The sequence below is a fragment of the Xanthomonas sp. GW genome, assembly GCF_014236815.1.
Classification (GTDB): domain Bacteria; phylum Pseudomonadota; class Gammaproteobacteria; order Xanthomonadales; family Xanthomonadaceae; genus Xanthomonas_A.
In genome coordinates, this window is the sequence record NZ_CP051189.1 from 2,385,466 (window position 1) to 2,442,229 (window position 56,764).

At 68.5% G+C, this 56,764-nt stretch carries 47 protein-coding genes, 1 tRNA gene and 4 pseudogenes (2 of these 52 running past the window's edge); 25 read left to right on the plus strand and 27 right to left on the minus strand.

What is annotated here, in order from left to right; translation table 11 throughout:
- The 3 genes and pseudogenes from gyrA to HEP73_RS10050 all read left to right on the plus strand — a co-directional run.
- Nucleotides 1-248: pseudogene (gene gyrA, locus HEP73_RS10045) on the plus strand (DNA gyrase subunit A) (its annotated part extends 1,873 nt beyond the left edge of the window); the annotation flags it as partial.
- A gap of 135 nt (nt 249-383) precedes the next feature.
- A pseudogene (locus tag HEP73_RS22825) lies at nt 384-968 on the plus strand (DNA gyrase C-terminal beta-propeller domain-containing protein); the annotation flags it as partial.
- 285 nt (nt 969-1,253) lie between these two features.
- Nucleotides 1,254-3,731, plus strand: a complete 2,478-nt coding sequence (locus HEP73_RS10050; protein WP_185823057.1) for a membrane-bound PQQ-dependent dehydrogenase, glucose/quinate/shikimate family — start codon at nt 1,254-1,256, stop codon at nt 3,729-3,731.
- A gap of 372 nt (nt 3,732-4,103) precedes the next feature.
- Here HEP73_RS10050 and HEP73_RS10055 read toward each other — a convergent pair whose 3' ends face one another.
- The 3 genes and pseudogenes from HEP73_RS10055 to HEP73_RS10060 all read right to left on the minus strand — a co-directional run bounded on the left by HEP73_RS10055 (nt 4,104) and on the right by HEP73_RS10060 (nt 6,146).
- Nucleotides 4,104-4,745, minus strand: a complete 642-nt coding sequence (locus tag HEP73_RS10055) for an IS5 family transposase (RefSeq protein ID WP_255423735.1) — start codon at nt 4,743-4,745, stop codon at nt 4,104-4,106.
- Nucleotides 4,746-4,834: 89 nt separating this feature from the next.
- A pseudogene (locus HEP73_RS22830) lies at nt 4,835-5,125 on the minus strand (transposase); the annotation flags it as partial.
- Between the two features lie 166 nt (nt 5,126-5,291).
- Nucleotides 5,292-6,146, minus strand: coding sequence for a tetratricopeptide repeat protein (locus tag HEP73_RS10060; RefSeq protein ID WP_185823058.1), 855 nt, complete (start codon nt 6,144-6,146; stop codon nt 5,292-5,294).
- Nucleotides 6,147-6,291: 145 nt separating this feature from the next.
- Here HEP73_RS10060 and HEP73_RS10065 point away from each other — a divergent pair, with 145 nt between their 5' ends.
- The gene (locus HEP73_RS10065) at nt 6,292-6,699 is read left to right on the plus strand and encodes a hypothetical protein (RefSeq protein ID WP_185823059.1); all 408 of its coding nucleotides are present in this window, start codon (nt 6,292-6,294) and stop codon (nt 6,697-6,699) included.
- A gap of 463 nt (nt 6,700-7,162) precedes the next feature.
- Here the strand turns inward: HEP73_RS10065 and HEP73_RS10070 are convergent, their stop codons facing one another.
- The 10 genes from HEP73_RS10070 to hutI all read right to left on the minus strand — a co-directional run bounded on the left by HEP73_RS10070 (nt 7,163) and on the right by hutI (nt 17,357).
- Nucleotides 7,163-7,555: a DUF3037 domain-containing protein gene (locus HEP73_RS10070; protein ID WP_185816251.1), complete on the minus strand. Its 393-nt coding sequence runs from the start codon at nt 7,553-7,555 to the stop codon at nt 7,163-7,165.
- Nucleotides 7,533-8,315 carry a HipA family kinase gene (locus HEP73_RS10075; protein WP_185823060.1) on the minus strand — a complete coding sequence of 261 codons (783 nt, stop codon included), beginning with the start codon at nt 8,313-8,315 and terminating at the stop codon, nt 7,533-7,535. The genes HEP73_RS10070 and HEP73_RS10075 overlap by 23 nt, the downstream gene beginning before the upstream one ends.
- 126 nt (nt 8,316-8,441) lie before the next feature.
- Entirely contained in the window at nt 8,442-9,068 is a 627-nt protein-coding gene (locus HEP73_RS10080; protein WP_185816253.1) for a TetR/AcrR family transcriptional regulator, read from the minus strand.
- The gene (locus HEP73_RS10085; RefSeq protein WP_184410100.1) at nt 9,068-9,325 is read right to left on the minus strand and encodes an acyl-CoA-binding protein; all 258 of its coding nucleotides are present in this window, start codon (nt 9,323-9,325) and stop codon (nt 9,068-9,070) included. The genes HEP73_RS10080 and HEP73_RS10085 overlap by 1 nt, the downstream gene beginning before the upstream one ends.
- 97 nt (nt 9,326-9,422) lie before the next feature.
- Complete coding sequence (locus HEP73_RS10090) at nt 9,423-10,157, minus strand: hypothetical protein (RefSeq protein ID WP_185816254.1); 735 nt, start codon at nt 10,155-10,157, stop codon at nt 9,423-9,425.
- Nucleotides 10,158-10,362: 205 nt separating this feature from the next.
- Nucleotides 10,363-11,799: a serine hydrolase domain-containing protein gene (locus HEP73_RS10095; protein WP_185823061.1), complete on the minus strand. Its 1,437-nt coding sequence runs from the start codon at nt 11,797-11,799 to the stop codon at nt 10,363-10,365.
- A gap of 195 nt (nt 11,800-11,994) precedes the next feature.
- Nucleotides 11,995-13,662, minus strand: a complete 1,668-nt coding sequence (gene hutU / locus HEP73_RS10100; protein WP_185823062.1) for a urocanate hydratase — start codon at nt 13,660-13,662, stop codon at nt 11,995-11,997.
- Entirely contained in the window at nt 13,659-14,507 is an 849-nt protein-coding gene (gene hutG, locus HEP73_RS10105) for an N-formylglutamate deformylase (protein ID WP_185823063.1), read from the minus strand. Before hutG ends, hutU begins: the two co-directional genes overlap by 4 nt.
- Nucleotides 14,508-14,616: 109 nt before the next feature.
- Nucleotides 14,617-16,158 carry a histidine ammonia-lyase gene (gene hutH / locus HEP73_RS10110; RefSeq protein WP_185823064.1) on the minus strand — a complete coding sequence of 514 codons (1,542 nt, stop codon included), beginning with the start codon at nt 16,156-16,158 and terminating at the stop codon, nt 14,617-14,619.
- On the minus strand, nt 16,155-17,357 hold the full coding sequence (hutI, locus tag HEP73_RS10115; protein ID WP_185823373.1) for an imidazolonepropionase: 1,203 nt from the start codon (nt 17,355-17,357) through the stop codon (nt 16,155-16,157). Before hutI ends, hutH begins: the two co-directional genes overlap by 4 nt.
- 63 nt (nt 17,358-17,420) lie before the next feature.
- On the opposite strand from hutI, the gene HEP73_RS10120 reads away from it, so the two are divergent.
- The 3 genes from HEP73_RS10120 to HEP73_RS10130 all read left to right on the plus strand — a co-directional run bounded on the left by HEP73_RS10120 (nt 17,421) and on the right by HEP73_RS10130 (nt 21,753).
- Complete coding sequence (locus HEP73_RS10120) at nt 17,421-18,818, plus strand: formimidoylglutamate deiminase (protein ID WP_185823065.1); 1,398 nt, start codon at nt 17,421-17,423, stop codon at nt 18,816-18,818.
- A 40-nt stretch (nt 18,819-18,858) separates the two neighbouring features.
- A complete protein-coding gene (gene hutC, locus HEP73_RS10125) occupies nt 18,859-19,590 on the plus strand; it encodes a histidine utilization repressor (RefSeq protein WP_185823066.1) in 732 nt (243 codons plus the stop codon).
- A 174-nt stretch (nt 19,591-19,764) separates the two neighbouring features.
- The gene (locus HEP73_RS10130) at nt 19,765-21,753 is read left to right on the plus strand and encodes an SDR family oxidoreductase (RefSeq protein WP_185823067.1); all 1,989 of its coding nucleotides are present in this window, start codon (nt 19,765-19,767) and stop codon (nt 21,751-21,753) included.
- 136 nt (nt 21,754-21,889) lie between these two features.
- Here the strand turns inward: HEP73_RS10130 and HEP73_RS10135 are convergent.
- The 3 genes and pseudogenes from HEP73_RS10135 to HEP73_RS10145 all read right to left on the minus strand — a co-directional run bounded on the left by HEP73_RS10135 (nt 21,890) and on the right by HEP73_RS10145 (nt 25,072).
- A pseudogene (locus HEP73_RS10135) lies at nt 21,890-22,886 on the minus strand (restriction endonuclease).
- Between the two features lie 201 nt (nt 22,887-23,087).
- Complete coding sequence (locus HEP73_RS10140; RefSeq protein ID WP_185823068.1) at nt 23,088-23,714, minus strand: phasin family protein; 627 nt, start codon at nt 23,712-23,714, stop codon at nt 23,088-23,090.
- Between the two features lie 83 nt (nt 23,715-23,797).
- Complete coding sequence (locus HEP73_RS10145; RefSeq protein WP_185823069.1) at nt 23,798-25,072, minus strand: patatin-like phospholipase family protein; 1,275 nt, start codon at nt 25,070-25,072, stop codon at nt 23,798-23,800.
- 87 nt (nt 25,073-25,159) lie between these two features.
- Here HEP73_RS10145 and HEP73_RS10150 point away from each other — a divergent pair, with 87 nt between their 5' ends.
- Nucleotides 25,160-25,879, plus strand: coding sequence for an FFLEELY motif protein (locus tag HEP73_RS10150; RefSeq protein WP_185823070.1), 720 nt, complete (start codon nt 25,160-25,162; stop codon nt 25,877-25,879).
- 438 nt (nt 25,880-26,317) lie between these two features.
- Here HEP73_RS10150 and HEP73_RS10155 read toward each other — a convergent pair whose 3' ends face one another.
- Complete coding sequence (locus HEP73_RS10155; RefSeq protein ID WP_003473856.1) at nt 26,318-26,593, minus strand: polyhydroxyalkanoic acid system family protein; 276 nt, start codon at nt 26,591-26,593, stop codon at nt 26,318-26,320.
- A gap of 119 nt (nt 26,594-26,712) precedes the next feature.
- Here HEP73_RS10155 and HEP73_RS10160 point away from each other — a divergent pair, with 119 nt between their 5' ends.
- The gene (locus HEP73_RS10160) at nt 26,713-27,510 is read left to right on the plus strand and encodes an FHA domain-containing protein (protein WP_185823071.1); all 798 of its coding nucleotides are present in this window, start codon (nt 26,713-26,715) and stop codon (nt 27,508-27,510) included.
- On the opposite strand, the gene msrQ is transcribed toward HEP73_RS10160, so the two are convergent.
- Together msrQ and msrP are read right to left on the minus strand one after the other, a co-directional pair.
- Nucleotides 27,479-28,108, minus strand: coding sequence for a protein-methionine-sulfoxide reductase heme-binding subunit MsrQ (msrQ, locus tag HEP73_RS10165; protein ID WP_185823072.1), 630 nt, complete (start codon nt 28,106-28,108; stop codon nt 27,479-27,481). The two genes, HEP73_RS10160 and msrQ, sit on opposite strands and share 32 nt — an antisense overlap.
- Nucleotides 28,109-28,213: 105 nt before the next feature.
- Complete coding sequence (msrP, locus tag HEP73_RS10170) at nt 28,214-29,182, minus strand: protein-methionine-sulfoxide reductase catalytic subunit MsrP (RefSeq protein ID WP_185823073.1); 969 nt, start codon at nt 29,180-29,182, stop codon at nt 28,214-28,216.
- Nucleotides 29,183-29,332: 150 nt separating this feature from the next.
- Between msrP and serC the strand changes: the two genes are divergently transcribed.
- The 3 genes from serC (at nt 29,333) to aroA (ending at nt 33,366) form a co-directional block, all read left to right on the plus strand.
- Nucleotides 29,333-30,418 carry a 3-phosphoserine/phosphohydroxythreonine transaminase gene (gene serC, locus HEP73_RS10175; protein ID WP_185823074.1) on the plus strand — a complete coding sequence of 362 codons (1,086 nt, stop codon included), beginning with the start codon at nt 29,333-29,335 and terminating at the stop codon, nt 30,416-30,418.
- 79 nt (nt 30,419-30,497) lie between these two features.
- Entirely contained in the window at nt 30,498-31,664 is a 1,167-nt protein-coding gene (pheA, locus tag HEP73_RS10180; protein WP_185823075.1) for a prephenate dehydratase, read from the plus strand.
- 388 nt (nt 31,665-32,052) lie between these two features.
- Complete coding sequence (gene aroA / locus HEP73_RS10185) at nt 32,053-33,366, plus strand: 3-phosphoshikimate 1-carboxyvinyltransferase (protein ID WP_185823076.1); 1,314 nt, start codon at nt 32,053-32,055, stop codon at nt 33,364-33,366.
- A 421-nt stretch (nt 33,367-33,787) separates the two neighbouring features.
- Here the strand turns inward: aroA and HEP73_RS10190 are convergent, their stop codons facing one another.
- Complete coding sequence (locus HEP73_RS10190) at nt 33,788-34,447, minus strand: energy transducer TonB (RefSeq protein WP_185823077.1); 660 nt, start codon at nt 34,445-34,447, stop codon at nt 33,788-33,790.
- Between the two features lie 141 nt (nt 34,448-34,588).
- Between HEP73_RS10190 and serS the strand changes: the two genes are divergently transcribed.
- From serS to HEP73_RS10230, 8 genes are all read left to right on the plus strand, one after another.
- Nucleotides 34,589-35,869 carry a serine--tRNA ligase gene (gene serS, locus HEP73_RS10195; RefSeq protein ID WP_185823078.1) on the plus strand — a complete coding sequence of 427 codons (1,281 nt, stop codon included), beginning with the start codon at nt 34,589-34,591 and terminating at the stop codon, nt 35,867-35,869.
- A gap of 578 nt (nt 35,870-36,447) precedes the next feature.
- Entirely contained in the window at nt 36,448-37,434 is a 987-nt protein-coding gene (locus HEP73_RS10200) for a LysR family transcriptional regulator (RefSeq protein WP_179564979.1), read from the plus strand.
- Between the two features lie 170 nt (nt 37,435-37,604).
- Nucleotides 37,605-37,694 (plus strand) — tRNA-Ser (locus HEP73_RS10205).
- A gap of 63 nt (nt 37,695-37,757) precedes the next feature.
- A complete protein-coding gene (locus HEP73_RS10210; RefSeq protein ID WP_185823079.1) occupies nt 37,758-37,937 on the plus strand; it encodes a hypothetical protein in 180 nt (59 codons plus the stop codon).
- Nucleotides 37,938-37,956: 19 nt separating this feature from the next.
- Nucleotides 37,957-38,820 (plus strand): HNH endonuclease, encoded by an 864-nt coding sequence (locus tag HEP73_RS10215; RefSeq protein ID WP_185823080.1) that lies wholly within the window; start codon nt 37,957-37,959, stop codon nt 38,818-38,820.
- A gap of 7 nt (nt 38,821-38,827) precedes the next feature.
- Complete coding sequence (locus tag HEP73_RS10220) at nt 38,828-39,151, plus strand: hypothetical protein (RefSeq protein ID WP_185823081.1); 324 nt, start codon at nt 38,828-38,830, stop codon at nt 39,149-39,151.
- Between the two features lie 481 nt (nt 39,152-39,632).
- Entirely contained in the window at nt 39,633-40,280 is a 648-nt protein-coding gene (locus HEP73_RS10225; protein WP_185816278.1) for a response regulator, read from the plus strand.
- 111 nt (nt 40,281-40,391) lie between these two features.
- Complete coding sequence (locus tag HEP73_RS10230) at nt 40,392-40,982, plus strand: putative glycolipid-binding domain-containing protein (RefSeq protein WP_221893187.1); 591 nt, start codon at nt 40,392-40,394, stop codon at nt 40,980-40,982.
- 185 nt (nt 40,983-41,167) lie between these two features.
- Here HEP73_RS10230 and HEP73_RS10235 read toward each other — a convergent pair whose 3' ends face one another.
- On the minus strand, nt 41,168-44,761 hold the full coding sequence (locus tag HEP73_RS10235) for an Rne/Rng family ribonuclease (protein WP_185823082.1): 3,594 nt from the start codon (nt 44,759-44,761) through the stop codon (nt 41,168-41,170).
- A gap of 394 nt (nt 44,762-45,155) precedes the next feature.
- Between HEP73_RS10235 and HEP73_RS10240 the strand changes: the two genes are divergently transcribed.
- Nucleotides 45,156-46,148 carry an RluA family pseudouridine synthase gene (locus HEP73_RS10240; protein WP_185823083.1) on the plus strand — a complete coding sequence of 331 codons (993 nt, stop codon included), beginning with the start codon at nt 45,156-45,158 and terminating at the stop codon, nt 46,146-46,148.
- Nucleotides 46,149-46,202: 54 nt separating this feature from the next.
- Here HEP73_RS10240 and HEP73_RS10245 read toward each other — a convergent pair whose 3' ends face one another.
- From HEP73_RS10245 to HEP73_RS10260, 4 genes are all read right to left on the minus strand, one after another.
- Complete coding sequence (locus HEP73_RS10245) at nt 46,203-48,008, minus strand: DUF3300 domain-containing protein (protein WP_185816281.1); 1,806 nt, start codon at nt 48,006-48,008, stop codon at nt 46,203-46,205.
- A gap of 129 nt (nt 48,009-48,137) precedes the next feature.
- Nucleotides 48,138-48,959, minus strand: coding sequence for a zinc transporter ZupT (gene zupT / locus HEP73_RS10250; protein WP_185816282.1), 822 nt, complete (start codon nt 48,957-48,959; stop codon nt 48,138-48,140).
- A gap of 118 nt (nt 48,960-49,077) precedes the next feature.
- The gene (locus HEP73_RS10255) at nt 49,078-49,518 is read right to left on the minus strand and encodes an energy transducer TonB (protein WP_185823084.1); all 441 of its coding nucleotides are present in this window, start codon (nt 49,516-49,518) and stop codon (nt 49,078-49,080) included.
- A gap of 5 nt (nt 49,519-49,523) precedes the next feature.
- On the minus strand, nt 49,524-49,865 hold the full coding sequence (locus HEP73_RS10260; RefSeq protein ID WP_185816284.1) for a 4a-hydroxytetrahydrobiopterin dehydratase: 342 nt from the start codon (nt 49,863-49,865) through the stop codon (nt 49,524-49,526).
- 91 nt (nt 49,866-49,956) lie between these two features.
- Here HEP73_RS10260 and HEP73_RS10265 point away from each other — a divergent pair, with 91 nt between their 5' ends.
- Together HEP73_RS10265 and HEP73_RS10270 are read left to right on the plus strand one after the other, a co-directional pair.
- Nucleotides 49,957-50,553, plus strand: a complete 597-nt coding sequence (locus HEP73_RS10265) for an NfuA family Fe-S biogenesis protein (protein WP_003468698.1) — start codon at nt 49,957-49,959, stop codon at nt 50,551-50,553.
- Nucleotides 50,554-50,569: 16 nt separating this feature from the next.
- On the plus strand, nt 50,570-52,273 hold the full coding sequence (locus tag HEP73_RS10270; RefSeq protein ID WP_185823085.1) for a hypothetical protein: 1,704 nt from the start codon (nt 50,570-50,572) through the stop codon (nt 52,271-52,273).
- Between the two features lie 307 nt (nt 52,274-52,580).
- Here HEP73_RS10270 and HEP73_RS10275 read toward each other — a convergent pair whose 3' ends face one another.
- The gene (locus tag HEP73_RS10275) at nt 52,581-53,042 is read right to left on the minus strand and encodes a c-type cytochrome (RefSeq protein ID WP_185816286.1); all 462 of its coding nucleotides are present in this window, start codon (nt 53,040-53,042) and stop codon (nt 52,581-52,583) included.
- A 7-nt stretch (nt 53,043-53,049) separates the two neighbouring features.
- The gene (locus tag HEP73_RS10280) at nt 53,050-53,439 is read right to left on the minus strand and encodes a c-type cytochrome (RefSeq protein ID WP_185823086.1); all 390 of its coding nucleotides are present in this window, start codon (nt 53,437-53,439) and stop codon (nt 53,050-53,052) included.
- Between the two features lie 217 nt (nt 53,440-53,656).
- On the opposite strand from HEP73_RS10280, the gene HEP73_RS10285 reads away from it, so the two are divergent.
- Nucleotides 53,657-54,781 carry an efflux RND transporter periplasmic adaptor subunit gene (locus tag HEP73_RS10285; RefSeq protein WP_185823087.1) on the plus strand — a complete coding sequence of 375 codons (1,125 nt, stop codon included), beginning with the start codon at nt 53,657-53,659 and terminating at the stop codon, nt 54,779-54,781.
- Nucleotides 54,781-56,764: the 5' portion of an efflux RND transporter permease subunit gene (locus HEP73_RS10290; RefSeq protein ID WP_185823088.1), read on the plus strand. Its footprint extends 1,529 nt past the window's final position; the window shows 1,984 of its 3,513 coding nt (coding positions 1-1,984); its start codon is at nt 54,781-54,783; the stop codon falls past the right edge of the window. The genes HEP73_RS10285 and HEP73_RS10290 overlap by 1 nt, the downstream gene beginning before the upstream one ends.

The window sequence follows — 56,764 nt, forward strand, 5'->3', positions numbered from 1 at the left end:
AGAACGGCGAGCGCGTGCAGGCGGTGTTGCCGGTGCGCGACTATGCCGGCGGCCGCTACGTGTTCTTCGCCACCCGCAACGGCATGGTCAAGAAGACCCCGCTCAGCGACTTCGCGTTCCAGCGCAAGGCCGGCAAGATCGCGATCAACCTCGACGAGGGCGACGCCCTGGTCGGCGTGGGCCTGACCGACGGCGAGCGCGATGTGCTGCTGTTCGCTTCCAACGGCAAGACCGTGCGCTTCTCCGAACGGCCCAAGGACGACGAGGCCGAGGACGGCGCCCTCGACGAGGGCACGGGCGAGGACAACGGCGACGATGAGGTCGCGCTGGCCGAGGCCGTCGAGGACGGCGACGACGCGCGCAGCCCGCGCCGCAAGAGCCGCGGCGGGGTCAAGCCGACCGGCCGCAGCAGCCGCGGCGTGCGCGGCATCCGCCTGGCCAAGAGCGAATACGTGGTCAGCCTGATCGTGGCCGAGCCGGCCGAGGGCCAGGACGAGGATGCCGAGGACATCGAGACGGCGCCGGAGACGGATGCCGACGTCGATGCCGAGGCTGTGGTGCGCAACGGCGACGAGCCCGATGCCTACATCCTCACCGCCACCGAGAACGGCTACGGCAAGCGCACCCCGCTGGCCGAGTACCCGCGCAAGGGCCGCGGCACGCAGGGCGTGATCGGCATCCAGACCAGCGAGCGCAACGGCAAGCTGGTCGGCGCGGTGCTGCTGAGCACCAAGGACGAGGTGCTGTTGATCTCCGATGGCGGCACCCTGGTGCGTACCCGCGCCTCGGAAATTTCCCGCGTCGGCCGCAACACCCAGGGCGTGACCCTGATCCGCCTGTCCAAGGGCGAGAAGCTGCAGGCAGTGGAGCGCCTGGACGGTTCGCTGGTCGAGGAAGAGCCGGTGGAGCCGATCGTGGGCGAGGACGGCAGCGCCGAGATCGCCAGCGAGCGGCCGCCGGAAAGCTGATCGCGCGAGCGAGCGGTATACGACGACGCCGGCGCAATGCCGGCGTCGTCGTTTCTGCAGCTGGCGACACCGTCGGGCGCTGCCGCAGCATCGTGCAGGAGCGGACGCGTTGCGGCCTGACGCACGTGTGCCGGCATATCCCTGATGGAACGCAGCATGTCGCCTTCTGTGCCGCGATAGAACGCGCAGCGTTCACTTCCCGCTTGGGATAACGGTCCGCGGCGCGATCGCGCCCCATGCCGCGGCGGATGTTCCGCGCGGTGCTTTCCTGCGAGGAATTTTTCCATGAACGATCTTGATCAAACGCAGCGCCGCGGCGGTTGGCCGCTGCTGCTGCTGGGCGGCGCATGCGCGCTGATCGGCCTGGTGCTGGCGGCCGGCGGCGCGTGGCTGCTGGCGTTGGGCGGCTCCTGGTATTACCTGTTCGGCGGCTTGGGCCTGCTGCTGTCGGGCGTGCTGCTGGCGCGCGGACGGCGCAGCGGTGCGCTGTGGTTCGCGGCGACCTTCGCGCTGTCGTTGCTATGGGCGGCGTGGGAGTCCGGCGCCGATTACTGGCGCTGGGTGCCGCGCATGGGCCTGATGGTGTTCCTGGGCCTGCTGCTGGCGCTGGCGTTGCCGCGCCTGGACCGTCCGTTCTCGCGCAGCGTGTCGCGCGGCCTGGCCGTTGCACTGGCGCTGGTGTTCGTGGGCGCCTTCGCGCTGGCCTTCGTGCCGTACGGCGTGACCGAGGCCGACGGCATGTTCGCACACGCCGCCGGCATGGCGGCGGCGATGACCGTGCCGCGTGCCGGTGCGCAGCCGGCCGAGGCCCCGGCCGACGCCGACTGGGCCGCCTACGGCCGCGATAACGCCGGCAGCCGCTACAGTCCGCTGCGCCAGATCACCCCCGGCAACGTGGCGCAGTTGCGGACCGCATGGACCTTCCGCACCGGCGACCTGCCGGCCAAGCGCTGGGGCGCGGAGACCACGCCGCTGAAGATCGGCGACAGCCTGTACCTGTGCACCGCGCGCAACCAGCTGATCGCACTGGACGCCGCTACCGGCAAGCAGCGCTGGCGCTACGATCCCAAGGTTGCGGACAAGGCGATCCCGTACACCGCCGCCTGTCGCGGGGTCAGCTACTACCAGGTACCTGACGCGGCGAACGCGCCGCCGACGCCTGCGCCGGGCGGCGGCGTGGCGCCGGTCGCGCTGGCAGACCAGCCGCGCGCCTGCCGCAGCCGCATCATCGAGGGCACCCTGGACGGCCGCCTGATCGCGGTCGACGCCGCCAGCGGCAAGCCCTGCGAGGACTTCGGCACGCATGGCCAGGTCGATATCACCGTCGGCATGGGCGACACGCCGCCGGGCTACGTCTCGATCAATTCGCCGCCGACCATCGTGCGCGGCGTGCTCGTCACCGGCCACCAGGTGCTGGACGGGCAGCAGCGCTACGAGCCGTCGGGCGTGATCCAGGGCTTCGATGCGGTGACCGGTGAGCTGCGCTGGGCCTGGGACATGACCCACCCGGAATGGAACGGCGCACCGCCGCCGGGCCAGAGCTGGACCCGCGGCACGCCGAACATGTGGACCTCCGCGGCCGGCGACGAGCAACTCGGCTACGTCTACCTGCCGATGGGCAACTCCACGGCCGACTACTGGAGCAGCTCGCGCACCGCGCCCGAGGACCAGTACGCGACCTCGCTGGTGGCGCTGGACGTGACCACCGGCAAGCCGGTGTGGAACTTCCAGACCACGCACATCGACGTCTGGGACTACGACTTGGGTTCGCAGCCGACGCTGGTGGATTTTCCGCACGACGGCGGCAAGGTGCCGGCGGTGATCCTGCCGAGCAAGCAGGGCGAAATCTACGTGCTGGATCGGCGCAGCGGCAAGCCGTTGGTCGGCGTCGAGCAACGCGCGGTGCCCGGCGGCGGCGTTGAACCGCAGCGCCGCGCCAAGACCCAGCCGTTCTCGCTGTACCACACGCTGCGCAAGCCGGATCTGACCGAGCGCGATATGTGGGGCGTCACCCCGATCGACCAGCTGGTGTGCCGCATCCAGTTCCGCAGCGCCAGCTACAAGGGCATCTACACGCCGCCCGAAGCCGATCGCCACTCGATTGAATATCCCGGCTACAACGGCGGCTCGGACTGGGGCAGCGTGGCGGTGGACCCGCAGCGCGGGGTGATCGTCGCCAACTACAACGACATGCCCAACTACAACCGGCTGGTGCCGCGCGCCAAGGCCGACAAGCTGGGCTGGGCGCCGCGCGACCAGGTGCGCGGCGATGCCGGCGGCGCCGAAGGCGCGGGCGATCCGCAGGCGGGCACGCCGTACGCGATCAACGTCAACGCCGGCTGGCGCCTGCCGTTCACTGGCCTGCTGTGCAAGCAACCGCCGTACGGCGGCATCCGCGCGATCGACCTGGCCAGCGGCAAGACCCTGTGGGACCGCCCGCTGGGCAGCGCCCGCGGCAACGGCCCGTTCGGCATCCACTCCGGCCTGCCGATCGAGATCGGCACGCCCAACAACGGCGGCGCGGTGGTCAGCGCCAGCGGCCTGATCTTCATCGCCGCGACCACAGACGACATGATCCGCGCGATCGACCTGGCCACCGGCAAGCGCGTCTGGGAGGCCAAGCTGCCGGCCGGCGGCCAGGCCACGCCGATGCTCTACGCGGTCGGCGGTCGCGAGTACCTGGTGATCGTGGCCGGCGGCCATCACTTCATGGAGACCAAGAAGGGCGACTACGTGATCGCCTATGCGCTGCCGGCGTCGTAGCCTGCGCCAAGGCGGTGTTGTGCGGCGTGCGGGATTCGTCCTGCCGTGCGGTGATGTGCGGTGCGCCATGTGCGGCAGAGACGTTGCCGCGCATGGTGCGCGTCGCATGCGGGCGCGGCAAAACGAAGAGACGGCAAAACCGTGTCGATGCCGCAGGAGAACGCGAGTCAGCGTGCGCCGTGGTAGCGTCTCGATCGGAGAGTCACGGTAAGCGATAGCGTTGTAGGAGCGACTTCAGGGCACCTCGAACAACCCGTCATTTCACTGAAGTGGGCTGCAAAGGCGCTGCCGCTGCGTCTGTTCGAGGAAGCCGACGTGCTTCGCAGGGGTCCTGGATGTAGGAAGAGCGGCCGGATTGGCCGCCTCACCCGCTCACGCGGGCGCCATGGCCCGCTGCTGCAGTCGTGCCAGCCGCATCAGGTTGTGACTGGCGACCTTCAACCCGATCACCACCGTGGCCCGTGCCAACCCGATGGTGCGCAGGTATTTACCGCCCTGCTGCGCCAGCCGCGCGAACGGGTGTTCGCCGAACACCCGGTCCTTGGCAAGCCGCCGGTTGCGGCGCTGTTCGGCCGCGCTTAGCGGCTTGCGCGCCTGGCCCTGGTGCTGAATGGCCGACCGATAGCCGCGTTGCGTCAGATCGGCCTCCCGCGATGCGTCGGCATAGCCACTGTCGGCCCACACCGTGCGTCCGCCATTGTTGGGGTCCAGCACGTCCTCGAAGTGTCGGCTGTCATGCACGTTGGCTGCGCTCACCGCATGTCGGCGGATGAAGCCCCAACGCCGATCGGTGCTGGCATGCAGCTTGTAGCCGTAATGCGCCTTGCCGTGCTTGCGCGTCCAGCGCGCTTGCACATCCTTCTGCGCCCGCTTGGCATCGCTCCACTCCTGACCCACTTCGCCGCCTTGCTTGATCTGTACGTTTTCCTCGCGCGTATTGCGTTGGATCGGGGCGCTGACGATGCTCGCATCGATGATCTGACCGCCGCGCGCAATGAATCCGGCCCGCTGCATTGCACGCCAACCGCTGCGCTGATGTCGCCCATCAGATCCTGCGCCTTGAGCCGCTCGCGCCACACCCAGATCGTCTTGGCGTCAGGCACCTTGCCGCTGTGTTCCAGTCCAAGGAACTGCTGGAAACTGCGCCGATCCAGCACCTGGTACTCCAGCGCATCGTCAGAGAGGTTGTACAGCTGCTGCAGCAGCAACAGTTTGATCATGACCACCGTCGGCCAGGCCGGACGGCCCCCGCGCGTGCCGGTGCCCAAGGACAGCTTCGCATCGACGGCTTGGGCAATCGTTGCGAAATCGATATGGCGAGACAACACCGCCAGCGGGTCGCCTATCTGCTGGCGCTTGGACTCGCGTTCGTGTCCGGCAAACAATCTGATCATCGCGCGACCTCGGCTGTTGGCTAAGACCCTATGATGCCAAAGCAGGCAGGTTTTTAGAGGTGCCCTTCAGTCGCGACAGGCTCTACCGGGAGTTCCTGTTGCCACCGATGTCGCTCCCACGGGTGTGCCAGCATGCGAACTGTGGCGGCACGTGTTAGGCGTCGCGCTACTCCAACTGCTCGCGTGCGAACGCCGCGTCCAGCGCTTCCATCGCGTCGCGCGGCTTGAGCTTGGCCGCTTTTTCGAACGCGCCGGCGGCCGCGTCCTCGCGCTTGTCGCCGTGCAGCAGCAACAGCACGTTGGCGTATTCGACATGTGCGATCGGCGCATCCGGGGTCAGCTTCAGCGCTTGCTGGATGTGCTGTTCGGCGGTCGCGGCCTTGGCGCCGTAGGTGAGTCCGCCGATCATCGCGCCGACCTTGCCGATGATCTCGGCGTGGTACAGCGCCAGCGCCATGTGCGCCTCGGCGTGCTTGGGCTCCAATTCCAGCGTGGCCTCCAGCGATTGCCGCACCTTGCCGGCGATGCCTTGCTTGAGCGCCTTGACGATGCTCAGCCCCTGGCTGTAACGGCCCAGCGCGAAGGCGTGGCGATAATGGCTGTTGGCCTCGTCCGGCAGCGCGGCGATCGCCGCTTCGGCCAACGTCGCGGCCTGCTGCAGGCGCTGCAGTTTTTCCTTGTCGTCGTCGACCAGATAGCCGGCGTGGATGCCCAGCGCCTTGACTGCGACCGAAGTGCCGAACACGCCCAAGGCCTGTCCGGCGCTGTAGGCCTGCTGGAACTGGCCCTGGTGGAAGGCGCGCCAGGCGTCGATCAGCGCCGCCGACAGCGTCTGCGCATCGTGGCCCTTGCCGGCCTTGCCTGCGGCAGCGAGCAGCGCCTGCGCGCGCGCCAGGTCCGGGTACGGCTCGCGGTCGCCGGCGTGCAGCTTGGGCCAGGCTTTCTTCAGCGCCTCGCCCGGGTAGGCGTAGGCGGTGGCGTCGTACGGAAACGGCGCCCATGCGGTCGGTTTTGCTGCCATGCCTGGCCTCCCTGGAGTTCGCGCCGAGCATGGCGCCGCGGTGGCTGGCTGGCAAGCTGCACTGCGGATAGTGTGTTTGCTCAAGCCGCTGCCGCCAGCATGCATCGCATCGGTGCCGCTGTCGGCACCCCCGAGGAGAGCTGCGATGGCGACCAAGAAGCGTTCCACCTCCGCGCCCCGGCCCGAGACCCTGGCGCCGCGGCACCTGTGGCTGGCCGGCCTGGGCCTGGTGTCGTTGACCCGCAAGCGTGCGCTGGCCGCGGCCGCCGATGCCGCCAGCGGCGCGAACACGTTGAAGGCGCTGGTGGCGCAACTGGCCGACGACGCTGAAAGCAGCGTGCGCGAAGGCGCTGCGGCGCTGCGCGGCCAGGTGCAACCGTTGAGCGCCGAGGTCGAGGTGCGGCTGCAGCCGGTGCTGGTCAAGCTCGGCCTGCAACCCAAACCGCGTGCCACGCCGCGCAAACGGCCGGCGGCGACCAAGACCGCGAAGCGGGCGACCAAGAAGACCGTTGCGCCGCGCCGCGCGGCGAAGCGCAGCGCACGCTCGCAGTAACAGCAAACGGCACTGTTGCCGGATGTGGGATCGCTTCGGATGCGGTCACCGCGATCGGAGTGCCGCGTGCTGGATTCTGTCGCGGCTGAAGCCGCTCCTACAGGGGCTTGCGGCAAGCCTGCCGGTGCGCTGTTGGAGGGGCCTCAGTTCCGACTGTGACTCGTCATCGCGACGGAAACTCCGCAGGCGCTGGCAGACAGGCAGCTGTTCCCTTCTCCCATCGGGAAAAGGTGGCCCGCAGGGCCGGATGAGGGTACGGGCTCAGCCTCGTGCATTCAATCGAACATCGCGCCGCTGCGCTGGCCGCGGCTAACGTCGCGTTTGAAAAGACGGTTGCCTGCAGGGTAGAAGACGATATCTACAGATGAGTTGCCGCGAGCTTGCCGGACGCGTTGCGGGAGGAATAAGGCTACTCGGTCGATCCGCCAATGCGTCAATGGATGCGGTCTACAACGTCGGCGAGCTAGCGCGGTGTCCTGACCATGCGTTCGAGCAGATGCTCGACCACGCGCTCGGGCTGGGTGGTGCGGCCGACGTGCGCCGAGGACATCTGGATGATCGAGCTGCGCCGCGCGGTCAGCCAGTGGAAGCGCGCGCGCGGCGGCAGCAGTGCGATCGGGCCGGCATCGGCGTCGCCGCGGCAGATCGCCGGGATCGCGTCCAGGTAGGGGCGCAGGCGTTCGATGTCCAGGGTCGGGTCCAGCGCGTGCAGCCGTGCCGGCTGCAGTTCGATCGCCGCATGCAGCAGCTTGGAGGTCGGGCACGACACGATCACCCCGACGTTGACGAACTCCTCGCGCTCCACCCGCGGCACCACGCGGATGACCGCGTAGTCATACGTGTGCAGCGTGGGCACGGAGCGCCTCCTCGACGAATGCGGCGCGCAGCGCCAGCCGCCGTTTCAGGTAGTCGGCATAGGCCTGGCGGTGCGCGTCCACGTGCTCGAAGCTGGCCTCGGCCTGCAACCACGCGTCCGGGATCTGCGCGACTATGGCGTCGATGACCGCATCGGTCAGGCGCGGCGCCAGCGCCGCGTCGGCCTCGGCGATGGCGCTGGCGCTGGCGTAGGGCAGCAGCACGTGGTCGCGGATGCGCGCGAACGGCGAGGCGCAGGCGCTGCCGGCATGCTCCCAGTCGTGGTGGAAATACAGCGCCGCGCCGTGGTCGATCAGCATCAGCTTGCCGTGCCAGACCATCAGGTTGGTGTTGCGCGCGGTGCGATCGACATTGGTGACGAAGGCGTCGAACCAGACGATCGCCGAGGCCAGCGCCGGGTCCGGACGCAAGGCGGCCGGGTCGTAGTTGATCGCACCGGGCAGGTAGTCCAGCGCCAGGTTCAGGCCCTCACTGGCGCGGATCAGATCCTGGATTTCCGGATCAGGCTCGGTGCGCGCGAACTCGCGGTCGAGCAGCACGAACACCAGTTCCGGCATCGGCAGGCCAAGCGCGCGCGCCAGTTCGCCGCCCAGCAGTTCGGCGATCAACGCCTTCGGGCCTTGTCCGGCGCCGCGGAACTTCAGCACGTACATGCCGTCGTCGTCGGCCTCGACTACCGCGGGCAGCGAGCCGCCTTCGCGCAGCGGGGTCACGTAGCGGGTGGCGACGACGGTTCTCACGCGGATTCCGGGCGGCGAGGGCAGGGCGGCAAGCCTAGCCGATGCCGGCGGCGCTTGGCGAATCGATGCGCGCGGGGCATCTGGCATCCAGCGTCGCCGCCGCCGGCTGCGGACGCGTCGCCGCGCTCAGTCCAGATAGGCCTGCATCAGCGTGGCCAGGTGCGTGCGTTCGGCCTCGCGCAGGAACGGGCTGATCAACAGCATCACCTGCACGATGCCGTGGCGGATCGCCAGTTGTTCGTCCTTCTCGCCGCGCGCGGCGGCGTAGTTGAGCCAGAACGTGGCCACCACCAGCACGTTGGTGGCGATGCCGCCCAGCTCCTGTGCGGTGGCGCGCATCGCTCCGGCCTGCGCCAGCCCCTGGAACACCGCCTGGGTGCTGTCGTCGGCGCGGCGCAGGATGCGCGCGAAACGCAGGCGCAGGCGCCGGCTGCGGCTGAGGATCTCGATCAGGTCGCGGTACAGGAAGCGGTAGTCCCAGATGCACTCGAACACCAGGTGCAGCTGCAGCCAGATGTCCTCCAGCCCGGGCAGGCGCGCGCTCGGCAACTCCAGCGCCGCGTCCATGCGCTCCTCGTAGCGCGCGAACAGGTGCTCGATGATGTCGTCCTTGTTGCGGAAGTGGTAGTACAGATTGCCCGGGCTGATCTCCAGCTCGTCGGCGATATGGTTGGTGGTGACGTGCGGCTCGCCCTGCGCGTTGAACATCGCCAGGGCCGTGTCGAGAATGCGCCGGCGGGTGTCGCGCGCCATCAGGCCAGCAGCTTCTTCACCAGGTCCACGTACTTCTTCTGCGCCTCGGCCTGCGGCATGCCCTTGAGCTTGGCCCAGGCCTCGTACTTGGCGGTGCCGACGAAGTCGAAGAACCCCGGCTTGGCGCCGGCGACGTCGCCTTCCGCGCCCTGTTTGTACAGCGCGTACAGGCGCAGCAAGGTGTCGTTGTCGGGACGCTCCTCGCGCTGCTTGATGTCCTTGGCCGCTTTTTCGAAGGCCGCCTTGATGTCTGCCATGTCGCTGCTCCCGCCCTGATCGGGACGCATCACAGCACGCGCGACCGGTCCGGTCAACGCGGGCGCCGGGCTCGCCAGCCCGCCCGAGCGTGGTGTTTCAGGCGACCGGCGCCGCCTGCAGCTGCGCGCTGGCCTGCGTCTGCGTCTGCGCCTGTCGCGCCAGCGAGGCCTTGGCGGCGATCGAGCGGATGGCGTCGGTCACATCGGCGAGCGGGACGTGGCTGCTCAGCCGCTGGAACGTGTCGCGGCTGTTGTAGCCGGATCCGTCCTTCAGATATTGCTCGTACATCGACAGCAGCTCGGTGCAGGCGGCGGTCAGGGTGTCCACGTTGCCCCTGGCCAGGGCGTGGCCGATCTGATCCAGGCTGTGCAGGCAGTCGGAGAGCCAATGCAGGTCGTAGCGCGCGCTGCTCAGCTCCGGCGCGTTGTGGCCGCGGCTGTAGGCGCTGTAGCGGCGGATGCTCCTGGCCACCCGCGCCACGTGCGCGAGCAGCGTGCCGATCTCCGCGGAAATGTCCAGGCGTTCCATCACCAGGATCGGCACCGGTGGCCGCTCCACCGCCTGCTCGGCCGGCAAGGCTTCCTGCGTCTGCAGGTCCAGCGTCTGCCGCAGGCTGGCGTAGGCCTGTTGCAGCGCCTCCAACTCCCGCGCGCTGACGACTGCACGCGCCTTCATCTGCGACAGCGCGGCCTGGTGGCGGGCGAGGCTGTCCTGCACGCTCGCCTGTTGCCCTTGCTCGCGGCGCATGCGGCCGAAGAAGATCCAGGCGAGAACGGTGGCGGTGATCGCCCAGAGCACGACGGCGGGAGTCAGGTAGATCAGGATGCCCATGAAGGCTCCTCGAAACGTTGCATCTCTTGTCGGCGTCGGTTCGACGATCTTGAGCCCGAGTGTCGCGATGCGTGACGTCGGTCCGGCTACGCGCCAGCCGGCGCGCGTTTCATTGCGTTTGTGCTCGCTCGAACGCGTGGACCTGCATGCAACGCATTCGGCGCGGATCTGGTTCGTGGCGGGCGGCTGTCGAGCAAGCTCGACGCTACGGAACAGGCTTCGACAGCGCCTTCGACTTCGCGTACAGCGCCTTGGCGATCTCGGCATCGCCAAGCGCAGCGTGGCATTCGGCCAGGCTGTCCCAGGCGTTGGCCGAGTCCGGATACAGTTCGGCGTTGAGGGTGAACACTTTCAGCGCCCTGCCTGCACCGAGACTCTCGCGGATGGCGTAGCCGCTGGCATTGATCGCGCGTTCCCGTTCATTGGCGGGGACGCCGTCGCCGTCGCGCAGCCATGCACGCATCGCGTCCGCAGCTCCGGCGCTTGCGTCCATCGCATAGGCGATCAGGCGTTCGGCGAGAACCGCATGCGGGAACTCCTTCGGTGCGACCTGCGCCATCGTGCTTTCCACCAGCGTGCTGGACCAGACATTGCGGGCGCTGCCGTTGGTGAAGTACACGAATACCCAGTAGCCGCTGGCCAGGCTGCCCTTGTAGGCCAGTCTCGCCCGCACGCGGGTGCCGCCATCGTGGCCGACCTGGGTATAGCCATCGCTGCGGGTGGTATCCCAACCGGTGGAGAAGAAGTTGCTGCCGCCGCCGGTCAGCGTCTGCGCTTGCCACAGTCTTTCCAGGGTTGCCGTACGCACCAGCTTGCCGTTGGCCAGCGCCTGCAGGAAGCGGTTGATGTCGCCGACGGTGGTCTGCAGATCGGCGTGGCCCCAGCCGTAGTTCGGCCAGGGATCTTCATTGGCCGGCTGCAGCGTGCCGTCCTTGCCAATGTACGGCACGGCCGCGCGATCCGGCGGGACGCTGGCCAGACCCCACGACGTGCTGCGCATCTTCAGTGGCTGCAGGATGCGTTCGCGTGCGATGGCGGGGTAGGGCTTGCGATAATGCGCTTCCAGCAGTGCGGTCAGCACCAGGTAGTTGGCCTGCGTGTACTGCGCACGGCTGCCGGGAGCGAACTGCATCGGTGCCGCGCCGGCAACCTTCAGCGCAGCGGCAAGGTCGGGCGCCACGCCGGGGTAGCCCTTGCTCACCCAACGCTCGTCCACACGGGCGTAGTACTCGGCAATGCCGGAACTGTGATTGAGGAAATCGCGCACGTGGATCGCCTGCCACGCGGCCGGCAGGTCCGGCACGTAGCGGCTGGCTGGGGCATCCAGATCCACCTTGCCCTGATCCACCAGTTGCATCACCAGCGTGCTGGTCAACAGCTTGGCCATCGACTGCGCGGCGAAGATGGAATCGACGGTGGCTGGCGCGTGGGTGGCCGGATCGCGTTCGCCGCTGGCGCCCTGGTAGAGCACCTGGCCGTTGTGTGCGACCAGCACCGCCTGACCGGCGATGCCATAGCGTTCGCGGTTGGCCTGCAGTTGGGCGTCCAACTGCGAGGCGAGGTTGAGCGGCGTATCCCGGGCCGACGCAGGCAGGCTGCCAAGCAGGGTGCAGAGCAGTGTGGCAGCAAGGACGCGATACATCGCGGTGATCCGTCAGTGGCGATGGCGCATCATCTTCACGACAGGGGACAGGGTCAAGCGTGTGTAGCCGAGCCTTTGCTCGGCTGCTCTTGCATCAGATACCGTGCACCTGGACACATAGAGCCGAGCATGCTCGGCTCTACAGAAAGCAGGCGGTTGCCGGCCAGTGACCTGCAACCGCCCGGCGGCACGCGATCAGCCCAGAATCCCCGGCAGATCCAGTCCCTTCTCCTTCGCGCATTCCACCGCGATCTCATACCCCGCATCCGCATGGCGCATCACACCCGTCGCGGGGTCGTTCCACAACACGCGCGCGATGCGCTTGGCCGCCGCCTCGCTGCCGTCGCAGACGATGACCATGCCGGCATGCTGGGAGAAGCCCATGCCGACGCCGCCGCCGTGGTGCAGCGAGACCCAGGTGGCGCCGCTGGCGGTGTTGAGCAGGGCATTGAGCAGCGGCCAGTCGGAGACCGCGTCGGAGCCGTCGGCCATGGCCTCGGTCTCGCGGTTGGGCGAGGCGACGCTGCCCGAATCCAGATGGTCGCGGCCGATCACCACCGGCGCCTTCAGCTCTCCGCTTGCCACCATTTCATTGAACGCCAGGCCGAGCCGGTCGCGATCGCCCAGGCCGACCCAGCAGATGCGTGCCGGCAGGCCCTGGAACTTGATCTTCTCGGCGGCCATGTCCAGCCAGCGGTGCAGGTGCGGGTTGTCCGGGATCAGCTCCTTGACCTTGGCGTCGGTCTTGGCGATGTCCTCCGGATCGCCGCTCAGCGCCGCCCAGCGGAACGGGCCGATGCCGCGGCAGAACAGCGGGCGGATGTAGGCGGGTACGAAGCCGGGAAAGTCGAAGGCATTCTCGACGCCTTCTTCCAACGCCATCTGCCGCAGGTTGTTGCCGTAGTCCACGGTCGGCACGCCCAGCGCGTGGAAGGCGAGCATGGCGCGGATGTGGTTGGCCATCGAGTCGCGTGCGGCGGCTTCCACTTCCTTCGGCGCGGACACGCGCTTGTCGTCCCATTCTTCCACGGTCCAGCCCTGCGGCAGATAGCCGTTGACCGGGTCGTGCGCGGAGGTCTGGTCGGTCAGCAGGTCCGGCTTGACCCCGCGGACCAGCAGTTCGTCCAGCACGTCGGCGACGTTGCCGAGCAGGCCGACCGACAGCGGCTTCTTCGCCGTGCACGATTCCTCGATCAGGCGCAGCGCTTCATCCAGGTCGTCGGTCCAGGTGTCGAGATAGCCGGTGCGCAGGCGCATGTCGATGCTGCTCTTGCGGCATTCCACCGCCATGCACGAGGCGCCGGCCATCACCGCGGCCAGCGGCTGCGCGCCGCCCATGCCGCCGAGGCCGCCGGTGAACAGCCACTTGCCGGCCAGGCTGCCGGCGTAGTGCTGGCGGCCCATCTCGACGAAGGTTTCGTAGGTGCCCTGGACGATGCCTTGCGCGCCGATGTAGATCCAGCTGCCGGCGGTCATCTGCCCGTACATGGCCAGGCCCTTTTTATCGAGCTCGTTGAAGTGGTCCCAGGTGGCCCAGCGCGGCACCAGGTTGGAATTGGCGATCAGCACGCGCGGCGCATCGGCGTGGGTGCGGAACACGCCGACCGGCTTGCCGGACTGCACCAGCAGGGTCTGGTCGTCGTCCAGGCGCTTGAGCGCGGCCACGATCGCGTCGAAGGACTCCCAGTCGCGCGCGGCGCGGCCGATGCCGCCGTACACCACCAGTTCCTGCGGGCGTTCGGCCACGTCCGGATCCAGGTTGTTCATCAGCATGCGCAGCGGCGCTTCGGTCAGCCAGCTCTTGCAGGTGAGGGTGCTGCCGGTGGGCGCTTGGATCATGCGGGTGGTGTCGAGGCGGGTCATGCGGCGCTCCGGGAGTGGGCGAATTCAAGGCAGGATGCGAGCACCTGCTGCAGCGTGCGGCGCAGCGGTGCGGCGTGGTCGGGGTCCAGCGGCGTGGGCCAGGTGCGCTCGTCCACGCGCTCGGGTTCGTGCATGTAGCCGCGGCAGGCCAGCTCCATCTGCAGCGTGTGCACGCCGCCGGGAATGTCGCTGTAGTGGCGGGTGATGTAGCCGCCCTTGAAGCGTCCATTGCGCACGTGGCGCATGCCGCTCGCCGCGCATGCGGTCTCGACCGCGTCGGTGAGCGCGTTGTCGCAACTGGTGTCGGGCGCACCGGACGCACCGGCGCTGCCGATGTTGAACTGCGGCAGCTCGCCCTCGAACAGGTGCGGGATGTGCGAACGGATCGAGTGTGCGTCGTACACCACCACGGTGCCGTGGATCGCGCGCAGGCGGGCGATCTCCACGGCAAGTGCGGCGTGGTAGGGCGCGAACCAGGTGTCGCGGCGGCGTGCGATCTCCTCCGCATCCGGGCCATGTCCGTCGCGGTACAGCGGCTGGTTGTCGAAGGTGGTCAGCGGACACAGGCCGGTGGTGTTCTGGCCCGGGTACAGCGAGACGCCGCTCGGATCGCGGTTGAGATCGATCACCGAACGCGACACCGCCGAGCGCAGCGTGGTGGCGCCCATGTCGCGGGCGAACGCGTACAGCTCATGCACCCACCAGTCGGCATCGCGCCGTGCCAGCCACGGAGAGACGAAGCGATCGGCCAGCGCTTCCGGCAACTCGGTGCCGGTGTGCGGAAAGCTGACGATCAGCGGCGCGTCGCCGCGGTGGAGGGTGAGCCAGTCGGGGAGGGTGGTCATGCAGGGCCTCGCTTTTTGTAGGAGCGGCTTCAGCCGCGACCGGATGTCACTGGTGACGCCCGGTCGCGACTGATGGCCCAAGGCCACGTAGAGCCGCTCCTACAAGGGATCATGATCCGGACGTTGCATCGGGAAGGGACACATCGACAGCCGCCGCCAGCGCGCCATCGCGCACCAGCGCCGTGGCAGCCAGCATGTCCGGATGGAAATAGCGGTCGTCCTGCAGCGCCGGCACCTGTGCGCGCAGCAGCGCGCGCGCCGCTTCCAGCGCGGCGCTGGAGGTCAGCGGCGCATGGAAGTCGCAGCCCTGCGCGGCGGCGAGCAGTTCGATGCCGACCACGTTAGCCGCGTTCTCGGCCATCGCCAGCAGCCGGCGCGCGCCGTGCGCGGCCATCGACACATGGTCTTCCTGGTTGGCCGAGGTCGGGATCGAATCGACGCTGGCCGGGTAGGCGCGCTGCTTGTTCTCCGACACCAGCGCCGCGGCGGTGACTTGCGGGATCATGAAGCCGGAGTTCAACCCGGGCTTCGGAGTCAGGAACGCCGGCAGCCCGGACAGCGCCGGATCCACCAGCATCGCCACGCGGCGTTCGCTGATCGAGCCGATCTCGCACACCGCCAGCGCCAGCATGTCGGCGGCGAAGGCCACCGGCTCGGCATGGAAGTTGCCGCCGGACAGCGCCTCGCCGGTATCGCTGAACACCAGCGGATTGTCGGACACGCCGTTGGCCTCGATCGCCAGCGTGGTCGCCGCCTGGCGCATCACGTCCAGCGCCGCGCCCATCACCTGCGGCTGGCAGCGCAGGCAGTACGGATCCTGCACGCGCACGTCGTTGTCGCGGTGCGAATCGCGGATCGCCGAGCCCTGCATCAACGCACGCAGCGCGGCGGCGGTGGCGATCTGCCCGTGCTGCCCGCGCAAGGCGTGGATGCGTGGATCGAACGGGGTATCCGAGCCCTTCGCCGCCTCGGTGGACAGCGCGCCGGCGACCAGCGCGGCATGGAACACGCGCTCGATCTCGAACAGCCCGGCCAACGCGTAGGCGGTAGAGAACTGGGTGCCGTTGAGCAGCGCCAGGCCTTCCTTCGCGCCCAGCGCCAGCGGCTGCAGCCCGGCCTGCGCCAGCGCCTGCGCGGCCGGCAGACGCTCGCCACCGACGAAGGCCTCGCCGACGCCGATCATCACCGTAGCGAGATGCGCCAGCGGCGCCAGGTCGCCGGAGGCGCCGACCGAGCCCTGGCACGGCACTACCGGGATCACGTCGTGCTGCAGCAGCGCTTCCAGCAGCGCCAGCGTGGCTGGCCGTACGCCGGAGGCGCCTTGCGCCAAGCTGGCCAGCTTCAGCGCCAGCATCAGCCGCACCACCGGCACCGGCATCGGCTCGCCGACCCCGGCCGCATGCGACAGCACGATATTGCGCTGCAAGGTGTCCAGGTCCTCGCGCTCGATGCGCACGCTGGCCAGCTTGCCGAAGCCGGTGTTGATGCCGTACACCGGCGCGCCCTTGGCGACGATCGCCTCCACCGTCTGCGCGCTGCGCAGCACCGCCTCGGCACAGCCGGGATCCAGGCGCACGCCGGCGCCGCGGTATACGGCGCGCCATTGCGCCAGGCTCACTGCGCCCGGGCGCAGCACGATCTCGTTGCTCATTGTCCCCTCCAGATGCGCGCATGCAGCGGGTTGAAGCCCATGCGGTAGACCAGTTCGGCCGGTTGTTCGATGTCCCAGATCGCCAGGTCGCACTGCAGCCCGGCGCGCAGCCGGCCGACCTGTTCGTAGCGTCCGAGCGCGCGTGCCGCCTCGCGGGTGAAGCCGGCGATGCATTCGGCCACGCTCATGCGGAACAGCGTCGCCGCCAGATTCATCGCCAGCAGCGGGCTGGTCAGCGGCGAGGTGCCGGGATTGCAGTCGGTGGCCAGCGCGCGCGGCACGCCGGCGGCGCGCAGCGCGGCGATCGGCGGCAGTTGCGTGTCGCGGGTGAAATAGAACGCGCCCGGCAGCAGCACCGCGACCGTGCCGGCGGTGGCCATCGCGGCGACGCCGGCGTCGTCCAGGTACTCGACATGGTCGGCCGAGCGCGCGCCGTAGCGCGCCGCCAGCGCCGCGCCGCCCTGGTTGGACAGCTGCTCGGCATGGATCTTCAGCGCCAGGCCATGTCGCTGCGCCGCTTGGAACACCTGCTCGGTCTGCGCCGGGGTGAAGGCCAGGTGCTCGCAGAACACGTCCACCGCCTCGGCCAGGCCTTGCGCGGCGACGGCGGGAATCATTTGTTCGCAGACTTCGTCGATGTAGGCCTGCGCTTCCGCGCCGGGCGGCACCGCGTGCGCGCCGAGGAAGGTGGGCGACACCGCGACCGGGCGCAGTTCGCCCAGGCGCCGTGCCACGCGCAGCATGCGCAGTTCGTCGTCCAGGGTCAGCCCGTAGCCCGACTTGATCTCCACCGTGGTCACGCCTTCGGCGAGCAGCGCGTCCAGCCGCGGCAGGCTGGCGGCGAGCAGCGCGGCTTCGTCGGCGGCGCGGGTGGCGCGCACGGTGGCGACGATGCCGCCGCCGGCGCGGGCGATGTCGGCGTAGCTGGCGCCGAGCAGGCGCTGCTCGAATTCGCCGGCGCGGTTGCCGGCGTAGACCAGGTGGGTATGGCAGTCGATCAGGCCCGGACCGATCCAGCGCCCGCCGCAATCGACGCTGTGCTGCGCGGCCAGCGGTGCCGGCAGCGCCGCGGCGGCGCCGGCATAGACGATGCGCCCGTCGCGGCAGGCGACCACGCCGTCGCGGACCAAGCCCAGCCCGCCGTCGTCGGCGTCCAGGGTCATCAGGTGAGCGTTGTGCCAGAGCGTGTCGCAGGGCATGGTCACGGGCGGGCTCGTCGGTTATTTTGTATATACAATATTGTGGTCGACGGAGGGTGTCCAGTGCAGACCCTGGCGCAGCAGCAGGTGGGCGGGAACGAGGCAACCAGCGCTTTCTGGTGCGCGCAGGCGCTGTTGCCGGAAGGCTGGGCGCGCGACGTGCGGATCGAGGTCCGCGCCGGGCGCATCGCCGCGGTGCAGTCCGGCGTGGCCGCGGCGTCCGGCGATCGGACGCTGGCGATCGCGGTGCCCGGGCTGGGCAACCTGCACAGCCACGCCTTCCAGCGCGGCATGGCCGGGCTGACCGAAGTCGGCGGCCGCAGCGGCGACAGTTTCTGGAGCTGGCGCGAGCTGATGTACCGCTTCCTGCAGCGGCTGGACCCGGACAGCATGCAGGCCATCGCCGAACAGGCCTACGTGGAAATGCTCGAGGCCGGCTTCACCCGGGTCGGCGAATTCCATTACCTGCACCACGCCGCCGATGGCCGGCCCTATGCCGACCGCGCGGAGATGGCGCAGCGCCTGGCTGCCGCCGCGCAGAGCAGCGGCATCGGCCTGACCCTGCTGCCGGTGTTCTACGCGCATGCCGACTTCGGTGGCGCCGCGCCGAATCCGGCGCAGCAGCGGCTGATCCACGACCTGGACGGCTACGCCGAACTGCTCGACGGCAGCCGCCGCGCATTGCGCGGCCTCGACGATGCGGTACTTGGCATCGCACCGCACAGCCTGCGCGCCGTGACCCCGGACGAACTGGTCGCGCTGCTGCCGCTGTGCGACGGGCCGGTGCACATCCACATCGCCGAGCAGACCCGCGAGGTCGAGGCCTGTCTGGCCTGGAGCGGACAGCGGCCGGTGCAGTGGTTGCTGGCGCATGCGCCGGTGGATGCGCGTTGGTGCCTGGTCCATGCCACCCATGTCGATGCCGGCGAAGTGCAGGCGATCGCCGCCAGCGGAGCGGTAGTCGGCCTGTGCCCGATCACCGAGGCCAATCTGGGCGACGGGCTGTTCCCGATGCGCGCGTTCGTCGAGGCCGGCGGGCGTTTCGGCGTCGGCTCCGATTCCAACGTGCTGATCGACGCGGCCGAGGAGTTGCGCCTGCTCGAATACGGCCAGCGCCTGCAGCTGCGCGGGCGCAACGTGCTCGCTGGCGACGCCGCACAATCCAGCGGCCGCTTCCTGTTCCAGTCCGCCGCGCAAGGCGCTGCGCAGGCGCTGGGCGTGGCGCAGGGCCTACAGGTGGGCGCGCCGGCCGATCTGGTCGAACTGGATCCGGCGCATCCGGCGCTGTGCGCGCGTAACGGCGACGCCTGGCTGGACAGCTGGATCTTCGCCGCACGGCGCGGCGCGGTGCGTTCGGTCTGGCGCAACGGCCGCGAGTTGGTGCGCGATGGCCGCCATCATCGCCGCGAGGCGATCGCTGCGGCCTATGCGCGAGCGCTGACCGCGCTGTTGCACGCATGATCCGGCATCGTCTGCGGCACGCTGCCGCGCGGCAGCGCCGATGAGCCAGTCCCCGCGCGCGGCGACGCTCAACCATCGCATCCGCAGCGATATCGAAGGCCGCATCCGCAGCGGCGAATGGCCGCCGGGCCATCGCATTCCGTTCGAGCACGAACTGATGGCGCAGTACGCCTGCTCGCGGATGACGGTCAACAAGGTGCTGGCGATGCTGGCCGACGCCGGCATGATCGAGCGCCGCCGCCGCGCCGGTTCGTTCGTGGCGCGGCCGCATCCGCACATGGAGCAGGTGGCGCTGGAGATCCCCGACATTCCGGTCGAGGTCGCTGCGCGCGGCCATGCCTATCGCTTCGAACTGCTGGAACGGCGCCAGCGCGCGCCGCACGCCGCGCTGCCGCAGGAAGCCGAGGTCGCCGCCGCCGGCACGCTGCTGTCGCTGCACTGCCTGCATTTCGCCGACGGCCGCCCGTTCGCGTTGGAGGAGCGGGTGATCAATCCGGTGGCGGTGCCGGAAGCGCTGCAGATGGATTTCTCAGTCGTCGTGCCCGGCAGCTGGCTGCTGCAGCACGTGCCGTGGACCCGCGCCGAGCATCGCATCAGCGCGGTCGGCGCCAATCCCGCGCAGGCGGCGCGGCTGCAGGTGGCGGCCGCCACCGCCTGCCTGCTGATCGACCGCAAGACCTGGCGCGGCGAACAGGCCGTCACCTTCGTGCGCCAGGTGTTTCTCGGCGACACCTACGACCTGGTTGCGCGTTTCTCGCCAGGCGTGCGCTGAGCACTGCGCGGCAGCCGAAAACCGCCGTGTCGCGAGCCGCCGATGCTGCGCTGCCGCACGCTGCGCGTACGCGCCGTACCCTGGCGTGCGTTTGTCCTGCCTGCCGCACTCTGGCAAGTTAGCGCCCAGGGACGAGGCGAGGGGCCGCGGCCGCAGCACGAGGAATGGTTCGGCATGACGTATTTCGTTACGGGCGCCACCGGCTTCATCGGCCGTTATCTGATGGCCAACCTGATGCGGCGCAAAGGCCTCATCCATGTCCTGGTGCGCAAGGAGTCGCAACGCAAGTTCGATGCGCTGGTGCGCGAGCAGGGCTGGGACGCCAAGCGCCTGGTCGTGCTGCACGGCGATGTCGGCGCCGACTGTTGCGGCCTGGACGAGGCGCAACGCAAAGCACTGCACGGCAAGGTCAAGCACTTCTTCCATCTGGCCGCGCTGTACGACCTCACCGCCAAGGCCGAGGCGCAGCGCGTGGCCAATCTCGATGGCACCCGCAACGCGCTGGAACTGGCGGCGCAGATCGGCGCCGGCATCTTCCACCACACCAGCTCGATCGCGGTGGCCGGGCTGTACCCGGGCATCTTCCGCGAGGACATGTTCGAAGAGGCTGAAGGCCTGGACGATCCCTACCTGCGCACCAAGCACGATGCCGAGGCGCTGGTGCGCGCGGAAACCCGGATCAAGTGGCGCATCTACCGCCCCGGCATGGTGGTCGGCGATTCGCGCACCGGCGCGATCGACAAGATCGACGGGCCGTACTACTTCTTCCCGCTGATCAAGAAGCTGCGCCAGCTGCTGCCGCCGTGGGCGCCGATGCTGGGCATCGAGGGCGGGCGCATCAACCTGGTGCCGGTGGATTTCGTAGCCGATGCGATGGACCACATCGCGCACAAGCCCAAGCTCGACGGCCACACCTTCCACCTCACCGACCCGGAACCGCTGCGCGTGGGCGAGGTGCTCAACGTGTTCTGTCGCGCCGGCCACGCCCCGGAGATGACCTTGCGCGTGGACGCGCGGATGTTCGCGTTCGTGCCGGCGGGCATCCGCGCCGCGGTCGGCGGGTTGCCGCCGATCCGCCGCTTCACCGGCATGCTGCTGCGCGATTTCCGCATTCCGCGCGAGGTGCTGAAGTTCATCACCTATCCCACGCGCTTCGACAGCCGCGAGACCGAGCGCGCGCTGAAGGGCAGCGGCATCGCCGTGCCGCGGCTGGAAGACTACGCCTGGCGCCTGTGGGACCACTGGGAACGGCACCTGGATCCGGACCTGTTCGTGGACCGCACGCTGAAGGGCAAGGTGCGCGGCAAGGTGGTGCTGATCACCGGCGGCTCCTCGGGCATCGGCCTGGCCACCGCGCAGCGCGTGGCCGAAGCCGGCGCCACCACCATCATCGTCGCGCGCGGCGAGCAGGAGCTGTTCGCCGCGCGCGATGCGATGAACGCCAAGGGCGGCAAGGTGTTCGCCTATACCGCCGACCTGTCTGATCTGGCCGGCTGCGATGCGCTGCTCAAGACCGTGCTCGAAGCGCATGGCCACGTCGACGTGCTGATCAACAACGCTGGCCGCTCGATCCGCCGCTCGATCGAACTCAGCTACGACCGCTTCCACGATTTCGAGCGCACCATGCAGCTGAACTACTTCGGCAGCCTGCGCCTGATCATGGGCGTGCTGCCGGGCATGACCGGGCGGCGCAAGGGCCACATCATCAACGTCAGCTCGATCGGCGTGCTGGCCAATTCGCCGCGCTTCTCCGCCTACGTGGCCTCCAAGGCGGCGCTGGACGCGTGGAGCCGTTGCGCGCAGGGCGAGCTGTCGGGCAAGGGCATCAGCTTCACCACGGTCAACATGCCGCTGGTGAAGACGCCGATGATCGCGCCGACCAAGATGTACGACAGCGTGCCGACGCTGAGCGTGGAGGAAGCCGCCGATCTGATGGTCAAGGCGATCATCGAGCGCCCGAGCCGGGTGGCGACGCGGCTGGGCATCTTCGCCGCGCTGGTCAACGCGGTGGCGCCGAAGGCCTACGAGGTGGTGATGAACACCGCCTTCGAACTGTTCCCGGACTCGGCCGCGGCCAAGGGCGACCGCAAGGCGCTACGCGAGGCCAAGCCCAGCCAGGAGCAGATTGCGTTCGCGGCGTTGATGCGCGGAGTCCATTGGTGATGAGCCGGGGGATTGGGGATTCGGGATTCGGGATTCGTAAAAGCGGATTTGCCGCGCCGGATGCAAACAGCGGGACGATGGACTCGCAGCTGCCAACGCTCTTGCGAATCCCCAATCCCGAATCCCTAATCCCGGCTCAAAACGTCCTACATTGCCGCCAGCGCACCGGCTCGTCGTGGTCGGGGCGCGGGTTGAGCTGGATGCGCACGGTGCGCAGCGAGGGATAGCGCTCTACTTCCTTGCAGATCCGTGGCCACACCTGCGCATCGTCGCCGCTGCGGTCGATCACCAGCGTCAGCTGGGTCTGCCAGATGCCGCGGATCACGCCGGGCGTCTTGGCCAGGGCCTTGGACACCGACTGGCGATAGTCGGCTTCGGTGGCGGCGTCGGGCGCTGCGCTGGCCGATTCGGCCTCGGCCACCGCCACGGTTGCCGGCGCTGTCGCGGCGGCGGGCGGTGTTCAACGCGTGCGGCGCTTCTGCCGACTTGGGTTGGGCGGGCGGGAGCGCCGCGACGGATGTCGCGTCGGCGCTGCGCTGCTGCAGCGCCAGTCCGCCCAGTCCCACCAGCAGGCCCAGGGTCACGGCGGCCAACGCCGCGATCGCGGTATGCCGCTGCGCACGCCGGCGGCTGGCACCGATCACCCCATCTTCCAGTTCGCTGGGCAGGTAGCGCTTGAGCATCGGCCAGATGCGGCGGCCGTCGAGGATCTCCACCGACTGCTTGTCGGCCGCGGCGATGCCGTCGCGCTGCACCTTGCCCTCGGTGACCAGGATGCCACCCTGCGCGCCCATCAGCCGCGCCGCGGCGCCCAGTTCGTTGACCGCGGCCGAGCCGATCCGGTAGGCGCGGCCGTGCTTGCACGACAACAGCCAGCGCGCATCGCCGCGGGTCATCACGAAATCGCTCTGCGGTTCCTGGGAAACGTCCTCGTCGGCGACCACGTCGTGCAGGTCGCGTTGCTCGCGCATCGCGCGCCGCACCATGCGCGAGAAATCGCGCCAATGCAGTCCGGCCAGGGCATGCAGCCCGGCGGTGGTCTCGTTCTCGCGGCGCCGGACCACCCACAGGTAGAGCGTGGCAGCGAGCCATGCTCCAACTGCCAAGACCGTTGCCGCTATCCAGGAAAACATGCTCGCACCCGCGTAACGCTATTCGATGACGCCAGTTTATCGCCAGCGTGTCACAGCGCCGGCAAGGCGACAGCGGGGAACGGCGGACAGGAGAAGACCCGCCAGTCCGAAGCCGAGAGGGGAGGGGAGCAAACGGTCTTCAGATGGACTGGCGGGTCCATCCCGATTGTCGGAAAAAATCTGCTGCTTTGCAACAAAACGTCATTCAGCCGCCGCCGCTGCGCGCTTGCGGCTGGCGCGTTTCGGCGTAGGCGTGGCGCTGGCCACCACCGGACCGGCACGGCGTCGCGCCGGCGCTGCCTGCTTGGCCGGGCGGGATTTGGGCGCGGCGGTCTTTGCCGCCTTCTTGGCTGCCGGCGCCTTGGCCGGCGCCTGGCGTGCGCGGCGGCCGCTGCCCAGGTTACGCAGTTCGGCGTTCAAAGCGTCTACGCGATCGACCAGGGTGCCGAGGTCTTCGCGGCTGGGCACTTCCAGTCTGCGCAACGCGCGCTGCACCCGGTCTTCGAACACTTTCTCCAGCCGGTCCCAGGTATCTGCGGCGCGTTCGCGCGCCTGGCCGACCCGGTTCTCCACCACATCGCGCACCGCATCGACGCCGCCGCCGGCCAGCTTGCGCGTGCTCTGCTCCAGGGTCAGGCCTTCCTTGACCAGGGTTTCGAACAGCTTGCCGCCTTCGGCCTGGGCGCGGCCGAACGCGCCGACCCCGGCCAGCCACACCTGCTGCGCGGATTCGCCCAGGCGCTTGGACAGCTTTTCCGCCTGCGCCTGCAGGCCCTCGTCGGCGGCGGCAGTCTTCTTCTTGCGTGCGGATTTCTTCAGGGTGGCCATGACGGTGCGGTTCCTTCGGCGGTTGGGTGGCTGGATTCGAGACTCACGGCGTTGGTTAGAGTAATCACACCAGCGCCGGCGTCTCAGTCGGCGGAAAGCGGTGGCGCGCGCCGCGTGCGGCGGGTGGCGCGGCGCCGGGCGATGACCTGGTCGACGTCGTCGAGTGCGCGGCGCAGGCGTGCGGTGGCTTCGGTGGTGCGCCCCGGCTGCACGTCCACGCCGTCGATGAAGGTGCGCTTGCGATCGTTGAGGATCTGGTGACGCAGGGCGATGCCATGCGCGGCAAGCATCGGCTCCAGCACCTCGGCGTTGCGGCGCAGGTCGGCCAGGGTGTTGCGATAGGCCATCTGGCAGACGCGGTGGCGCGCGGCATAGCTGAACAGATTGGTGAAGAACAGTTCGCTGTTGTCGGCGTTGGGCTCGAACACCAGCTGGTCCACGCGCGGGTACTGCCGCGCGTACTTCTCCAGCCCGACCTGCATGCGCGACTGCAGCAGGGTGCGGAAGGTCTGCGACAGCACCGCCGGCAGGCCGCCGCTGAGCAGCCGCGCACGGTCGATCTGGCCATTGCGGCGTGGCGCGTGGGTGGCGTCGTAGGGCACCAGCGGGTTGATCCCGATCATCAGGTCGATGCCGCGCTCCAGCAGGGTGGAGGCGTGCATCGTGCGCCGCAGCGCGCCGTCGACGTAGTGGCGGCCGTCGATCTCCACCGGCGGATACAGCCCCGGCAGCGCGGCGCTGGCCTGCACCGCCAGCGAGATCGGCACCTGGTCCATGCCCGGTTCGCCGAAACGCACGGTGCGGCCGCTGTCCAGGTCCACCGCGACCACGAACAGATCGGTGTCCAGCGCGCGGAAATCGTTGCTGCGGCCGCGCCGGCTGAACACGTCCTGCATGAAGCGCTCGACCCCGGCGTTGTCGAACAGGCCGCTGGGCACCAGCCCGCCGAAGCGGGTGATCAGGTCCGACCAGCGGGTCTTGCGCGGCTCGGTCAGCAGGTCGTGCCACCAGCCATAGGCGAGCTTGGGCAGGGTCGCGGCGCGGCGCAGGTATTCGTAGACGTTGGGGCGCAGGAAATCCTCGGGCCGGAAGTGCGCATCGTCGCTGTTGCCGGTGACGAAGATCCGGCAGATCTCGGCGCTGCTGATGCGGTTGGCCAGGCCGGCGGTCAGGAACGCGCCGGAACTGACGCCGACGTAGCAATCCAGACGGGTCAGGTCGAGCCCGTCCAGGGCCTCGTCCAGCGCGCGCAGCGCGCCGAGTCCGTACATGCCGCCGATCGGGCCGCCGCCGGCGATGGCCAGGCCGATACGGCCGTGTGAACGGGGGCGTGGCGAGGCGCTGTGGAGGGAAAGCATGCGCGGTCCGCGAAGGGCGTTGGCCGGAGTGTAGCCGAGCGGCATGATGCTTGCGGTCACGCCCGCCGACCAGCATCATCGGCGCCCATGGCGCGCAGCAATCCCGTCCTGGAACGACTCGGCCGCCGACTGGCGTGGCATCAGGCCGTGCACGATCCGGCGCACGAGCCGCGCAATGCGCTGCGCTGGCTGCAGGAACTGCGGCGCTGGCAGACGCAGCGGCTGGAGCGCAGCTTCGAGCACTTCCTGGAGGACCCGCAGCGGCGCCCGGCGGCGATGTTCTTCCTGACCGACGTCTATGGCGACCGCGATTTCAGCCGGCGCGATGCCGACATCGTCAAGGTGCTGCCGATGATGCAGCGGCTGATGCCGGCCACGCTGCTGGACACGGTCGCCGACGGCATCGAGCTGGGCGTGCTGACCCATGCGCTGGACCTGCGCATGGCCGAGGCGCTGCAGGCGCTGGCGCCGCGCCGCAAGCGCCTGGACGACGACTTGTACGCCGAGGCTTACCGGCACACCGGCCTGCGCCGCCTGCGCCTGCACCAGATCGACCTGATCGCCAGCGTCGGCCTGGGCCTGGCCGCCGCGGTGCACACCCCGGGCGTACGCATGCTGCTGCGCTTTGCGCGCGGCCCGGCCAAGGCGGCGGGGCTGTCGGAGCTGCAGGGCTTCCTGGAACGCGGCTTCGACGCGTTTTCCAAACTCGGCGATGCCGAAGGTTTCATCGGCGATATCGAGACCACGGAGCGCGAGGTCTCGCGGCGCCTGTTCGCCGGACACCCGCAGCCGTTCGCTTTCGACTGAGCGGGTCGCGGCTGTTCCTTCTCCCGCCGGGAGACGGTGGCGCGCAGCGCCGGATGAGGGTACGGGCGGAGCCTCGTGCACCCAAACTCTGCGAGTCGCTTTCGCGCCGGACCCTCACCCCAACCCCTCTCCCGACGGGAGAGGGGCTATGGCTGTTCCCTTCTCCCCTCGGGAGAAGGTGCCCCGCAGGGGCGGATGAGGGTACGGGCGGAGCCTCGTGCATCCAAACTCAGCGAGACGCTGCGCGCCGCACCCTCACCCCAACCCCTCTCCCGGTGGGAGAGGGGCTTAGGCTGTTCCCTTCTCCCGTCGGGAGAAGGTGCCCCGTAGGGGCGGATGAGGGTACGGGCAAAGCCTCGTGCACCCAACTCAGCGAGACGCTTTCGCGCCGGACCCTCACCCCAACCCCTCTCCCGACGGGAGAGGGGCTTTTGCTTCTCAGCCGAGCTTTTCCGCCAGCACGCGGCGGATCTCGCTTTCCACCGTGCCCTTCAGCGCCGACAGCAGGAAGCCCAGTTCGGCGGTGACGTGCACCTGCTTGGGCAGCAGTTCGATGCGCCCGTCCACGCCGGAGCGCGAGAACAGCAGCGCGTCGCCGTCCCAGCGCGATTCCAGGTCGAAACGTTCGGACAGCTTCTTGGCGGCGTCTTCGATCGCCTTGCGCGCCTGTGCCGGGGTCTTGCCGTGGTCGTGGCGGATGTCGATGCTGGACATGCTGGCTCCTGTGCGGGCGTGCGGCCCGCGGAAAAGATCAGGCATTGTGCGTATGCGCGGAGTGTTGTCCAGCTGCGGCGCGCTTCTTCAAGCGCGGGCAACCTGCTAGGCTCCCCGTCGTGCCCGACCTGCAAGTCCATTTCAGCAACCGCCAGCAACCCGACCGGCCCCTGCGCGCGGGCGTGCACCGCATCGTGCGGCAGGCGTCCGGGCATGTGCGCGTGGTCGAGGACACCCAGGGCGCGCTGCTGCTGGCGCAGTTCTGCCTGGACCGGCGCGGGTTGTGGCTGCAGGTGGCCAACGGCGCCCGCGGTATCCACGTGAACGGGCGTCCGGTGCGGCGCATGGCGCTGCTGCGCGCCGGCGATGCGGTCTATGCCGACGGTGTGGAAATGTTGGTGCTGGGCGTGTGCGAGCCGCTGCATCGCCTGCCCGATGCGGCCGAAGGCGAGGGCGACGATCCGCGGCTGGTGCTGCGCGGCGTCGGCGGCCAGCATCATGGCCGCAGCTATACCCTGGACCGGGTGCGCAGCATCGGCCGCCTGCGCGACTGCGACATCTGCATCGACGATCCCGCCTTCGCCGAACGCCACGCGCGGCTGGAGCGGCATGGCGAACGCGTGCTGCTGCGCGGGCTCGGCGATGCGCAGACCCAGGTCAACGGCCATGCGGTACGCGATTGCTGGCTGCAGCCTGGCGACCAGCTGGTGTTCGACACGCAGCACCGCTTCGTGCTGGAAGTGCCGCAGGCCGCGCCCGGCGAGCCGCTGAAGCACGATCCGGCCAGCGTCCCGCTCGCCGCCGCCGCGGAGCCCACCCCGCGCCCGGCCACCGCGCTGCGCTGGCCGTGGCTGCTGCTCAGCGCCTTGCTGCTGGCGGCCGCGCTCAGCGGGCTGCTGTGGTTCGGCGCGCGCTGAGCGCCCGCCAGCCGCGCCAGCCCAGCAGCAGCGCCAGGATCGCCGCGTACAGCAGCGGTTCGCGGATGTCCGATTTCACCAGCCACCAGAAGTGCAGCACCGCCAGCACGCCGATCGCGTAGATCGCCTTGTGCAGCTTGCCCCAGTTGCGCTTGAGCCGGCGCATCCAGCCCTGGGTGGAGGTGATCGCCAGCGGGATCAGCAGCAACCAGGCGATGAAGCCGACGGTGATGTACGGGCGCTTGACGATGTCCTCGAAGATCTGCGTCCAGTAGCCGCGCAGATCCAGGCCCAGGTACACGCTCAGGTGCACGCAGGCGTAGAAGAACGCGTACAGCCCGAGCATGCGCCGGAACCGCAGCAGCACCGATTGCCCGCTCAGCTGCCGCAGCGGCGTGATCGCCAGCGTCAGCAACAGCAGGCGCAACGCCCACAGCCCGGTGCGGTGCTCGATCTCGGCCACCGGATCGGCGCCGAGCGCATCGCTGCCGGCCTGCCACACCTGCCAGAACTGCCAACCCAGGTAGGCCAAAGGCGCCAGCGCGAGCGCATGCACCAGCGTCTTGGCCGCGATCAACGAAGCGGATGTCTTAGCCATGCGGTCTCGGTAGGTCGGCGGCGGCGAGGCAGATCGGACGCGAGTTCGAAGGCCGCATAGCAGCCGCGCGCACCCAATCCCGAATCCCGAATCTCCAATCCCGGCTCAATACCATTTCTTCAGATCCATCCCCGCATACATCCCCGCAACCTGCTCGACATAGCCGTTGAACGGGCGGGTCGGGATGCGTTCGGCGAACAGCTTGCTGGCCTTGCCGGCGATGCGGCGCTCGGTCTTCTGGCTCCAGCGCGGATGGTCCACCGCCGGATTGACGTTGGAGAAGAAGCCGTACTCGGAAGCCTGCAGTTCGTGCCAGGCGGTTTCCGGCATGCGCTCGACGAAGCGGATCTCGACGATCGACTTGATGCTCTTGAAGCCGTATTTCCACGGCACCACCAGCCGCAGCGGCGCGCCGTTCTGCTGCGGCAGCGGCTTGCCGTACAGGCCGGTGGCGAGCAGGGTCAACGGGTTCATCGCCTCGTCGATGCGCAGGCCTTCCTTGTACGGCCAGTCGATCGAGCGGTAGCGGATGCCGGGCATCTGCTGCGGATCGGCCAGCGTGGTGAAGGCGACGTACTTGGCCTTGGAGGTCGGTGCGAAGCGCTTGAGCACCGCGGCCAGCGGCACCCCCAGCCACGGGATCACCATCGACCAGCCCTCGACGCAGCGCAGCCGGTAGATGCGTTCCTCCGGCGTGTTGCCCTTGAGCAGGTCGTCCAGCGCCAGCGTGCCGGGCTTGTCGCATTCGCCGGACACCTTCACCGACCACGGCGCGGTGCGCAGGGTCTTGGCCGCCTTCGACGGATCGGTCTTGTCGGTGCCGAATTCGTAGAAGTTGTTGTAGCTGGTCACGTCCTCGTAGCGGGTCAGTTCTTCGCTGGTGCGAAAACCGCTGCGCGCCTGTTCCGGCGTCACCACGGTCTTCGGCGGGGCCGGCGGCTCGGCCTCGGCGCAGCCGACCAGGCCCATCGCCGGCGCCAGCGCCAGGGCCTGCAGCAGGCGCCGGCGGTCGCGATAGACCGCCTCGTCGGTGATCTCGCGGCTGGGAATGTTGAGTGCATCGCGCAATGACATGGCTGACTCCTGGGGGGCGGGCGACCGCTGGCGGCTTCTTGGCAAAGACTACGCTTGCGCGGGGCCGATGGATGCAAATGCAACCTAAATTGCCCGGGCCGCAAGCTGGTGCGCTGCGGCATACTAGGCGTCTTGTCCGATAGGTGCCCCATGACACGCGCGTTCAATTTCAGTGCCGGCCCCGCTGCATTGCCGGAATCGGTCCTGCGCCAGGCGCAGGCGGAGATGTTGGAGTGGAACGGCGTGGGCGCCTCGATCGTGGAGTTGAGCCACCGCGGCGCCGAGTTCATGGCGGTGGCGGCCGAGGCCGAAGCCGACCTGCGGCGCCTGATCGGCATCTCCGACGATTACGCGGTGCTGTTCCTGTCCGGCGGCGCCACCACCCAGCAGGCGCTGCTGGCGCTGAATTTCGCCGCGCCCGGGCAGACCGTGGACTACGTGGTGACCGGGCACTGGGGCAAGACCGCGATCAAGCAGGTCGCCCCGTACGCCAACGTGCATGTCGCCGCCAGCAGCGAGGCCGGCGGCTTCCATGACATCCCGCCGCGCGCGAGCTGGCAGCTCAGCGCCGATGCCGCCTACGTGCACGTCACCGCCAACGAGACCATCCACGGCGTGGAGTTCCGCGACGCGCCGGACGTGGGCGCGGTGCCGCTGTTCGCCGATTTCAGTTCCAGCATCGCCGCCGAGCCGATCGACGTGTCCAAGTACGCGGTGATCTACGCCGGCGCGCAGAAGAACCTGGGGCCGGTCGGGGTGGCGGTGGTCATCATCCGCAAGGACCTGTTGCAGCGCAGCGGCCAGCCGCGCGCCGACATCTTCGACTACCGCTCGCACGCCGCGCGCGATTCCATGCTCAACACGCCGCCGACCTGGAACTGGTACCTGGCCGGGCTGGTGTTCAAGTGGATGCTGGCCGAGGGCGGGGTGGAAGAGTTCGCGCGCCGCAACCAGGCCAAGTCGACGCTGGTGTACGCGGCGATCGACGGCTCCGGCGGCTTCTACCGCAACGCCGTGGTGGCAGATGCGCGTTCGAGGATGAACATCCCGTTCTTCCTGCCGGACGAGACCCTCACCGCGCGCTTCGTCGCCGAATCCAAGGCCGCCGGATTGCTGGCGCTGAAGGGCCACAAGGCGGTCGGCGGCATCCGCGCCTCGCTGTACAACGCGATGCCGGTGGCCGGCGCGCAGGCGCTGGTCGCCTTCATGCGCGACTTCCAGCAACGCAACGGCTGAGTCATCCCCCCATGTAGGAGCGGCTTCAGCCGCGACCGGACCGCCCGCAGCGCTCCGGAACATCGAGGAACCACGATCCATGGCCGCAAAGCCGAAGAAATCCCCAGCCACAGACGCGAAGCCGGCCAAGCCGACCTCGACGACCATCGCCAAGCCCGCAGCCGCGGCGCCGGCACTGGCCGACGTGCGCGCCAAGATCGATGAGATCGACCGCACCATCCAGGCGCTGATCGCCGAGCGCGCGCAGTTCGCGCACCAGGTCGGCAAGGCCAAGGGCAAGCTCGCCGCGGCGGTGGACTACTACCGCCCCGAGCGCGAGGCGCAGGTGCTGCGCATGGTGGTGGACCGCAACCAGGGCCCGCTCAGCGACGAAGTGCTGGTGCACGTGTTCCGCGAGATCATGTCCGCCTGCCTGGCGCAGCAGGAGCCGCTGAAGATCGGCTATCTCGGCCCGGAAGGCACCTTCAGCCAGCAGGCGGTGCTCAAGCATTTCGGCCGCTCGGCGGTGGGCCTGCCGATGGCGACGATCGAGGAGGTGTTCCAGGAAGTGGAGAGCGGCAACGCCGATTTCGGCGTGGTGCCGGTCGAGAATTCCGGGCAGGGCACGATCCAGGTCACGCTGGACATGTTCCTGACCTCGAACCTGAAGATCTGCGGCGAGACCGAGCTGCGCGTGCACCAGTATCTGCTGTCGCGCACCGGCCGGCTCGATGCGATCGAGCGCATCTATGCGCATCCGCAGTCATTCGCGCAGACCGCCGGGTGGCTGCGCGCGCATCTGCCGAAGGTGGAGAAGATCCCGGTGTCGAGCAATGCGGAGGGCGCGCGGCGCGCGCGCAATGCGGAGGATGCGGCGGCGATTGGCGGGGAGAGTGCGGCGCATGTGTATGCGCTGAAGAAGGTGATCATGAAGTCGATCGAGGACGACGACGACAACACGACGCGCTTCCTTGTGATCGGCCGGCAGATCTTTCCGCCGTCGGGGCACGATCGCACGTCGGTGTTGGTGTTCATCCACGACAAGCCGGGTGCGCTGTTCGATGTGCTGAGCCCGTTCGCGCGGCATGGGATCAGCATGAACCGGATCGAGTCGCGGCCTTCGCATCAGGCGAAGTGGGAGTATGGGTTCTTCATCGATCTGGCCGGGCATGTGGAGGACGAGTCGATGAAGCAGGCGCTGGCGGAGTTGAAGGCGCATTCGGCGCAGATCAAGGTGTTGGGGTCTTATCCGGTGGCGGTGCCTTGATCTGGTCTTTGCGACTGCTGTAATTGGTTTGGCGGTAGAGCAAGAGCAACAGAAAGAGCAAAGGCTTTCGCGCGTTGCGCGACTTACTTTTCTTTGTACGGCCAAAGAAAAGTAAGCAAAAGAAAGGCCGCCCCAGTCGGGTCGCCCCGCGCTGCGCGCGGGGTCCGCGAGCAACCTGGGATTTTTCGATGGCACATCCATGTGCCAGCGAAAAACGACGCGCATCCTGCGCGTCGCCCCTGCGGGGTTTTTCCCAGGCCGCTCGCCGACCCTCAATGGGGACCCCTGAAAAGCAAACGGCAACAGCAACAGCAAGATCAACAGCAAGATCAACAGCAACAGCAACAGCGGCCCGCGGGACGGGTGGCTGGTAATCTCAGGAACGGTGATGAGCAACGAGCAGGACTGGATCGCGACGAAGGGCTCTGCTTTGCAGGGGACGTTGAATGTGCCGGGCGACAAGTCGGTCTCGCATCGGGCGGTGATGTTCGCGGCGTTGGCCGATGGGGTGTCGCATATCGATGGGTTCCTGGAGGGCGAGGACACGCGGTCGACCGCGGCGATCTTCGCCAGGCTCGGGGTCAGGATCGAGACGCCGTCGCCGTCGCAGCGGATCGTCCATGGGGTCGGCGTCGATGGCTTGCAGGCGCCGCAGGGCGAGCTGGATTGCGGCAATGCCGGCACCGGGATGCGGCTGCTCGCCGGCTTACTGGCCGCGCAGCCGTTCGATAGTGTGCTGGTCGGCGACGCGTCGCTGTCCAAGCGGCCGATGCGCCGGGTGACCGAGCCGTTGGCGCTGATGGGCGCGCGCATCGATACCGACGCCAACGGCGTGCCGCCGCTGCGTATCCATGGCGGGCAGCCCTTGCACGGCATCGAGTTCGTCTCTCCTGTGGCCAGCGCCCAGGTCAAGTCGGCGGTGCTGTTGGCCGGGCTGTATGCCGATGGCGTCACCTCGGTGCAGGAACCGCATCCGACCCGCGACTACACCGAGCGCATGCTGTCCGCGTTCGGCGTGGAGATTGCGTTCGAACCCGGCCAGGCGCGCCTGCGCGGCGGCCAGCGGCTGCGCGCCACCGACATCGCGGTGCCGGCCGATTTCTCCTCGGCGGCGTTCTTCATCGTCGCCGCCAGCATCGTTCCCGGTTCGGACATCACCCTGCGCGCGGTCGGCCTCAATCCGCGCCGCACCGGCCTGCTCGCGGCGCTGCGGCTGATGGGCGCGGACATCGTCGAGCACAATCACAGCGAACACGGCGGCGAGCCGGTGGCCGACTTGCGCGTGCGCTACGCGCCGCTGCGCGGTGTGCGGATTCCCGAAGCGGTGGTGCCGGACATGATCGACGAGTTCCCGGCGCTGTTCGTCGCCGCGGCCGCCGCGCAGGGCCAGACCGTGGTCACCGGCGCGGCCGAGCTGCGGGTCAAGGAATCCGACCGCCTGGCCGCGATGGCCACCGGCCTGCGCAGCCTGGGCATCGTGGTCGACGAGACGCCCGACGGCGCCACGATCCATGGCGGCCCGCTGGGTGGCGGGGTGATCGAAAGCCATGGCGACCATCGCATCGCGATGGCGTTCGCCATTGCCGGCCAGCTGGCCGATGGCGAGGTGCGGATCAACGATGTGGCCAACGTGGCGACCTCGTTCCCGGGCTTCGACACGCTGGCGCGCAATGCCGGATTCGGGTTGGTCGCTAGCGAGTGAAAAATGGCCGCGGCCTGCAGAGCGCAGGCCGCGGCGCGTAAATCTCACGGAATCGATTGCCAGGCGAATGGCGAAACTAGCGAGTACGCGGCTACGGAGCGCGCGGCGGATCGTTGGCGGGCGTCGCCGGGGCCGGGGTATTGGCGGGGACCTGGTCTGCGCGATCGCGGCTCAGCCACCAGCCACCGGCCGCCAGTACCAGCGCGACCACAATGATCCATGCCCAAGGTGAGCCGCGATGGGCGTGCGAACGTACCCCGGCATCGGTTTCCCGCGAGCGCGAGTACAACTCCTGGGTATCGTGAGGTCTCGACATAGTCGTGCTCCTGCGTCTTGGGGACGCGACCAGTCTTGCTCGATCCTGTTCAGGATGTGTCAGCCACCCGTGAACGCGCGGCGCGCGCCACAAGCTTGGTTCAGCTTACTGAGCCGGTTTGAAATCGAACGGAATCTCGAGGCTGCCGGCAACCGCCTGGCCTTTTTGCTGCGCCGGGCGGAAGCGCCAGCGGCGCACGGCTTCCATCGCCGCGCGATCCAGTTCGCGCGAACCGCTGCGCTTGACCAGGGCCACGCCACCGGGGGTGCCGCTGGCATCCACCTCGACCCGCACCACCACCGTGCCGCTGTCGCCACGGCGCAAGGCCGCCGACGGATAACGCGGCGGCGGTTGCCCTTCCAGCGGCACCGGACGATCGCCCGGCACCAGCGCGCTGGCGTTCGTCCCCGCAGCAGCGCCTTCGGTGCCGCCCGGCACAGGTGCCATCGCATCGGCGGGAGGCGGGGCCGGCGGCGCGGTCTCGACCAGTTTCGGCGCATCTTCCGCTGTCGGCGGCTTGGCCTGCGGCATGTCGCTGGCACCGCTGCCGGCGGGCAAGGGTTCGGGCAGCGGCTTGATCTCCGCCGCATCCTGCTGCACCTGCGCCGGCTGCGGCTTGTAGAAATCGTTGTCCTTGCGCCCGACCAGCCATACCGCCAGAAACAGCAGCAGCCCTGCGCAGAAGGCGATGCCGACGATCACGAGGAGGCGGCGCGGCACGCGCAGCACGATGCCGGTGTTGGAGGACGGAGGCGACGTGGACATGGGACTCACCGTAGGGAACCGCTGGATTCTGGCATAGCCGCGGTTAATCGGGTGCGCAGCGGGGCGCGGCCTCCTTAGTTTCGGCAAAAGCGCGGCCGACAGGCGATAATGCGCGGCTCCGATCCATCACGTGCCGCGCCCATGCTCGATCCCGTCCTGCTCCGCCAACAGCCCGCCGATCTCGCCGAGCGCCTGCGCACCAGTCGCGGCTATGCGCTGGACGTGGCTGTCCTGGAAGCCCTGGAGGCCGACCGCAAGCGCATCCAGGTGCGGACCCAGGAATTGCAGAGCCTGCGCAACAGCCGTTCCAAGGCGATCGGCCAGGCCAAGGCCAAGGGCGAGGACGTAGCGGCGCTGATGGCCGAAGTCGCTGGATTCGGCGACGAACTGAAGGCCTCCGAACAGCGCCTGGACGAGATCCGCGCGCAGTTGGAGACGCTGGCGCTGGAGATTCCCAACCTGCCGCAGGCCGACGTGCCGGCCGGCAAGGACGAGGCCGACAACGTCGAGGTGCAGCGCTGGGGCACGCCGCGCAGCTTCGATTTCGAGGTCAAGGATCATGTGGAACTGGGCGCGCGCCACGCCTGGCTGGACGGCGAGACCGCGGCCAAGCTGTCGGGCGCGCGCTTCACCGTGCTGCGCGGACCGATCGCGCGCCTGCACCGCGCGCTGGCGCAGTTCATGCTCGACCTGCATACCGGTCCGCACGAATACCAGGAAACCAACGTGCCGGTGATCGTCAACGCCGACAGCCTGTATGGCACCGGCCAGTTGCCCAAGTTCGAAGAGGACATGTTCGCCACCCAGTTAGGCGAGCAGAAGCGCTACCTGATCTCCACCTCGGAAATCTCGCTGACCAACCTGGTCCGCGACGAGATCGTCGAGGCCGAACGCCTGCCGCTGCGCATGACCGCGCACTCGCTGTGCTTCCGCTCCGAGGCCGGCAGCGGCGGCCGCGACACCCGCGGCATGATCCGCCAGCACCAGTTCGAGAAGGTGGAACTGGTCAGCATCTGCCGTCCCGAGGACAGCGCCGCCGAGCACGAGCGCATGACCCGCTGCGCCGAAGTGGTGCTGGAAACGCTGGGGCTGCCGTACCGCAAGGTGCTGCTGTGCACCGGCGACATGGGCTTCGCCGCGACCAAGACCTACGACCTGGAAGTCTGGCTGCCGTCGCAACAGACCTACCGCGAGATCTCCTCATGCTCCAACTGCGGCGATTTCCAGGCGCGGCGCATGCAGGCGCGCTGGCGCAATCCCGCCACCGGCAAGCCGGAACTGCTGCACACGCTCAACGGCTCCGGCACCGCGGTCGGCCGCGCGATGATCGCGGTGATGGAGAACTACCAGAACGCCGACGGCTCGATCGACGTGCCCGACGCGCTGCGTCCGTACATGGGCGGTATCGACCGCATCGGTTGAGCCGCAGGCTCTGCGCACGCTGCGCAGCGGCCGGTCTTGCAGGAAAGTATCCGGCGGTATCTGTGGGAGCGACTTCAGTCGCGACGGGCATTACCGAGAAAGCTTGTCGCGACCGAAGTCGCTCCCACAGTCGTTGCCAGTTGACGAAAACCGCTCCGGCTCGGCGTGCTGCGCCTGGCCGCTGTGCGGACGCGGTGGCTGCGCATTCGCCCACCCCTAGGCAGGATTGCCATCCGACCTGGCATCACCGGCACTTCGCTCGTCTGCGTTCGGGGGGGGCAGGCGCGTTCGATCGTATCGGCGCACCGGTAACCAAGACGCCGTTGCCGCTTCATGCTTGAATCGCTGCGAACGGACTAGCAGCCATTGGCCGATGCAAAGCATAGGGCCGGGTAGGGCGTTCACGCGATCGCGCTGTCGCGAAGCGGGAGGCCGCTGCCTCGTTGCTGCCGGAACGGGCCCACGGCTGCGCCTGCGAACGTGCCATGCCAGCCGGGTCCGATTGCACAGCCTTGATCGTTGTGGGAGTAGAATGACCCCAATGCGATTTCATCCATCGTTCTAAATATCGAAAGAACATGCACGATCTCAACGACCTGTACTACTTCGCGATGGTGGTCGATCACGGCGGTTTCGCCGCCGCCGAGCGCGCCCTAGGCATTCCCAAGTCACGCCTGAGCCGCCGCATCAGCCAACTGGAAACCGATCTGGGCGTGCGCCTGCTGCAGCGCTCCACGCGCCGCTTCGCGGTCACCGATCTGGGCATGAGCGTGCATCGCCATGCACAGACGATGCTGGCCGAGGCACAGGCCGCGCGCGAGGTGGTGGACCGGCTCAGCGCCGAGCCACGCGGCCTGGTGCGGGTCAGCGTGCCGGTGTCGCTGGCGCAGATGCAGCTGCCCAAGCTGCTGCCGATGTTCCTCGACCAATACCCGAAAGTGCGCCTGCAGCTGAACATCAGCAACCGCCGCGTGGACATCATCAACGAAGGCTACGACGTCGCGTTGCGCGTGCGCTCGCGCCTGGACGACGACGGCAGCCTGGTGATGCGCAGCTTCGGCCAGGTGCAGGAGCTGCTGGTCGCCAGTCCCAAGTATCTGGACCGCGCCGGCCGTCCCAAGGATCCGGAAGAGCTGGCCTCGCACGTGACCTTGAGCATCAGCGAGGACGAGGCAAGGCAGCGCTGGGAACTGCACGGACCGGCCGGCGAAGTGCGCCGCGTCGACCTGCAGCCGCGCGTGGCCGGCTTCGATTTCCCGCTGCTGCAGTCGATGGTCAAGGACGGTTTCGGCATCACCCTGCTGCCGGAAACGGTTTGCGCCGACGCCGTGCGCAACGGCGAACTGGAAGTGGTGCTGCCGGAATGGTCGCTGCCGCAGGGCATCTGCCACGCCGTGTTCGCCTCGCGCCGCGGCCTGCTGCCGGCGGTACGCGTGTTCATCGACTTCCTCGCCGAGCACCTGCCGCGCCAGATCGAGGCCTCGCGCCTGGACTGCAGCGGCTGCCCGGAACGGATCAAGGTCAAGCATTCGACCCTGGGCGCGATGGCGGTCGAGGCCGGCTGAGCAAAACCGGCGCGGCCGTGCGAAAATGCGCGGCCGCACGCTGGCGCAGCATCGCGATGTCTTTGGCGATGCGGCCGCCAACGTTGCACGATGATGTTGCGGCTGAAAGAGCAGGGCACGGGCACTATCCTGCATGCGTTCGTCCAGCGTGACACAGTCTGGTTGCAATCGGAGAGATGGCCGAGCGGTTTAAGGCACCGGTCTTGAAAACCGGCGAAGGGTCAAACCTTCCGTGGGTTCGAATCCCACTCTCTCCGCCAGTACTGCCCGAGCCGATCAACTGCGATCCGCGCGGTTATTCAATTCTCATAGCCGTTGTAGGCATGGCTGATTTGATTCGTTCAATTTTTTCTTGCGCATTTCGCAGAATTCTGGCAAAAGCCTTGCTGGCGCATTCGAAATCGAGAGTGAAGAGAAGGATCGCCAGAGATCGAGGAAAAGACGGCACAAAAGCCTTCTTTACGAAACTGAAAGCCATCTTTTTTGACTGGGTGATGAAGTAGAGGAAAAAAGGACGATGGAATGAGTTTGAAGCGTGCAGTGCTCTCGGAGTCCGACCGGCGTTTCATCATCGGCCGCTCGGGTGGTTGCTGCAATAGATGTAGGATGCAAATATTTCTCGAGAATCAATTTTCCGAGAAGGCGCGCATTGGCGACGATGCGCACATTTTGGCCTATTCTGATGAGGGGCCAAGGGGCGGCGTTACGGGTGCTCCCAAGGACAGGAATACACGCTCAAACATTATTCTGCTATGCAAGAATTGCCACGCGCAGATTGATCAGCAGGCATTGGAGTTCACGCCAGCAGTGCTAGCCGCGATGCGCGAGGAGCATTATCAGTGGGTTAGCCAATGTTTGGGACAGGTGCAAATCCAAAAGCCTCGGTTCCACTATGTCCTCTATCTCAACGTGCCACGAATTGATATGTATGCCGTGGCGAACTCGATTTCATTGCCGCAGCTCGACCTTGGAAGCGCACGCTGCTTCCATGATCTGGGATTCAAGGCTGGGCAAGTGATGGCAAGTTATACGCATATCCTCAATGCCGAGGAAATGTACGCGCATCAGATTGCAGAAAGTAGTGACATCTCGAATATCGAGGCGGGTCAGTATCACTTCATCGAACCAATGAATTTTCGCACGGTCGCGGTCGGTAAGGGCGGGGATCTGCAAGCTGCCTGGGCGTTGGATAAAAGCGTCGTCTACCGTCGCTTCGCGGACTGGAAATTTATCTGTCTGATCGACCCAATATGGATCACGACGTCATCGGCGGGCTCGGCGCTCCGATCCGGGCAGGCACAGCTTTGTGGTGTCGTGAGGATTAGTAGGATCGAGGCGACGGTACGCAAGGTTTATGCTTCGCCTCTATTCCTAGCCCAACATTGAGTACCCCATGCCCATCGACCATGCCGCCGCCCAGGCACTCTTTGTAGAGTACGATAAAGCCGCCGATGTCCTCGACGAAAGTGGTCCAATCTGGCATGGGGATATCGAGAACTGTGATGTCTGTTCTCGGCCAATGGAGCCAGAGATCTACATGATCGATGGCCCTGCACAAGCATCCGCGCAGCCGATGTGGGGCAATATGTGCGTCATCTGCGCCTATAAGCTCAGTCTCAAGATCGAATGGGGAATTGCGCAACTCTACAGACGGCAAGGCTCACATTGGTATCTGATCGCCGGCGGTCCGCCGCCGCGGGACGATTGGGACTTATAGCGTCTGATCCACCATCTGTGGCCGCATGGTCTGGCTGCATCTCTTCACCTAGGCCGTGCCGTAGTTGCCAGGTGTGCCCGACCGCGTGCGCGCATGGCCATAGGGATCGGGAAAGTCCTCTTCCTTCGCCATCCACTCGCTGCATTGACATCCAGATTTCATGTCGTGTCGGGTAAGAGAAATCTGACCCGATATCAGGCTTTGCCCTGATAACGTTGTCGCCGGCCGACCCGGATACTGTGCCTGCCTGACGCAGGTACCGCCGCGCTTTCCTAGAGGAGCGAACAGGCTGGTCACTCGCCCTGCGTGCCGCGCCTTGAGTAAGCGCGGTGTGGTGTTTTTTTCAGCATGATGACAAGACCGCACGTCTAGCTGAGCAGGCCGTGAAGATTGGATGATTTGTCTACAAATTTTTGTTGCCCTGAACAATTCACGCCGCTAGTCTGACTTTGCGGCGTTCGCTGCGTTGGGGTTATACGAGATGGCCATTAGAGTTTTTTTGGTCGACGATCACGCTCTTGTCCGTACCGGCATGAAGCTGATCCTTTCGAATCAGACCGATATCGAGATCGTCGGTGAGGCCGAGAGCGGCGAGGCCGCGATGCCGCAGATCCGCCAGCTCAAGCCGGACATCGTGCTCTGCGATCTGCACATGCCTGGCGTCAGCGGGCTCGAGGTCACCGAGCGCATCGTCAAGGGCGACCACGGCACCAAGGTCATCATCGTGTCGGTGCTGGAAGACGGTCCGCTGCCCAAGCGCCTGCTCGAGGCCGGCGCGTCCGGTTACGTGGGCAAGGCGGGCGATGCGCAGGAGCTGCTGCGTGCGGTGCGCGACGTGGCGATGGGCAAGCGCTATCTCGGCGCCAACATCGCGCAGAATCTGGCGCTGGCCAATCTGGAAGGCGGCGGTTCGCCGTTCGATTCGCTGTCTCCGCGCGAGCTGGAAGTCGCATTGCTGCTGACCCGCGGGCTGCGCCAGGAAGACATCGCCAAGCGCTTGAGCCTCAGCGCCAAGACGGTCAACACGCACAAGGCGCGGCTGTTCGAGAAGGTCGGCATCCACGACAACATCGCGCTGGCGCGGCTGGCGACGCAGTACGGCCTGCTGGATCCGGCGCATCCGCTGTAGCGCCAGGATTTTTCTGGCGCAAAGGAAAGCGACCTGACAGGTCGCTTTTTTTGTGCCCGTCGTGTGCCTGCGGTGTCGTCGGACGTCGCCAATTTGTAGGGTTTGCTTCGGGTGTCCGCCCGCGCCATCATCCGCGGCATGCAAACCGTTGCCTCCATCCTGTGGCGCAGGCTCGACGCACCGGGCCATGACGCTTGCCGGCTCCAGCGCAACGCCAGCGCATGGCAGCTCGACGGCGCCGCCGTGTTCCGCCTCGAACACGGCCGCATCGGCCAGTTGCAGTACCGCGTGCAATGCGACCTGCACTGGCACACGCAATGGGGCACCGTGCGCGGCTGGCTCGGCGGCGGGACGGTCGACCTCGCGATCGCGCGCGATGCGCGTGGCCACTGGAAGCTCAACGGCCGGCCGGTGGCCGACCTGTCGCACTGCATCGACCTCGACCTCGGCTTCACGCCGGCCACCAACCTGCTGCAACTGCGCCGGCTCCGCCTGGCCGTGGGCGAGGGCGCCGACGCCCCGGCCGCCTGGGTCGACCTCGACGGCGGCGGCACGCTCAGCGAACTCATGCAGCGCTACGAGCGCACCGCCGACGATGCCTACGCCTACCAGGCGAAGCGCTTCGGTTATGCGGCGACGCTGTGTGCGACCGGCGAGGGCTTCGTGCGCGATTATCCGGGGCTCTGGACCGCAGAGACCTGAGCGGTCGCTCCAACTGCGAGCGTCTCCCCCCAGCAGTTCCCGATTCCGTTTTCGGCCCACGCCGGCCGCGTGCGCCTAGGCTGCCCACGGCCCGGATGTGGTGAGCGAATAGAGATGGATCCACCCCCCAGACAAAAAAAGCGGCCCGAAGGCCGCTTTTTTTGTCTGCGAAGAACGGCGCCGGATCAGCTGGCGCGGTCCTTGTGCTCCTTGTCGTCGTCGTTTTCGCTTTCGCCGGACTTGCTGGCATGCGGCTGGTGCTGGGCGACGCTGACCGGTGCGTCCGCCGGAGCGGCGGGCGGCGCATCGAACAGGCCGTTGCCAGCGGCAGCTGCAGGTGCCGGTTCGGCATCGCCGACGTGGCGGCTTTCGGCGCTGTCCGACACCGGCGCGGCAGCGACTGGCGTGTGCACCGGCGTCGGTGCGACCGCGGCGGCCGGCTGCTCTTCATGGAAGACGTCCAGCAGTGTGGTCTGCACCGGCACGTAGGCCGGCTTGCTGGGCGCTTCTTCCTCGGCGAGCGGTTGCTGCGTCGTCATGGCGTCCTGCTGCGGCTTGCTGTCCGTCGTGGATGCCGTGACCGGCTCCTCGACCGGCGCGGCCGACGCTGCAACGGTTTCCATTCCGGCGTCGCGCTTGGTCGTGGCGACCGGGACGGGCTGCTCGACGATCGGCGCCGGTGTCGGCTGCAGTGCATCCTCCATGGTCTCCGGCGGTGCCGCTTCGGAAGCGGCCGACTCGGTGACGATCGACGCAGCAGGCTCCGCGGCAGGCACTGCCTCGGAACGCGCCGCTGGCGCCTCGCCGACGGGCGGCAGCGGTGCTGCCGCTACCGACGCCACCGTTTCCGCTTGCGCGGTGGCGACTGGTGCCGCGTCGAACGCTGCCGTTTCGGCAACGGAAGGCGCGGTTGCGATCGCTGCGGCTGCGGCCACCGGCGCGGCCTGCACTTGCGCAGTGCTGTCCTCGGTCTGCGGCGCTGCGGTTGCGGCTACCGGTGCGGCCTGCTGCGCCGGCACGGCCTCGCTCTCGGCCTGCGGCACCACGCTTGCAGCTGCGACGACCGGCGTCGGGGCGTTAGCGGTCTGCTCGTGCCGCGGCTGGCGCGGCTCGCGCTTCTCCCGCGGCGGACGCGGCGCTTGCTGCGGCTTGGCCTCGGCGGCCTCGGCCGGCGCTGCGTCGTCGTCGAAGTCGAACTCCGGCTGGCTGCGGCTCGGCGCCGGCGCGGTTTCGCCGTCGCTGTCGCTGTCGCCGGCATCCAGGTCGTTGTCGTCGAACGCTGCACCCTCGCTGCCGCTGCCGGCTTCGCCATTGCCGCGACGACGGCGACGGCCGCCACGACGGCCACGACGGCGGCGGCCACCGGCCTCGCCATTGGCGTCGTCGGCGTCGCCGTTCTCGCCGACCGGCACCGCCTGCGCGGTTTCCGCGGCGCTCTCGCGCTCATCGACGTCTGCCGGTGCCGGGTTCGGCTGCGCCGCAACCGGGGCCGAGGCCGTGGTGTTGGCCTCGCTGGCCGGCGCATCGCCGCTCAGCGCGACGGCACCGCCGGCCACTGCCGCGGCCGCGAGCGTGGTGGCGTCCTGCGCCGCAGCGGCAGGTGCGGTAACGGGCTTGGCCGCGACCTCGTCCTGACGCGGCTGGCGCTGCGGCTTGTCGCCCTGCAGGGCGGCCTGCGCCGGGTCCTGCTGCGGCTTGGGCTGGCGCGGCGGGTTCTGCGGCTGCTGTTGCTTCGGCGCCTTCGGCTGCTGCTGCGGGTTCTGCTGCTGCGGCTTGGCCTGCTGCGGCGCCTGCTCGTTGCGCGGCGGCTTGGGCGCAAGGTTCTGCTGGCCGCCCTGCGCGTTGCCGCCGCCGTTACCCGAACGACGCTCGTCGCGGCGCACGTTGCCGCCGTTGCCACGTGCGGCATTGCCGCCCTGGCCGCCGTTGCGGTTGCCGTCGCGACGCGCGTTGCGGTCGCCGCGGTCGTTGCGGTTGCGGTTGCCGTCGTTGGCGCGCTGGCGCTGCGCCGGTTCGTTCGCGGTCGGCGCCGGGGCCGGGCTTTCGCCGGCACCGAAGATCCGCTTCAGCCAGCCGACCACGCCGGTGGCCGGAGCCGCGACCGGGGCGGGGGCCGGAGCCTGGACCTGCACGGGCGCAGCGACCGGTTCGGGCGCCTCGACCACTTCGCGCACCGGGGCCGGCTGCGAGTGCTTCACATTGGTCACGGCAGGTGCCGGAATGTTCAGCTGCGCCTTGGTCAGCGCATGCACCGGCAGCTTGCGCGGAGTGTTGCGCTGGTAGCTGGGCTTGGCGCTTTCCTCGCCGAGCTCGTTCTCGCGCAGGCGGGTCACTTCGTAGTGCGGGGTGTGCAGTTGCTCGTCGGCGACGATGACGATCGGCGCGTCGTGGCGCTTTTCGATCTCGCTGAGCGCGCGGCGCTTCTCGTTGAGCAGGTAGTTGGCGATCTCCACCGGGGCCTGTACCAGCACCTGTCCGGTGTTCTCCTTCATCGCATGCTCTTCGGCGACACGGATGATCGACAGCGACATCGACTCGACGCTGCGCATGCGGCCATGGCCGTCGCAACGCGGGCAGACGATCTGGCTGGACTCGCCCAGCGACGGGCGCAGGCGCTGGCGGCTCATCTCGAGCAGGCCGAAGCGCGAGATGCGGCCGATCTGCACCCGCGCACGGTCGTACTTGAGCGCGTTCTGCAGGCGGTTCTCGACTTCGCGCTGGTGCTTGTTGGAGGCCATGTCGATGAAGTCGATGACCACCAGGCCACCCAGGTCGCGCAGGCGCAGCTGGCGGGCGACCTCTTCGGCGGCCTCCAGGTTGGTCTGGAACGCGGTGTCCTCGATGTCGCTGCCCTTGGTCGCGCGCGAGGAGTTGACGTCCACCGCGGTCAGCGCTTCGGTCTGGTCGACCACGATCGAGCCGCCGGACGGCAGGCGCACGCTGCGCTCGTAGGCCGCCTCGATCTGCGATTCGATCTGGAAGCGGTTGAACAGCGGGATGTCGTCGGTGTAGTGCTTGAGCTTGCGCAGGCTCTGCGGCATCACCTGCTGCATGAATTCCTGGGCATCGCCGTACATCTCGGGGGTATCGACCAGGATCTCGCCGATATCGGCGCGCAGGTAGTCGCGCAGGGCGCGGATGATCAGTCGCGATTCCTGGTAGATCAGGAACGGCGCCGGCTTGGCCAGTGCGGCCTCGGCGATCGACTTCCACACCTGCAGCAGGTAGTCCAGGTCCCACTGCAGCTCTTCGGCATCGCGGCCGACACCAGCGGTGCGGATGATCACGCCCATGTCGTCGGGAATGTTCAGCTTGTCCAGCGCTTCCTTCAGCGCGGCGCGGTCTTCGCCCTCGATCCGGCGCGAGACGCCGCCGGCGCTGGGCGAGTTCGGCATCAGCACCATGTAGCGGCCGGCCAGCGAGATGAACGTGGTCAGCGCGGCGCCCTTGTTGCCGCGTTCTTCCTTGTCCACCTGGACAACGACCTCCTGGCCCTCGCGCAGCAGTTCGCGGATCGTCGCCTTGTTGTGGTCGACGCCGGCCTGGAAGTAGTCGCGGGAGATTTCCTTCAGCGGCAGGAAGCCGTGTCGCTCGCCGCCGTATTCGACGAAGGCGGCTTCGAGCGAGGGTTCGAGCCGCGTGATCCGGCCCTTGTAGATGTTGGACTTCTTCTGTTCCTTGGACGGCTGCTCGATGTCGATGTCGTACAGGGTCTGGCCGTCCACGATGGCCACACGCAGTTCTTCCGCCTGCGTGGCGTTGATCAGCATTCGCTTCATTGTTGCGTTCCTCGCGCTGCTACCGCGCGGAACGCCATGGGGTTTCGCTTCTGGTCACGCTTCGCCGCCCATCGCGCAGGCGCGGGGAGGGCGGCTTGGGTTTCCAGCGCTACGACACCACGGCGAGCCGCGGGAGCGCTTCTTTCTTTTAGGTGGTTCAGGACCGGCGGCGACTCCAGCCAGGCTGGGCGCCGCACGGGGCATGTTCAGCGCGGACGCTTGTGGCATCCGGCGATGGCCGGGTAGGCCGGTGAGCCGCTAACATGGCCGCCCCGGGGGCGGTGGTCGCGCACTGTGCCGGAATCGTCGCAAGCCGGGCTTCTGGCCCTGAGCTAACTTCCAACGAAATCAAACCCTTATCTCGCCCCCCGAGTGTAACAGAATAAACTGCCTGATGACTTCCTCCCCGATCCCTCCCAAGCCGCGCGACGTCGCGACCAGCGCGGTGCGCATTCTCAAGGTCCCGGAAGACAGGGCTGGACAACGCGTAGACAATTTCCTGCTCGGCCAGCTCAAGGGCGCCCCGCGCAGCCTGATCTACAAGCTGATGCGCAGCGGCCAGGTCCGGGTCAACGGCGGCCGCACCAAGGCCGAGCGCAAGCTGGAGGCGGGCGACGAGGTGCGCATCCCGCCGGTGAAGCTGCACGAGGAGGGCGAGAAGACCACGCCGCCGGACGCGTTCATGGCCCGGCTGGAGGCGGCGATCGTCTACGAGGACGCGCGCTTGCTGGCGCTGAACAAGCCGTCCGGGGTCGCCAGCCATGGCGGCAGCGGGATCAGCTTCGGCGCGATCGAGACCTTGCGTGCCCTGCGCCCGAACCAGACCCTGGAACTGGTGCACCGGCTCGACCGCGACACCTCCGGGCTGCTGATCGTGGCCAAGAAGCGCTCGGCGCTGACCGAGATGCAGGCGCTGATGCGCGAGGACGACCGGGTCGAGGGCCGCGGCATCAGCAAGCGCTACCTGACCCTGCTGGTCGGGCGCATGCCCGACGGGGTGATGAGCGTGGATGCGCCGCTGCACATCGGCCTGCGCCAGGGCGGCGAGCGCCATGTGCAGGTGAATGCGGGCGGTAAAGAGTCGCTGAGCCATTTCCGGGTGCTGGAGCGGCGCGGCGGGCATTCCTATTGCGAGGTGCGGATCGAGACCGGCCGTACCCACCAGATCCGCGTGCATGCCCAGCACCTGGGGCATGCGGTCGCCGGCGACGACAAGTACGGCGATCCGGCAGTCAACAAGCGCCTGCGCGAGCAGATCGGGCTCAAGCGCCTGTTCCTGCACGCCGCGTCGCTGGAATTCACCCTCGATGGCGGCAAGACCCCATATCTGCTGAATGCGCCGCTGGCCGACGAGCTGGCCGAGGCGCTGAGCCGCCTGGGCGGCTGAACCACGCGCGGCGGGGCGGCGCGGTGTCGTCCGCCGCCGCCCCGCCGGTGCCGTCTATCCGTTGTGCTTGTCGTGGTCGTGCGCGTGGTGCGGCTCGGAATGCGCTTGCTGTGGACGCGGAGCGGGGCGCGGCTCGGCCGCGTGCATCGGCTGCGGCCGCTCGATCCGCGCCATGCGCTGTTCCTGCATCTGCGGCCGCTGCTGTTCCTGTCGCGGCATGGCCTGAACGCGCTCAGGGAACTCCCGCATCGGCGCCTCCCGGTGCGCGGGGGGCGGCTGTTGGGCAGTGAAGGCGGCGACCTGGTGCGGCGCCGGCCGCGACGGCTCGGGCTGGGCGAATCGGGCCTGCTGCGCACGCGGATCCTCGCGGGGCGGTGCCGGCATGGACATCGCCCGCGGCTGTGCTGCATGCGCCATCTGCACGTTCCCCATCGGCATCGGCGCGTTGGCGCGCGGCGCCTGCGGCATCTCGTGCCGCTGCATTGCGGCAGCGTTGGCCACCGGCATGGCGTGGCGGGGATCGGCCGCGGACATCGGCATCGGCGCGTGCGGCGATTGCGCGAATGGCGGCTGCGCACGCGGATCGCGTGCAGCACCCGTTGCGTTCGGGCCGTTCAGCCCGGGCAGCGGCGGCCGCTGCGCCGCGTTCGCCACGACCGGACGGCCCGGCTGCAGCATCCGTTCGTTGAAATGCGGCGTGGACAGCTGTGCATAGTCGACTGGGTGGCGCGGCGCCGCCGCCGGGGCGAACTGCGGCGCGGGGCCGTGCGGGTTCTGGGCCAGACGCGGCGCCAGCGCGGCAGCGGCCGCCGCCGCAGGCATCGCCGCCAGCGCCGCCCGCTGCGCAAAGCCGCGGTTGTCGTTGTGCACGAAGCTGCGCGCGTCGATCCGGTTGTTGCTGATGTTGTTGGTGATGTTGTTGTTGATGATGGTGGTGCGCGGCGCGTAGACGCGGTTCTGGTAGACCACGTAGTGCGGTGCCGAGGGTGGGGCGTTCCAGTTCATGCCCCAGCTGTTCCAACCCCAGCGGTGCCAGGCCGGTTCCGGCTGCAGCCAGCCCAGCGGGCCGTGGTGGTGGTGTTCCAGCGCGTCGCCGACCAGCACGCCGACGCCGAAGGAGATGATGCCGGCGGTCACCAGGTCGCCTTCGCTGTAGTAGCGCGGGTGGTAGCGGTACTCGCGGTACACGTCGACCGGTGCGCCGTAGACCACGTCCGGATCGTAGCGCGGCACATAGACGACATCCGGCTGCGCCGGTTCGATGACGATGGTCTGGCGCGGCGCCGGGATCCGCTCGTCTGCGTAGGCCGGTTCCACCACCGTGCGTTGCACCACCTGCACCCGTTGCTGCGGCGTGCTGCGCAGATGGCCCTGCGCCTGTGCGCGCCCGCGCATGACCTGGATCGCGTCGAGCACCTCGTTGGGGTCGTGCGCATAGGCATCGCCGAGCGCGCGGGTCCAGTCGCCGTTGCTGGCCAACTGCTCGACCACGTCGGGAAAGGCGATCAGCGCCTTGACGCTGGGATCCCATGGCTGCGCTGCCGCCGCCTGCAGACGGTCCGCCGCGGCCAGGCCGCTGTTGCTGTGCAGCCAGCCCTGGGCATCGCCGACCTGGTCCGGATACACCGAGGCGGCCAGGGTCTGGGCGAGCAGCTTGTCGGGAAACAGCGCGATCGGCGCGACCAGCTTGTACAGCTGATCGGCGCTGGGCGGCACGTAGGGCGCGGGCGCGGGTGCGGCGGCGGTCGCCGTGGCCGGTGCCGGCGCCGGTTGCTGTTGGCACGCACTCAGCGTCAGCACGCTCACGGCGGTGACCAGCGCCAGCGTCAACTTCGTTGATGGCAGGGAGCGGATATCCATGCTGCACCTTTTCCACGTGGCGTTCGGAAGTTGCGCGCAGGATGCTCTGTGTTGCATGTCTGCAAGCTTTCTGCGAAGCGCTGCAACACGCTCGCGCCAGCGTCCGTTCAGCCGGGGCGCCGCATCAGCTCAGGGTGTGGTGGACAGGCGGAACAGCACCAGGCTCAGCGCCAGCGTGGCCATGCCGGCGACCAGCCCGTATACGGTTTCGTGGCCCTTGGCGTAGCGCTTGGCGGCCGGCAGCAATTCGTCCAGGGCCAGGAACACCATCACCCCGGCGATGACCCCGAACACCGAGCCGAAGATCGCCTCGGACAGGAATCGCGACAGCGCCACATAGCCGATGATCGCGCCGATCGGCTCGGCTAGGCCCGACAGCAGGCTGGCGGCGAAGGCATAGGATTTGCGCCCGGTGGCGTAGTGCACCGGCACCGCGATGGCGATGCCTTCGGGGATGTTGTGCACGGCGATCGCGAACGCCAGCGGCATGCCCACGGTGGGGCTTTCCAGGGTGGCGAAGAAGGTCGCCAGGCCTTCCGGAAAGTTGTGCGCGGTGATCGCCACCGCGGTCAGCAGGCCGACGCGCTTGACGTAGGCGCGGTTGTCGGCGCGGAACAGCGGGTCCTGGGCATTGAGGCTTTCGTGCGGATTGGGCACCAGCCGGTCGATCACCACGATCAACGCCATGCCGGCCAGGAACGCCAAAGTGGCATAGGCGTAGCCCAGGCGCGGATCGAACGCCTGGCTGAAGGAGGCGACCGACTTGCCGAGGATCTCGGTCAGCGATACGTACACCATTGCGCCGCCGGCGAAGGCCAGGCCGAAGGCGAGCAGGCGTGGATTGGGGCCTTTGGTGAACAGCACCAGCACGCTGCCCAGGCCGGTGGCCAGACCGGCGGCCAGGGTCACCGCCAAGGCGACCCATACGTTGTGCGACGGAATATCCAGCATGCGCCAGGCGGCTCCTGTGTCGAGACGGCAGATGAAAGCGGGCGCGAGGCTGGCGGAGTGTGAAGGCGGCGCCGCGCCATTGTCGGCGCTGCGCGCGCAAGCGGCCCGTGGGCCGCGCTCAGCTGGAGCGGTGCGCCTGCGCGTCGAGCGCGAAGCAGCGGTCCGGCCGCGGTTGCGGCGGATTGAAGTTGACCGGCACCTGGATCGTGCGCGGCACCGCCTTGCCGTCGCGCGTGGCGGGATTGAAGATCCACTCGCGCACGCGCTGCTGCGCCGACGCGTCGAGCTTGGGCTGGCCGCTGCTGCTGACCAGCTGCACGTCGGTGGGCTTGCCCTGCACGCCGACCACTACGCTCAGCACGGCCTTGCCGCCGAGTCCGGCGCAGGCCAGTTCGATCGGGTAGTCCGGCGGCGGGGTCTGCACCGCGGCAACTTCGGTCGGCGCGGCGGCCACGCGCTGGGTCTGCGATTGTCCGGACTTGCCGCAGCCGCCGAGCAACAGGACGGCGGCGAGCGGCAGGCAGGCGGCGAGGAGGGAACGGCGGGATGCGGCAGGCATGGGAGTCATTCCGGTAGGGCCGAGGCTTTGGCGGCGCAGATGAAGTCGTTTTCGCTGAGGCCACCGACGTCGTGGGTGGAATAGCGCACCACCACCCGGTCGTAGTGCACGCCCAGGTCGGGGTGGTGGTCTTCGCGGTGCGCGATCCAGGCCAGCGCGTTCACGAACGCCATGGTGCGGTAGTAGTCGGGGAAGCGGAACGTGCGGCTGATCGCCATGCCGTTCTCGACCAGCTCCCAGCCGGGCACCTGCGGCAACAATTCGGCCAGGCGCGCCTGGGTGAGCTTGTATTCGCTGCCCTTGCAGGGCGAGCAATGGGCCTGTGCTAGCGGGATCAGGTCGTTCATTCTTGGAGCCTCCGCGGCAGGCTGGCTGAACGCGCCGCCGATGGGAAAAGTTCGCGATGAGCCGGTCGCGTGGAAGCGCTAGAATAACCGCATGATCCAGATCTCCGACAACGCGCAGACCCATTTCCGCAAACTGCTCGAACGCGAGGCCGTGCCCGGCATGGGCGTGCGCCTGAGCGCGGTCGACCCCGGTACCGCACGCGCCGATGCGCGGCTGGAGTTCGCCGAACCGGCGGACCTGGCCGGCGACGAATGGGCGATCGACTGCGCCGGCTTCACCTTGTACGTGGCCGCCGACAGCGTCGGCTGGCTGGACGGCGCCGAGATCGACTACGTCACCCAGGGCACCGGCCAGCAGTTGACGATCAAGGCGCCGAAGATCAAGGGCGAGGCGCCGGGCGAGGCCGCCTCCTTGGTCGAGCGGGTGCGCTGGGTGGTCGAGAACGAGGTCAATCCGCAGCTGGCCCAGCATGGCGGCCGCGTGGCGGTGCAGGAGGTGTCGGCCGAGGGTGTGGTGCTGCTGCGCTTCGGCGGCGGCTGCCACGGCTGCGGCATGGCCGACGTGACCCTGAAGCAGGGCATCGAGAAGACGCTGATGGGACGCGTGCCCGGCATCACCGCCGTGCGCGACGCCACCGACCACGACAGCGGCAGCGCCCCGTACATCCCGCGCGATTCCGCGGCCTGATTCCTCCGCTACGCCGGTGACGCGCGCCGCCGACATCCTCGCCGCGCTGTTGGCGCGCTCGCCGCGCAAGCTGCTGCGCGATCGCCGCACCGGCCTGCCGTACGGTTGGGCGCACTGGATCTCCTCACAGCCGGCCAAGCCGCGCCCGTTCGTCTCCTCCGAGTTGATCGCGGCACTGCCGCAGCCACTGCCGGCGCCGACCTCGCGCCTACCCGCGCTGAGCCCATGGCAGGCGTTCCGCCGCCTGTGGTGGCAGGACTGGGACCCGGCACCGTACGACCAGCGCTGGTGGCGGCGGATCGCGGCGCTGGTCAGCCTGGCCTTGCATCTGCTGTTCGCGCTGTTCCTGCTGTGGGTCGCCTTCGTGCGCCTGCTGCCGCCGCGTCCGGACCCGAGCGAGGCCGGGCGCGTGCAGGTGGAATTCGTCGGCCGCGGCACCCCGGCCGAAACCGGTGGCGGCGCGGCCGCGCAAGACCCGGCCGCCGCGGCCGCCGCGCAGCAAGCCGCAGCGGCAAGTGCGCAGCGGGCCGCGGCGACGACTGCCGCCACGCAGCCCAAGACCGCAGCCGCGGCGCCGGCCGCCTCCGCCACGCCAGCGGCGAGCACCGCGCAGGCGGTGACCACTCCACCGCCGCTACCGCCGGATCAGCCGTTGCAGGTCACCGAGACCGCACAGCCAAGCAGCGATTTCGTACTGCCGCCGCCCAGCGTGCGCGAACCGACGCTGACCCTGCGCGAGATCGCGCCGCCGAGCGTGCAGGTGCCGGAGCGCGAAGTCGAAGTGGTCACCGAGATTCCGACGGTGGCGCAGATCCGTCCGCGCGAAGTGCCGGTGCCGCGTCCGTCCGAGCCCCAGTTGCAGGTACGCGAGCGCGAAGTGCCCGAGCCGCTGCCGCAGGTCCAGGTGCAGATGCCGCAGATCCGCGCGCGCGATCCCGCACCGACGCTGCGCACGCCGGAGGCGCCGCAGGTACGGCAGATCGAACTGCCGACGCCCGCCACGGCGGCGACGCCGACGCCGGCAGTCGCCGCGCAGCCTGAGACGCCTTCAAGCGCGCCGGCGGCTGACGCGGCCTCGGCGCAGGCGGCAGCCCAGACCAGCGCCGCGGCGCAAGGCAAGGCCGAGACCCGAACGCCGGCTGGCAGCGGCACCGCGCCGCCCGGCAGCCAGGCGGCCGCGCCGGGCAGCGGTCCGGCGGCGGTCGCGCACGACGGCGGCTGGGCGACGCCGCAGCGCGGCGACGACTGGGGCGCATCGGCGCGCAATCGCGCCGGCGACGCGGGTGCCGGCGCCAGCCAGCGCAATGGCATGTTCAACGGCGATGGCAGCGTGCGCGTGCCTGGCGGCGAAGGGCAGGGTAAGGCGCCGCCGCGTGGCGCGCCCGGCAGCGAGACCGACAGCTGGTCGCGCGACCAGATCGCCAATGCCGGGCAGTGGCTCAAGCGTCCGCCGTACGACTACAAGCCGACCTCGTTCGACAAGTACTGGTTGCCGAACGCGACGCTGCTGGAAGAGTGGGTGCGGCGCGGCATCAAGACCGTCAACATCCCGATTCCCGGCACCAGCAGCAGCATTTCATGCGTGGTCTCGATCCTGCAGCTGGGCGGCGGCTGCGGCATCACCGATCCGAACCTCAACGACCAGCCCGCCGGCGCGCGGCCGCCGCCGGCGGTGCCGTTCAAGCCGGGCCTGCAGGAAGACAACGGCAGCATGAAGTAGGCGCCGGCAGTTCGCGCATCCGCTTTGGCGTCCAGCCAGCGGTGATTGCGGCATGCATGCGGCAGCGATCCGCCAACGTGCAGACGCCCGCATTGTAGGAGCGGCTTCAGCCGCGACAGGTGTTACCGGTAGATTCTGTCGCGGCTGAAGCCGCTCCTACAGGATTCGCGGCCGACGCGTTGATTGCACTGCAGGAGCGGCTTCAGCCGCGACCGAACGCCGAAACCGGCGCAATGCCGGATTGCGTTCGCTGCGCCCAACGGACTGGCTGTGGGAACCGGCGCCGGCCAGATGCCGGCGCGCCCGGTCAATTCGGGTTGTGCAGGTCGTGCAACTGGGTGGCGCGCGATCCGAAATACGCCGCCAGGTCGGCGATGTCCTGGTCGCTGAGCGGCGCCGCCTGCGGGGTCATCAGTGGATGCTGGCGATCGCCGGCGCGGTATGCCTGCAGGGCATGCGCGACATAGTCGCCGTACTGGCCGCCGAGCTTGGGGTAGCTCGGGTCGATCGGCGCGTTGCCGTCGGCGCCGTGGCAGTCGATGCAGCTCTGCCCGGTGGCTTTGCCCTTGGCATGGGCCAGTTTCTCGCCGGCGGCGGCACGCCCGCTCGGCAGGCCGGCGGACGAGCCGGACCCATGTTCGCCGCTGGCGTGGCCGGCGTCGCCGGCGGACTGGCTGGTGGATTCCACCTGCGATTGCGAACACGCCCCCAGGCACAGGGCAGCAAGCAGGACGATGGCGGGACGCAATGCGTGCGCGGCTTTCGGCATGGGATGGCTACTTGAGGGTGGTCAGGTAAGCGGCGATGTCGGCGATGTCCTGGTCGGAGAAGCTCTCCGCCTGGGCCTGCATGGTCGGATGCTTGCGCTTGCCGAGCCGGTATTCGGTCAGCGCCTGGGTCAGGTACTGCGCCGACTGGCCGCCGATCTTGGGAACGCGGTAGCTCGGATAGGCATTCTTGTAGCCGGTGATGCCGTGGCAGCCCTGGCAGGTATAGGTCAACGTTCTGCCGTTGTCGGCATGGCCGACGGCGGCAGCGGGCGCTTCCGGGGTGGCGGCCGGGGCGGGAGCGGTGGGCGCCGGCGCGGTCTGCGCCACTGCCGGGGTAACCCCGAGAGAAACGAGTACGGCCAAAGCAAAACAAGCGGCTAGCGGCTGCGTGCGCATGGTTACGTGGTCCGGAGGACGGGACTGGGCGTTCCGGCGTGGGGGAACACGGAACGACCCGAGTATAGCCTGGCCTTTCGCGGCTCCGAAACAGGCCTTGGCAATCCTCCATGCTGCATGGCGCGGGGAACCATGACCTTTGGCTCATTCACGTGAGCGTCATCAGGTGATCTACTTACCTACAACACCATTCACGCCATCCACCAGGGACACGACGATGACGCGATATTCCACGCGCCGACGCACCGCCAGCTGCGCCGCCGCGCTGTTGATCACCTCCACACTGCTGCTCGGCGGCTGCAAGCCGGCGGCCGGCGATGCGCAGGCCAAGGCCAAGGAGGCCGAGAAGGCGCCCGATGCGGTGCCGGTCGAGGTGGCCAAGGCCAGCCGGCGCGCAGTGGCGGCCAGCTACAGCGGCACCGCGGCGCTGGAGGCGCGCGCCGAATCGCAGGTGGTGGCCAAGACCTCCGGCGTGGCGCTGGCGGTGCTGGCCGAGGAGGGCCAGCAGGTCCGCGCCGGGCAGCCGCTGGTGCGGCTTGACCCGGACCGCGCGCGGCTGGCGGTGGCGCAGAGCGAGGCGCAGCTGCGCAAGCTGGAGAACAATTACCGGCGCTCGGAACAACTGGTCGGACAGCAACTGGTCAGCGCCGCCGACGTCGACCAGATCAAGTACGACCTGGCCAACGTGCGCGCGCAGCACCAGCTGGCGTCGCTGGAACTGTCCTACGCCACGGTGGTCGCGCCGATCTCCGGGGTGATCGCGTCGCGTTCGATCAAGACCGGTAACTTCGTGCAGATCAATACGCCGATCTTCCGCATCGTCGACGACTCGCGCCTGGAAGCCACGCTAAATGTGCCCGAGCGCGAGCTGGCCACGCTCAAGGCCGGGCAGCCGGTGACGCTGCTGGCCGACGCGCTGCCGGGCAAGCAATACCTGGGCAAGGTCGATCGCATCGCGCCGGTGGTGGATTCGGGCAGCGGTACGTTCCGCGTGGTGTGCGCGTTCGAGGAAGGCGCCGAAGCCTTGCAACCGGGCATGTTCGGACGCATCCGCATCGACTACGACCAGCGCGCCGATGCGCTGGTGGTGCCGCGCCTGGCGCTGCTCGACGACGGCGAGCCGGCGGTGTTCCGGGTCAGCGCCGGCAAGGTGACGCGGGTGCCGGTCAAGCTGGGCTATTCCGAAGGCCCGTGGGTGGAGATCCGCGACGGCCTGCAGCCCGGCGACCAGGTGGTCACCGCCGGCAAGGTCGCCTTGCGCGACGGCAGCCGCGTGCAGGTGATCGCGCCGCAGCGCGAGGTCGCCGAGGTCGGTAGCGGCGCCGCGGTCGGAGCGCACTGATGACCAGCGCCGGTTCCGATCACGGCAGCGATCCGCACGAACACGCGCCGCCCGGCGTGCGCGGTGGCGGGCTGGTCGAATTCGCCACACGCCGCCGCGTCACCATCGCGATGGCCACGGTGACGTTGCTGCTGTTCGGCGTGATCGCGCTGAACAGCCTCAAGGTCAACCTGCTGCCCGACCTGAGCTATCCGACCCTGACCGTGCGCACCGAGTACACCGGCGCGGCGCCGTCGGAGATCGAGACGCTGGTGACCGAGCCGGTCGAGGAAGCGGTCGGCGTGGTCAAGAACCTGCGCAAGCTCAAGTCGGTGTCGCGCACCGGGCAGAGCGACGTGGTGCTGGAGTTCGCCTGGGGCACCAACATGGACCAGGCCAGCCTGGAGGTGCGCGACAAGATGGAGGCGCTGGAGCTGCCGCTGGAAGCCAAGGCGCCGGTGCTGCTGCGCTTCAATCCGTCCACCGAACCGATCATGCGTCTGGTGCTGGCGAGCAAGGCGACGCCGGCCAGCGATGCCGATGCGGTGCGCGCGCTGACCCAGTTGCGCCGCTATGCCGACGAGGATCTGAAGAAGAAACTGGAACCGGTGGCCGGCGTGGCCGCGGTCAAGGTCGGCGGCGGGCTGGAAGACGAGATCCAGGTCGACATCGACCAGCAGCGGCTGGCGCAGCTGAGCCTGCCGATCGACAACGTCATCACCCGGCTCAAGGAAGAGAACATCAACATCTCCGGCGGGCGCCTGGAACAGGGCTCGCAGCGCTACCTGGTGCGCACGGTCAACCAGTTCGCCGACCTGGACGAGATCCGCAATCTGTTGCTGACCACCCAGGGCGCGGGCAGCAGCGCCGCCGATTCGGCGATGCAGCAGATGTACGCGATCGCCGCCTCGACCGGTTCGGAAGCGGCGCTGGCCGCGGCCTCGGCGGCGCAGAGCGCCTCGTCCAGTTCCACCACCACCATCGCCAACGGCATGCCGGTGCGGCTCAAGGACGTGGCCGAGGTGCGGCAGGGCTACAAGGAGCGCGAGGCGATCATCCGCCTGGGCGGCAAGGAAGCGGTGGAACTGGCGATCTACAAGGAGGGCGACGCCAACACCGTGTCCACCGCGGCGGCGCTGCGCAAGCGCCTGGAACAGTTGAAGACGCAGATCCCGCCGGACGTGGAATTGACCACGCTGGAAGACCAGTCGCGCTTCATCGAGCACGCCATCGGCGACGTCAAAAAGGATGCGGTGATCGGCGGCCTGCTGGCGATCCTGATCATCTTCCTGTTCCTGCGCGACGGCTGGAGCACGTTCGTGATCAGCCTGTCGTTGCCGGTGTCGATCGTGGCCACGTTCTTCTTCATGGGCCAGCTGGGCTTGAGCCTGAACGTGATGTCGCTGGGTGGCCTGGCACTGGCCACCGGCTTGGTGGTGGACGATTCGATCGTGGTGCTGGAGAGCATCGCCAAGGCGCGCGAGCGGGGTCTGAGCATCCTCGATGCGGCGATCGCCGGCACCCGCGAGGTCAGCATGGCGGTGGTCGCCTCGACCCTGACCACGATCGCGGTGTTCCTGCCGCTGGTGTTCGTCGAGGGCGTGGCCGGGCAGCTGTTCCGCGACCAGGCCTTGACCGTGGCGATCGCCATCGCAATCTCGCTGGTGGTGTCGATGACCCTGATCCCGATGCTCAGTTCGCTGAAGGGACGCCCGCCGATGGCGTTCCCGCCCGAGCCCGAGCAGCCGCACTGGCAGCCGCAGCGCGGTTGGCTGAAGCCGGTGGCGTGGGGCCGGCGCGGTGCCGCCGCGGCGGTGCGCGGCGGTTTCTTCGGCGCGGCATGGTTGGTGGTGCGGCTGTGGCGCGGTGGCGTGGCGGTGGTCGCGCCGGTGATGCGCAAGGCCAGCGACCTAGCGATGGCGCCGTATGCGCGCGCCGAACGCGGCTATCTGCGGCTGCTGCCGGGCGCGCTGGCGCGGCCGTGGCAGGTGCTGGGGCTGGCCG

Bases quoted from the DNA above. Each gene is read 5' to 3' on its own strand.
- HEP73_RS10140 (WP_185823068.1), bottom strand. From the start codon at position 23,714: ATGGCCACCCTGAAGAAATCCGCACGCAAGAAGAAGACTGCCGCCGCC.
- hutG (WP_185823063.1), bottom strand. From the start codon at position 14,507: ATGACCACCCTCCCCGACTGGCTCACCCTCCACCGCGGCGACGCGCCG.
- HEP73_RS10225 (WP_185816278.1), top strand. From the start codon at position 39,633: ATGGCCATTAGAGTTTTTTTGGTCGACGATCACGCTCTTGTCCGTACC.
- aroA (WP_185823076.1), top strand. From the start codon at position 32,053: ATGAGCAACGAGCAGGACTGGATCGCGACGAAGGGCTCTGCTTTGCAG.
- HEP73_RS10255 (WP_185823084.1), bottom strand. From the start codon at position 49,518: ATGCCTGCCGCATCCCGCCGTTCCCTCCTCGCCGCCTGCCTGCCGCTC.
- hutC (WP_185823066.1), top strand. From the start codon at position 18,859: ATGAGCCAGTCCCCGCGCGCGGCGACGCTCAACCATCGCATCCGCAGC.
- HEP73_RS10210 (WP_185823079.1), top strand. From the start codon at position 37,758: ATGGCTGATTTGATTCGTTCAATTTTTTCTTGCGCATTTCGCAGAATT.
- pheA (WP_185823075.1), top strand. From the start codon at position 30,498: ATGGCCGCAAAGCCGAAGAAATCCCCAGCCACAGACGCGAAGCCGGCC.
- HEP73_RS10245 (WP_185816281.1), bottom strand. From the start codon at position 48,008: ATGGATATCCGCTCCCTGCCATCAACGAAGTTGACGCTGGCGCTGGTC.
- HEP73_RS10200 (WP_179564979.1), top strand. From the start codon at position 36,448: ATGCACGATCTCAACGACCTGTACTACTTCGCGATGGTGGTCGATCAC.
- HEP73_RS10055 (WP_255423735.1), bottom strand. From the start codon at position 4,745: ATGCAGCGGGCCGGATTCATTGCGCGCGGCGGTCAGATCATCGATGCG.
- HEP73_RS10190 (WP_185823077.1), bottom strand. From the start codon at position 34,447: ATGTCCACGTCGCCTCCGTCCTCCAACACCGGCATCGTGCTGCGCGTG.
- msrQ (WP_185823072.1), bottom strand. From the start codon at position 28,108: ATGGCTAAGACATCCGCTTCGTTGATCGCGGCCAAGACGCTGGTGCAT.
- HEP73_RS10065 (WP_185823059.1), top strand. From the start codon at position 6,292: ATGGCGACCAAGAAGCGTTCCACCTCCGCGCCCCGGCCCGAGACCCTG.
- HEP73_RS10155 (WP_003473856.1), bottom strand. From the start codon at position 26,593: ATGTCCAGCATCGACATCCGCCACGACCACGGCAAGACCCCGGCACAG.
- HEP73_RS10085 (WP_184410100.1), bottom strand. From the start codon at position 9,325: ATGGCAGACATCAAGGCGGCCTTCGAAAAAGCGGCCAAGGACATCAAG.
- HEP73_RS10080 (WP_185816253.1), bottom strand. From the start codon at position 9,068: ATGGCGCGCGACACCCGCCGGCGCATTCTCGACACGGCCCTGGCGATG.
- HEP73_RS10285 (WP_185823087.1), top strand. From the start codon at position 53,657: ATGACGCGATATTCCACGCGCCGACGCACCGCCAGCTGCGCCGCCGCG.
- hutH (WP_185823064.1), bottom strand. From the start codon at position 16,158: ATGAGCAACGAGATCGTGCTGCGCCCGGGCGCAGTGAGCCTGGCGCAA.
- HEP73_RS10280 (WP_185823086.1), bottom strand. From the start codon at position 53,439: ATGCGCACGCAGCCGCTAGCCGCTTGTTTTGCTTTGGCCGTACTCGTT.
- HEP73_RS10235 (WP_185823082.1), bottom strand. From the start codon at position 44,761: ATGAAGCGAATGCTGATCAACGCCACGCAGGCGGAAGAACTGCGTGTG.
- HEP73_RS10240 (WP_185823083.1), top strand. From the start codon at position 45,156: ATGACTTCCTCCCCGATCCCTCCCAAGCCGCGCGACGTCGCGACCAGC.
- hutI (WP_185823373.1), bottom strand. From the start codon at position 17,357: ATGCCCTGCGACACGCTCTGGCACAACGCTCACCTGATGACCCTGGAC.
- HEP73_RS10090 (WP_185816254.1), bottom strand. From the start codon at position 10,157: ATGGGCATCCTGATCTACCTGACTCCCGCCGTCGTGCTCTGGGCGATC.
- HEP73_RS10220 (WP_185823081.1), top strand. From the start codon at position 38,828: ATGCCCATCGACCATGCCGCCGCCCAGGCACTCTTTGTAGAGTACGAT.
- HEP73_RS10215 (WP_185823080.1), top strand. From the start codon at position 37,957: ATGAGTTTGAAGCGTGCAGTGCTCTCGGAGTCCGACCGGCGTTTCATC.
- HEP73_RS10095 (WP_185823061.1), bottom strand. From the start codon at position 11,799: ATGTATCGCGTCCTTGCTGCCACACTGCTCTGCACCCTGCTTGGCAGC.
- HEP73_RS10145 (WP_185823069.1), bottom strand. From the start codon at position 25,072: ATGCTTTCCCTCCACAGCGCCTCGCCACGCCCCCGTTCACACGGCCGT.
- HEP73_RS10150 (WP_185823070.1), top strand. From the start codon at position 25,160: ATGGCGCGCAGCAATCCCGTCCTGGAACGACTCGGCCGCCGACTGGCG.
- HEP73_RS10050 (WP_185823057.1), top strand. From the start codon at position 1,254: ATGAACGATCTTGATCAAACGCAGCGCCGCGGCGGTTGGCCGCTGCTG.
- HEP73_RS10265 (WP_003468698.1), top strand. From the start codon at position 49,957: ATGATCCAGATCTCCGACAACGCGCAGACCCATTTCCGCAAACTGCTC.
- msrP (WP_185823073.1), bottom strand. From the start codon at position 29,182: ATGTCATTGCGCGATGCACTCAACATTCCCAGCCGCGAGATCACCGAC.
- HEP73_RS10260 (WP_185816284.1), bottom strand. From the start codon at position 49,865: ATGAACGACCTGATCCCGCTAGCACAGGCCCATTGCTCGCCCTGCAAG.
- HEP73_RS10060 (WP_185823058.1), bottom strand. From the start codon at position 6,146: ATGGCAGCAAAACCGACCGCATGGGCGCCGTTTCCGTACGACGCCACC.
- serC (WP_185823074.1), top strand. From the start codon at position 29,333: ATGACACGCGCGTTCAATTTCAGTGCCGGCCCCGCTGCATTGCCGGAA.
- serS (WP_185823078.1), top strand. From the start codon at position 34,589: ATGCTCGATCCCGTCCTGCTCCGCCAACAGCCCGCCGATCTCGCCGAG.
- hutU (WP_185823062.1), bottom strand. From the start codon at position 13,662: ATGACCCGCCTCGACACCACCCGCATGATCCAAGCGCCCACCGGCAGC.
- HEP73_RS10275 (WP_185816286.1), bottom strand. From the start codon at position 53,042: ATGCCGAAAGCCGCGCACGCATTGCGTCCCGCCATCGTCCTGCTTGCT.
- HEP73_RS10130 (WP_185823067.1), top strand. From the start codon at position 19,765: ATGACGTATTTCGTTACGGGCGCCACCGGCTTCATCGGCCGTTATCTG.
- zupT (WP_185816282.1), bottom strand. From the start codon at position 48,959: ATGCTGGATATTCCGTCGCACAACGTATGGGTCGCCTTGGCGGTGACC.